General features: G+C 63.0%; 56 protein-coding genes and 2 pseudogenes (1 of these 58 running past the window's edge). 41 read left to right on the forward strand and 17 right to left on the reverse strand.

Going from position 1 to position 56,517, the window contains the following annotated elements; all coding sequences use genetic code 11:
* Positions 1 to 104: 104 nt before the first annotated feature.
* Complete coding sequence (locus EHW12_RS33065) at positions 105 to 800, reverse strand: helix-turn-helix domain-containing protein (protein WP_125053380.1); 696 nt, start codon at positions 798 to 800, stop codon at positions 105 to 107.
* A gap of 60 nt (positions 801 to 860) precedes the next feature.
* On the opposite strand from EHW12_RS33065, the gene fdxA reads away from it, so the two are divergent.
* Both fdxA and EHW12_RS33075 read left to right on the forward strand, forming a co-directional pair.
* Entirely contained in the window at positions 861 to 1,235 is a 375-nt protein-coding gene (fdxA, locus tag EHW12_RS33070) for a ferredoxin (RefSeq protein ID WP_125053382.1), read from the forward strand.
* A 9-nt stretch (positions 1,236 to 1,244) separates the two neighbouring features.
* Positions 1,245 to 1,961: pseudogene (locus EHW12_RS33075) on the forward strand (cbb3-type cytochrome c oxidase subunit I); the annotation flags it as partial.
* 390 nt (positions 1,962 to 2,351) lie between these two features.
* Here EHW12_RS33075 and EHW12_RS33085 read toward each other — a convergent pair.
* Positions 2,352 to 3,293, reverse strand: coding sequence for a helix-turn-helix domain-containing protein (locus EHW12_RS33085; protein ID WP_003941078.1), 942 nt, complete (start codon positions 3,291 to 3,293; stop codon positions 2,352 to 2,354).
* 108 nt (positions 3,294 to 3,401) lie between these two features.
* Here EHW12_RS33085 and EHW12_RS33090 point away from each other — a divergent pair, with 108 nt between their 5' ends.
* The 3 genes and pseudogenes from EHW12_RS33090 to EHW12_RS33100 form a co-directional block, all read left to right on the forward strand.
* On the forward strand, positions 3,402 to 3,713 hold the full coding sequence (locus tag EHW12_RS33090; RefSeq protein WP_003941073.1) for an antibiotic biosynthesis monooxygenase: 312 nt from the start codon (positions 3,402 to 3,404) through the stop codon (positions 3,711 to 3,713).
* Between the two features lie 79 nt (positions 3,714 to 3,792).
* Complete coding sequence (locus tag EHW12_RS33095; protein ID WP_241199235.1) at positions 3,793 to 4,977, forward strand: globin domain-containing protein; 1,185 nt, start codon at positions 3,793 to 3,795, stop codon at positions 4,975 to 4,977.
* An 11-nt stretch (positions 4,978 to 4,988) separates the two neighbouring features.
* A pseudogene (locus tag EHW12_RS33100) lies at positions 4,989 to 5,183 on the forward strand (hypothetical protein); the annotation flags it as partial.
* Positions 5,184 to 5,216: 33 nt separating this feature from the next.
* On the opposite strand, the gene EHW12_RS33105 reads toward EHW12_RS33100, so the two are convergent.
* From EHW12_RS33105 to EHW12_RS33115, 3 genes are all read right to left on the reverse strand, one after another.
* Positions 5,217 to 5,630 (reverse strand): VOC family protein, encoded by a 414-nt coding sequence (locus tag EHW12_RS33105; protein ID WP_064445068.1) that lies wholly within the window; start codon positions 5,628 to 5,630, stop codon positions 5,217 to 5,219.
* Between the two features lie 220 nt (positions 5,631 to 5,850).
* Positions 5,851 to 6,045, reverse strand: a complete 195-nt coding sequence (locus EHW12_RS33110; protein ID WP_125053384.1) for a hypothetical protein — start codon at positions 6,043 to 6,045, stop codon at positions 5,851 to 5,853.
* 681 nt (positions 6,046 to 6,726) lie between these two features.
* Positions 6,727 to 7,038 carry a hypothetical protein gene (locus EHW12_RS33115; RefSeq protein ID WP_125053386.1) on the reverse strand — a complete coding sequence of 104 codons (312 nt, stop codon included), beginning with the start codon at positions 7,036 to 7,038 and terminating at the stop codon, positions 6,727 to 6,729.
* Positions 7,039 to 8,224: 1,186 nt separating this feature from the next.
* Between EHW12_RS33115 and EHW12_RS33120 the strand changes: the two genes are divergently transcribed.
* Positions 8,225 to 9,514 carry an ISL3 family transposase gene (locus EHW12_RS33120; protein WP_125053388.1) on the forward strand — a complete coding sequence of 430 codons (1,290 nt, stop codon included), beginning with the start codon at positions 8,225 to 8,227 and terminating at the stop codon, positions 9,512 to 9,514.
* A 2-nt stretch (positions 9,515 to 9,516) separates the two neighbouring features.
* On the opposite strand, the gene EHW12_RS33125 is transcribed toward EHW12_RS33120, so the two are convergent.
* The 3 genes from EHW12_RS33125 to nrdH form a co-directional block, all read right to left on the reverse strand.
* The gene (locus tag EHW12_RS33125; protein ID WP_125053390.1) at positions 9,517 to 9,801 is read right to left on the reverse strand and encodes a helix-turn-helix transcriptional regulator; all 285 of its coding nucleotides are present in this window, start codon (positions 9,799 to 9,801) and stop codon (positions 9,517 to 9,519) included.
* Positions 9,798 to 10,877 (reverse strand): tyrosine-type recombinase/integrase, encoded by a 1,080-nt coding sequence (locus EHW12_RS33130; RefSeq protein ID WP_075835920.1) that lies wholly within the window; start codon positions 10,875 to 10,877, stop codon positions 9,798 to 9,800. Before EHW12_RS33130 ends, EHW12_RS33125 begins: the two co-directional genes overlap by 4 nt.
* A gap of 124 nt (positions 10,878 to 11,001) precedes the next feature.
* Positions 11,002 to 11,289, reverse strand: a complete 288-nt coding sequence (gene nrdH, locus EHW12_RS33135; RefSeq protein WP_125053392.1) for a glutaredoxin-like protein NrdH — start codon at positions 11,287 to 11,289, stop codon at positions 11,002 to 11,004.
* Between the two features lie 610 nt (positions 11,290 to 11,899).
* On the opposite strand from nrdH, the gene EHW12_RS33140 reads away from it, so the two are divergent.
* Both EHW12_RS33140 and EHW12_RS33145 read left to right on the forward strand, forming a co-directional pair.
* Entirely contained in the window at positions 11,900 to 12,892 is a 993-nt protein-coding gene (locus tag EHW12_RS33140) for a DUF2971 domain-containing protein (protein WP_125053394.1), read from the forward strand.
* A complete protein-coding gene (locus EHW12_RS33145; protein WP_125053396.1) occupies positions 12,889 to 14,172 on the forward strand; it encodes an IS256 family transposase in 1,284 nt (427 codons plus the stop codon). Before EHW12_RS33140 ends, EHW12_RS33145 begins: the two co-directional genes overlap by 4 nt.
* A gap of 136 nt (positions 14,173 to 14,308) precedes the next feature.
* Here EHW12_RS33145 and EHW12_RS33150 read toward each other — a convergent pair whose 3' ends face one another.
* From EHW12_RS33150 to EHW12_RS33160, 3 genes are all read right to left on the reverse strand, one after another.
* Positions 14,309 to 14,599 (reverse strand): type II toxin-antitoxin system RelE/ParE family toxin, encoded by a 291-nt coding sequence (locus tag EHW12_RS33150; RefSeq protein WP_054828169.1) that lies wholly within the window; start codon positions 14,597 to 14,599, stop codon positions 14,309 to 14,311.
* The gene (locus EHW12_RS33155; RefSeq protein ID WP_054828168.1) at positions 14,596 to 14,871 is read right to left on the reverse strand and encodes a type II toxin-antitoxin system Phd/YefM family antitoxin; all 276 of its coding nucleotides are present in this window, start codon (positions 14,869 to 14,871) and stop codon (positions 14,596 to 14,598) included. Before EHW12_RS33155 ends, EHW12_RS33150 begins: the two co-directional genes overlap by 4 nt.
* A 506-nt stretch (positions 14,872 to 15,377) precedes the next feature.
* Complete coding sequence (locus tag EHW12_RS33160) at positions 15,378 to 16,442, reverse strand: AAA family ATPase (RefSeq protein ID WP_125053398.1); 1,065 nt, start codon at positions 16,440 to 16,442, stop codon at positions 15,378 to 15,380.
* A gap of 125 nt (positions 16,443 to 16,567) precedes the next feature.
* Between EHW12_RS33160 and EHW12_RS33165 the strand changes: the two genes are divergently transcribed.
* Both EHW12_RS33165 and EHW12_RS33170 read left to right on the forward strand, forming a co-directional pair.
* On the forward strand, positions 16,568 to 17,605 hold the full coding sequence (locus EHW12_RS33165; protein ID WP_125053400.1) for an aliphatic amidase: 1,038 nt from the start codon (positions 16,568 to 16,570) through the stop codon (positions 17,603 to 17,605).
* Between the two features lie 159 nt (positions 17,606 to 17,764).
* Positions 17,765 to 18,844 carry a substrate-binding domain-containing protein gene (locus tag EHW12_RS33170; protein WP_054828167.1) on the forward strand — a complete coding sequence of 360 codons (1,080 nt, stop codon included), beginning with the start codon at positions 17,765 to 17,767 and terminating at the stop codon, positions 18,842 to 18,844.
* Positions 18,845 to 18,867: 23 nt separating this feature from the next.
* Here EHW12_RS33170 and EHW12_RS33175 read toward each other — a convergent pair whose 3' ends face one another.
* Positions 18,868 to 19,362 (reverse strand): MarR family transcriptional regulator, encoded by a 495-nt coding sequence (locus EHW12_RS33175; protein WP_231783641.1) that lies wholly within the window; start codon positions 19,360 to 19,362, stop codon positions 18,868 to 18,870.
* A gap of 307 nt (positions 19,363 to 19,669) precedes the next feature.
* Here EHW12_RS33175 and EHW12_RS33180 point away from each other — a divergent pair, with 307 nt between their 5' ends.
* The 8 genes from EHW12_RS33180 to EHW12_RS33215 all read left to right on the forward strand — a co-directional run bounded on the left by EHW12_RS33180 (position 19,670) and on the right by EHW12_RS33215 (position 26,565).
* Positions 19,670 to 21,226 carry a tubulin-like doman-containing protein gene (locus tag EHW12_RS33180; RefSeq protein WP_125053402.1) on the forward strand — a complete coding sequence of 519 codons (1,557 nt, stop codon included), beginning with the start codon at positions 19,670 to 19,672 and terminating at the stop codon, positions 21,224 to 21,226.
* A 34-nt stretch (positions 21,227 to 21,260) separates the two neighbouring features.
* Positions 21,261 to 21,575: a hypothetical protein gene (locus EHW12_RS33185; RefSeq protein WP_059039485.1), complete on the forward strand. Its 315-nt coding sequence runs from the start codon at positions 21,261 to 21,263 to the stop codon at positions 21,573 to 21,575.
* 22 nt (positions 21,576 to 21,597) lie between these two features.
* A complete protein-coding gene (locus EHW12_RS33190) occupies positions 21,598 to 23,304 on the forward strand; it encodes a tubulin-like doman-containing protein (RefSeq protein ID WP_095972695.1) in 1,707 nt (568 codons plus the stop codon).
* A 93-nt stretch (positions 23,305 to 23,397) separates the two neighbouring features.
* A complete protein-coding gene (locus EHW12_RS33195; RefSeq protein ID WP_059039477.1) occupies positions 23,398 to 23,850 on the forward strand; it encodes a hypothetical protein in 453 nt (150 codons plus the stop codon).
* 43 nt (positions 23,851 to 23,893) lie between these two features.
* On the forward strand, positions 23,894 to 24,607 hold the full coding sequence (locus EHW12_RS33200) for an energy-coupling factor ABC transporter permease (RefSeq protein WP_054828163.1): 714 nt from the start codon (positions 23,894 to 23,896) through the stop codon (positions 24,605 to 24,607).
* Entirely contained in the window at positions 24,597 to 24,968 is a 372-nt protein-coding gene (locus EHW12_RS33205; protein ID WP_054828162.1) for an energy-coupling factor ABC transporter substrate-binding protein, read from the forward strand. The genes EHW12_RS33200 and EHW12_RS33205 overlap by 11 nt, the downstream gene beginning before the upstream one ends.
* Positions 24,965 to 25,714 carry a cobalt ECF transporter T component CbiQ gene (gene cbiQ, locus EHW12_RS33210; protein ID WP_054828161.1) on the forward strand — a complete coding sequence of 250 codons (750 nt, stop codon included), beginning with the start codon at positions 24,965 to 24,967 and terminating at the stop codon, positions 25,712 to 25,714. Before EHW12_RS33205 ends, cbiQ begins: the two co-directional genes overlap by 4 nt.
* Positions 25,711 to 26,565, forward strand: coding sequence for an ATP-binding cassette domain-containing protein (locus EHW12_RS33215; RefSeq protein ID WP_054828160.1), 855 nt, complete (start codon positions 25,711 to 25,713; stop codon positions 26,563 to 26,565). Before cbiQ ends, EHW12_RS33215 begins: the two co-directional genes overlap by 4 nt.
* Positions 26,566 to 27,634: 1,069 nt before the next feature.
* Here EHW12_RS33215 and EHW12_RS33220 read toward each other — a convergent pair.
* Positions 27,635 to 28,738 carry a GIY-YIG nuclease family protein gene (locus tag EHW12_RS33220; RefSeq protein WP_125053404.1) on the reverse strand — a complete coding sequence of 368 codons (1,104 nt, stop codon included), beginning with the start codon at positions 28,736 to 28,738 and terminating at the stop codon, positions 27,635 to 27,637.
* 34 nt (positions 28,739 to 28,772) lie between these two features.
* A complete protein-coding gene (locus tag EHW12_RS33225) occupies positions 28,773 to 29,729 on the reverse strand; it encodes a recombinase family protein (protein ID WP_125053406.1) in 957 nt (318 codons plus the stop codon).
* Between the two features lie 513 nt (positions 29,730 to 30,242).
* Between EHW12_RS33225 and EHW12_RS33230 the strand changes: the two genes are divergently transcribed.
* Together EHW12_RS33230 and EHW12_RS33235 are read left to right on the forward strand one after the other, a co-directional pair.
* The gene (locus tag EHW12_RS33230) at positions 30,243 to 30,881 is read left to right on the forward strand and encodes a hypothetical protein (RefSeq protein WP_125053408.1); all 639 of its coding nucleotides are present in this window, start codon (positions 30,243 to 30,245) and stop codon (positions 30,879 to 30,881) included.
* Between the two features lie 435 nt (positions 30,882 to 31,316).
* The gene (locus EHW12_RS33235) at positions 31,317 to 31,538 is read left to right on the forward strand and encodes a hypothetical protein (RefSeq protein WP_125053410.1); all 222 of its coding nucleotides are present in this window, start codon (positions 31,317 to 31,319) and stop codon (positions 31,536 to 31,538) included.
* A 295-nt stretch (positions 31,539 to 31,833) separates the two neighbouring features.
* On the opposite strand, the gene EHW12_RS33240 is transcribed toward EHW12_RS33235, so the two are convergent.
* Both EHW12_RS33240 and EHW12_RS33245 read right to left on the reverse strand, forming a co-directional pair.
* Positions 31,834 to 32,181: a DUF3024 domain-containing protein gene (locus tag EHW12_RS33240; RefSeq protein WP_125053412.1), complete on the reverse strand. Its 348-nt coding sequence runs from the start codon at positions 32,179 to 32,181 to the stop codon at positions 31,834 to 31,836.
* A gap of 38 nt (positions 32,182 to 32,219) precedes the next feature.
* Positions 32,220 to 33,383 (reverse strand): IS30 family transposase, encoded by a 1,164-nt coding sequence (locus EHW12_RS33245; protein ID WP_125053422.1) that lies wholly within the window; start codon positions 33,381 to 33,383, stop codon positions 32,220 to 32,222.
* Positions 33,384 to 33,568: 185 nt separating this feature from the next.
* Here EHW12_RS33245 and EHW12_RS33250 point away from each other — a divergent pair, with 185 nt between their 5' ends.
* The 20 genes from EHW12_RS33250 to EHW12_RS33340 all read left to right on the forward strand — a co-directional run bounded on the left by EHW12_RS33250 (position 33,569) and on the right by EHW12_RS33340 (position 53,980).
* A complete protein-coding gene (locus EHW12_RS33250; protein ID WP_125053424.1) occupies positions 33,569 to 34,117 on the forward strand; it encodes a recombinase family protein in 549 nt (182 codons plus the stop codon).
* A 720-nt stretch (positions 34,118 to 34,837) separates the two neighbouring features.
* A complete protein-coding gene (locus EHW12_RS33255) occupies positions 34,838 to 35,515 on the forward strand; it encodes a TetR/AcrR family transcriptional regulator (protein WP_164490677.1) in 678 nt (225 codons plus the stop codon).
* A gap of 168 nt (positions 35,516 to 35,683) precedes the next feature.
* On the forward strand, positions 35,684 to 36,076 hold the full coding sequence (locus tag EHW12_RS35975; RefSeq protein WP_277426219.1) for a beta-ketoacyl synthase N-terminal-like domain-containing protein: 393 nt from the start codon (positions 35,684 to 35,686) through the stop codon (positions 36,074 to 36,076).
* Entirely contained in the window at positions 36,076 to 36,900 is an 825-nt protein-coding gene (locus EHW12_RS35980; protein WP_277426220.1) for a beta-ketoacyl synthase N-terminal-like domain-containing protein, read from the forward strand. Before EHW12_RS35975 ends, EHW12_RS35980 begins: the two co-directional genes overlap by 1 nt.
* A gap of 9 nt (positions 36,901 to 36,909) precedes the next feature.
* Positions 36,910 to 38,472, forward strand: a complete 1,563-nt coding sequence (locus tag EHW12_RS33265; protein WP_125053428.1) for a class I adenylate-forming enzyme family protein — start codon at positions 36,910 to 36,912, stop codon at positions 38,470 to 38,472.
* Between the two features lie 123 nt (positions 38,473 to 38,595).
* Positions 38,596 to 39,741 carry an ABC transporter substrate-binding protein gene (locus EHW12_RS33270; RefSeq protein ID WP_125053430.1) on the forward strand — a complete coding sequence of 382 codons (1,146 nt, stop codon included), beginning with the start codon at positions 38,596 to 38,598 and terminating at the stop codon, positions 39,739 to 39,741.
* Positions 39,738 to 40,577 (forward strand): enoyl-CoA hydratase-related protein, encoded by an 840-nt coding sequence (locus EHW12_RS33275; protein ID WP_125053432.1) that lies wholly within the window; start codon positions 39,738 to 39,740, stop codon positions 40,575 to 40,577. The genes EHW12_RS33270 and EHW12_RS33275 overlap by 4 nt, the downstream gene beginning before the upstream one ends.
* A gap of 25 nt (positions 40,578 to 40,602) precedes the next feature.
* Entirely contained in the window at positions 40,603 to 41,448 is an 846-nt protein-coding gene (locus EHW12_RS33280; RefSeq protein ID WP_125053434.1) for a branched-chain amino acid ABC transporter permease, read from the forward strand.
* Positions 41,445 to 42,548, forward strand: a complete 1,104-nt coding sequence (locus EHW12_RS33285) for a branched-chain amino acid ABC transporter permease (RefSeq protein ID WP_125053436.1) — start codon at positions 41,445 to 41,447, stop codon at positions 42,546 to 42,548. The genes EHW12_RS33280 and EHW12_RS33285 overlap by 4 nt, the downstream gene beginning before the upstream one ends.
* Positions 42,545 to 44,056, forward strand: coding sequence for an ATP-binding cassette domain-containing protein (locus EHW12_RS33290; RefSeq protein ID WP_125053439.1), 1,512 nt, complete (start codon positions 42,545 to 42,547; stop codon positions 44,054 to 44,056). Before EHW12_RS33285 ends, EHW12_RS33290 begins: the two co-directional genes overlap by 4 nt.
* 62 nt (positions 44,057 to 44,118) lie before the next feature.
* Entirely contained in the window at positions 44,119 to 45,222 is a 1,104-nt protein-coding gene (locus EHW12_RS33295) for a CaiB/BaiF CoA-transferase family protein (RefSeq protein ID WP_241199236.1), read from the forward strand.
* A gap of 88 nt (positions 45,223 to 45,310) precedes the next feature.
* Positions 45,311 to 46,087, forward strand: coding sequence for an enoyl-CoA hydratase-related protein (locus EHW12_RS33300; protein WP_164490678.1), 777 nt, complete (start codon positions 45,311 to 45,313; stop codon positions 46,085 to 46,087).
* A 1-nt stretch (position 46,088) separates the two neighbouring features.
* Positions 46,089 to 47,765: a carboxyl transferase domain-containing protein gene (locus EHW12_RS33305; RefSeq protein ID WP_125053446.1), complete on the forward strand. Its 1,677-nt coding sequence runs from the start codon at positions 46,089 to 46,091 to the stop codon at positions 47,763 to 47,765.
* Positions 47,766 to 47,793: 28 nt separating this feature from the next.
* Positions 47,794 to 48,546: a 3-oxoacyl-ACP reductase FabG gene (gene fabG, locus EHW12_RS33310; RefSeq protein WP_125053448.1), complete on the forward strand. Its 753-nt coding sequence runs from the start codon at positions 47,794 to 47,796 to the stop codon at positions 48,544 to 48,546.
* A 291-nt stretch (positions 48,547 to 48,837) separates the two neighbouring features.
* A complete protein-coding gene (locus EHW12_RS33315; RefSeq protein WP_241199266.1) occupies positions 48,838 to 49,845 on the forward strand; it encodes a phosphotransferase family protein in 1,008 nt (335 codons plus the stop codon).
* A 71-nt stretch (positions 49,846 to 49,916) separates the two neighbouring features.
* Positions 49,917 to 51,803, forward strand: a complete 1,887-nt coding sequence (locus EHW12_RS33320; RefSeq protein WP_125053452.1) for an acyl-CoA dehydrogenase — start codon at positions 49,917 to 49,919, stop codon at positions 51,801 to 51,803.
* Between the two features lie 49 nt (positions 51,804 to 51,852).
* The gene (locus tag EHW12_RS33325; RefSeq protein ID WP_125053454.1) at positions 51,853 to 52,305 is read left to right on the forward strand and encodes a MaoC family dehydratase; all 453 of its coding nucleotides are present in this window, start codon (positions 51,853 to 51,855) and stop codon (positions 52,303 to 52,305) included.
* Between the two features lie 159 nt (positions 52,306 to 52,464).
* Positions 52,465 to 52,710, forward strand: coding sequence for a hypothetical protein (locus EHW12_RS33330; protein WP_241199237.1), 246 nt, complete (start codon positions 52,465 to 52,467; stop codon positions 52,708 to 52,710).
* 395 nt (positions 52,711 to 53,105) lie between these two features.
* Entirely contained in the window at positions 53,106 to 53,702 is a 597-nt protein-coding gene (locus tag EHW12_RS33335; RefSeq protein ID WP_125053456.1) for a recombinase family protein, read from the forward strand.
* A gap of 128 nt (positions 53,703 to 53,830) precedes the next feature.
* Complete coding sequence (locus tag EHW12_RS33340) at positions 53,831 to 53,980, forward strand: zinc transporter permease (RefSeq protein ID WP_125053458.1); 150 nt, start codon at positions 53,831 to 53,833, stop codon at positions 53,978 to 53,980.
* A 529-nt stretch (positions 53,981 to 54,509) separates the two neighbouring features.
* Here EHW12_RS33340 and EHW12_RS33345 read toward each other — a convergent pair.
* The gene (locus EHW12_RS33345) at positions 54,510 to 54,962 is read right to left on the reverse strand and encodes a hypothetical protein (RefSeq protein WP_125053460.1); all 453 of its coding nucleotides are present in this window, start codon (positions 54,960 to 54,962) and stop codon (positions 54,510 to 54,512) included.
* 243 nt (positions 54,963 to 55,205) lie between these two features.
* Between EHW12_RS33345 and EHW12_RS33350 the strand changes: the two genes are divergently transcribed.
* Positions 55,206 to 56,517, forward strand: partial view of a hypothetical protein gene (locus EHW12_RS33350; RefSeq protein WP_125053462.1) — the 5' portion only. 374 nt of this gene lie beyond the right edge of the window; 1,312 of the gene's 1,686 nt are visible here — the first part of the coding sequence; it begins with the start codon at positions 55,206 to 55,208; its stop codon lies beyond the right edge, outside the window.

A 56,517-nucleotide genomic window follows, 5' to 3' on the forward strand; every position in this document is an offset into this window, starting at 1 on the left:
TCTTCGATCGCGCGAGCACGTCAGTGGTCCAGCAATGCATGAGGGAGGGGAATGTGACTGTGCGAGTTCGATATTGATAGACACCGGCTGTATGTACCTGGGCATCATTGCCGCTCCAGTTGCGCGAGACACGTATGCACGGTGTCCCAGGGGGTGAGCGTGCTCTTGATCTGACGTGCGCCGAGTCGTGTCAGAACGCCGCGTATCAGACCGAGATGTAAGGAGCAGACAACGGAGGGGTTCTGTCGGGCGACGCTTTCGAACGGACAGGCGTGCAATCGGATACGCGTTCGGGAAGTCAAGGATTCGAGTTCCGGATCGAACCCCATCTCCGCGAACAAGGTGGTGACGACGACCGCCGCATCTTCTGCGGATCGACCGATTCCGGAGGTTTCGCCGAGATCGTCCAGCGCCCACTGCCGACCCGCAGCCTCGGCGAGCTGTTCCGGATCACCGTCCGCGTGGCGTGCGAAGTGCGCCGCCAAAACGTGGGCCAACTTTTCGTATCCGGAGGTGATGCCGAATCCTGACCCGAGTGGATTCTGTGCCCGGTAAAGCTGGCGCGGACGCCCTCGGATGACGTTGCGCTCGGTCTCCTTCGCGATCAGACCGACTTCGATCAACGCATTGAGGTGGAACCGAACTGTGCTCACATGCAGGCCGCACAGATCCGCCAGTTCGGTGGCGGTCATCGATTCCGCGGCAGCCCGCAAGGCATCCAACAGTTGAACTCGCCGCCCAGACGCCAGCACTGCATGGGTGCCGGCGCGCGCAGAACCGGTTCCCTTTCGTATCGCCATACTGTAATACTTTAGAGGAAAGATTTCCTTAAAAATAGGCAGTGCCCCCGGAGGTCGCTCATGACATACGTGATCGCAGCACCATGTATCGACGTGTTGGACCGGGGGTGCGTCGAGGAATGCCCGGTGGACTGCATCTACGAAGGAGCGCGGTCGCTCTACATCCACCCCGACGAATGCATCGACTGCGGCGCGTGCGAACCGGTCTGCCCGGTCGAGGCCATCTCGTACGAATCCGACGTCCCCGCCCGCTGGGAAGATTTCATCGATGACAACGCCCGCTTCTTCCACCGGCCACTGCCCGGTGCGGCCGAGATGGTGGGATCACCGGGAGGATCCATGAATCTCGGTCGCGTAGGTGTCGATACGGAATTGGTAGGCGGGTACCCGTACTCGAATCGTCCGGATATCGGACCGCCATCTCCCGCGCAGTGAGGAACGGCAATGACTCCCATTGTGACAGAGCTCCTTCCTTCGCGGCCTTACCCGAAACGGCGGGGGCTCAAGGGCACGTTCCTCTATTCCGCTGCCACTACGACCGATCCCAAACAGCTGGGCGTGATGTATCTGGTCACCTCGTTCGCCTTCTTCATGCTGGGCGGATTGATGGCCCTGCTGATCCGGACCGAACTTGCCGTCCCCGGTCTTCAGTTTCTCTCGAACGAGCAGTACAACCAGCTCTTCACCATGCACGGCACGATCATGTTGCTGCTCTATGCCACTCCGATCGTCTTCGGCTTCGCGAACTACATACTTCCCCTGCAGATCGGCGCACCGGATGTGGCGTTCCCGCGACTGAACGCACTCAGCTACTGGCTGTACCTGTTCGGTGCGCTCGTCACCGTATCCGGATTCCTCACCCCCGGAGGTGCCGCCGACTTCGGATGGACGGGGTATTCCCCGCTGACCAGTGCCCTGCATTCACCAGGTGTCGGTGGGGATCTGTGGATCATGGGCCTCGCACTGGCCGGCGTCGGGACCATCTTGGGTGGGGTCAACATGATCACCACCGTGATCTGTCTGCGTGCACCCGGGATGACGATGTTTCGGATGCCCATCTTCACGTGGAATGTCTTCATCACCATGATTTTGGTGTTGTTGGCTTTTCCTATTCTCACGGCAGCGCTGATGGGACTGCTCGTGGACCGACACTTGGGGGCTCTTCCCAGATGAGGGTGTAGGTCGGCCGGGCGCGTCGGTCCGCAGGTAGACGTCGAGGTCTCCCGACGATGGAGGTTCCTACGCCATCCATCCGAAAGACCTCGACGTGACCGACGCTACCCCGCCGGCCGGCTTCGGCCGCCCTGACCTGACCGCCTTCGCGTCTCATCCCAATCGACCCTGATCGAGTCTGCTGACCCCCTCGACGAGAACGCAGCGACATCACAGCCACCCAACCCCGACCGTCCGGGAAGCCAGGACACGTCACATGGCCTGTGCTGCGGGCGTGTCGAGTGGGTCGTCCAGGGGCGACGCAGGAGCGTCGACGCGACGTGCTGAGAGGTGGTTCCAGTCGAGCACTAGGACACCGGCTACAGGCATGGCGATAGGTCAGGAACGGCGTCGCTCCCTACGCAGGAGGGAGCGCAGAGTCTCGGCGTTCGCGTAGCCGACCCGTAGCGCGATCTCGGCGGAGGTGAGGTCCGTGGTTGCTGAGAGGTGCCGAGCTCGTTCGATGCGAAGCCGTTGGACGAAGCCGAGCGGAGTGAGGTTGAGCGCCGCACGGACTCGTCGTTCGAGGGTGCGCCGGCTGGTGCCGAGCGACTGCGCGACGAAGGCGACGTTGAACGGTTCGTCCAGGCGGGCGCGCACGAAGCGTTCGAACTCGACGACGATCGGGTCCTCGTGCCGGAGATGTTCGTAGGCGACGAAGGCCGCCTGCGACGGACGCTCGTCGATGATGAGGAGCTTGGCGACATGTTGGGCCAGGTCGGGGCTGATCGATCGCACGAGTGAGAGCGCGAGGTCGATGTGGGCGAACGCGGCGCCGGCGGTGACGAGGTTCCCGTCGACCACGACCATGGTGTCGAGATCGAGGGCGACGGTCGGATAGCGCTTCAGGAACTCCGGCCCCAGGAACCAGCTGGTCGTCGCCCGCCGATGATGCATCCGTCCGGTCTCGGCGACAGCGAACACGCCGGTGCACGCCGCGGCGATCCGGGTGGTCGCGTCGTCGAGGCGCCCGAGCGAGGCGATGACCGAACGAGCATCTCGGCTCTGGAGGGCGTCGTTGGTAGCGGCGGCCGTGAGGGTTCCAAGCGCAGGGACGACGACCACGTCGAACTCTGCGGACTCCGACAGCGGGTGGTCCACCGACAGGGTCATCGATGCCGTCGTGGTCACTCTCCGTTTCGGTCCGAGGATGGCGAGTTCGATCGGGTCGATCCGCGGGTCGACATCGCCGCGGGCTCCGTCGGCCACCCGCACGATGTCGATGACCGACGCGACAGCCGAACCGAAGCAGCCGTCGATCGCGATCAGTCCGATACGCATGGCGCAAACAATAGCAATACTGCCGTATACGCCACTTCTCACATGCCCTTGCTCGTCATACGCTGAACTCGCTTCACCAAGAAACCTCGACACCTAGGAGAACCCCTCATGTCCACACCCGCATCACTTCCGTATGCCTTCGTCGCCAAGATCGTCGCGGCAGATGGACAGCACGACGCGCTCGCCGATCTGCTCGCCGGCGCTGTCGCGCTCGCCAACGAAGAAGTAGGAACGATTGTCTGGTTCGCGGTCAGGACCCACGCCGACACCTTCTGGATCTTCGATGCATTCCCCGACGAGGCCGCTCGCGACGCCCACGCCAACGGCGCCATCGTCGCAGCCCTGATGGCCAACCAGCACCTCCTCGGCGCAGCACCCGAGATCCTGGCGGCCGACGTCCTCGCGTCCAAGCTCCCGTAGTCCGCCAACGCACGAGACGATCGCGCCCCGCCGAGCCGTCGCCAGGTCGCGACGCAACGCCACGCTGCGTTGCCGAGCGGTGCGAGGCCTATCGGCACACGGACAGGATGCCGGCCGCGAGCGCTCAGCCGGCGAGGGTTCCGTCGCAGAGGAGAGCGACGTCGGTGTCGGGCAGAGCCGTGAGGCCAGCGCATCGCGCGACCACCAGAACCGAACCGCCCCTGCCCTGCGTTTCCGCAGGTCAGGGGCTGTTCGCCGGAGCCGCCTAACACTGCAGCTCGAACCCGACAGCGCCAAGGTCGATCTCATCCTTTCGCGTATCGCTCACAAGCATGCGTCGTTGGGAATCACCCCCGATCAGTACGCGATCGTTCACGAACACCTCTTCGCCGCGATCGTCGAAATACTCGGAGATGCAGTCACTCCCGAAGTCGCCGCAGCCTGGGACGAGGTCTACTGGCTGATGGCGGAAACCCTCATCACGATTGAACGGGGTCTCTACCAACTCGCCGGCGTCGACGCCGGCGACGTGTGGCGCACGGTCAGGATCAGCGAGCGCGTCCTGCAATCCGCCGACACTGTCTCGCTGACTCTCGCCTCGCTCGACGGCAGCGTTCTCCCCACCTTCGCGCCCGGACAGTACCTTTCGGTCGGAGTTACGCTGCCCGACGGCGCTCGCCAGATACGTCAATACAGCCTCTGTTCCGTGCCGAGCAGCGCCGACTGGCGAATCAGCGTGAAGAGAATTTCGGGCACGCCCGACGGCGAAGTGTCGAACTTCCTCTACAACAACGTGTTCGAAGGTTCCGAGCTGTCGGTAACCACACCGTTCGGCGATCTGATGATGCCTGACGACGACTCACCACTGCTACTCGCGTCGGCCGGAATCGGTTGCACACCGATGATCGGAATGCTCAACCATCTTGCGGACACCGGTGCACAGCGTTCCGTCTCCGTCATTCATGCTGATCGATCCATCGCAGATCATGCTCACCGAGCAGAACTCAGCACACTCGTCGAGAAGATTCCCGCCGCAACCTTGCACCGCTGGTACGAGGATCCCGGCACGCACGTACCGTTCGGATCTGTTCACGAAGGACGGGCCGATCTGCGCGATATCACTGTCGAACCGGATACCCAGGCGTTCCTCTGTGGGCCGATGCCGTTCATGTTGGCGATGCGCGCATCGTTGCTCCAACGGGATGTTCCGGCGCAGAATATCCACTACGAGGTCTTCGGACCGGACAGCTGGGCCAATACCTGAGCGGACCCGACATGACGGAAGAGCAACCTGTGGAAACTCTTTCGCGATGGTCCGACTCGGGAGCGACGTGGCGGGTTCTACGGCGCACCCCCACATCGATCACGGTGTCACTACGACGCTGCGACGACGGCGAGGAAGTAGAGCGTCTGACATCGTCCGATCCCGATCTCCTCGCGTGGATCGGTGACCGCTCCAGCAGCGAGGACAGGCCGGACGAACGCACCGCTCCGGACGGCACGTTATCCGTGGAATCGTGGTGCGATCAGCTCTCGGGGTAACTGTTCTGGGTCCGGGTAAGCGACGATGACACGGATACCGTCCGGGTCGCAGCCGTCGACGAAGGTTACTCCGCCGACAACCTGGGTGAAAGTGGAGGCGTCATATGCGCGTAGACGCTCACTGATCCGCGTAAGTTCCTCTTCTGTATCGGCGGACCACATGACGTAGTGGACGCCGATACTGCTGATGTTGCGCAGGGATGCGCCCTTTTGCACATACATGTAGATCTGAAAATCATCCGGCGTCAGAAGAAGCACCGCATCGCGTTCACGCAAGGCGACACGGCAGGAAAACACGTCGCAGTAATAACTCACCGACCGATCCAGGTTGGCTACTTGCATCACCGACGAGGCAACTTTGGCGGCAGCACACATTTTTCTCTCCCACTCCCGAACAAGCCAGAGGTCTTCAGAGTACCGTCACACTCGGTGCATTGGCTTTTTCTGTGACTCAAAGTCCGCATGCACCAGAATTCGCCGCTGACGTTGATGATCGTTCGCCAACTCTCCCGCTCCGAGGTGCAGCGTTTCCTCACCGGGCTCCAATAGGGCGTCCAATCCAACCTGCCGGATCAAACTCCGATAAGTAGATAAACTACCTTCGATTCGGCCCGTTGGTTCGGGCATCGAGATAGCGCGCCCAGTCGCGGCGAGCGTAGTCGGCCCACCGACTGACGGAATGGATATGCAACCCGAGCAGGTCGGCGACGACCGGTGCTGGTAGGTCTTCGGTGAGAGTACGGAGAGCGGAGTTGCGGCTGATCCTGACCGGGATATCGAGTGCGGTCATCGCGATCCCCACCGGGCGGGCGTGGCGAGCCGTTCCGGGAACGGTGCGGCTGGGAAACAAAGAACGGCGAACCTGTCTTTGTAGCCAGAGGATGGACGATGGCGGTTTCTACCAGTTCATTGACCAATGTTGCGACTGTCGGTGGCAGCCTGACCGGGTTGCGAGCAAAAATGATGTTGGTTTCATCATCTTGTTGCTCGACGGCGCTGGTGCTGAGTGCGAGGATTCGGGTGAGAGGGATCCCGTACAGCAGCACCAGAAGTCCGGCGACACGCAGCGGCAGTTCGATAGTGGCGTCGGTGAGAAGTCGTCGGATTCTTCGTGCGTGTTCGTGTGCTTCCGCGACGTCGGTGGGGAATGCCGATTGCCTCCTCGACACGGCGGCGTCACCGATGATGTCTCGTTGTCGTAGCCAGAGGACGAAACCGGTGATCCTATAGGTTCGGTGCCCGTTGATGGAGGTCCAGCGGTCGAGTTGGTGCTGGTTCAGATCGGCTATCGCGAGGTCGTTCTCATCGAGCCATTCCAGTAGGTGAACTGCTCCCCAGATGATGGCTCGGTCACTTTGCGCGCTGGAGTCGGTGTAGCTGCGGCGGACGGCGCGGCGGCGAGCACGGCGCAGCACACTCCATTGTGCGTACGGCCGGATCAGCGCCGCGTGTTCTGCGGTCAGCGTTCCCGTCAGATGGTGGAGCCATTGTTCGAGTCGGCCCAACGGCTCGATTCGAGGCGGGAGGACATCAGCGTGGACGAGGACCGCACGAAGGTAATGCAACGCAGTGGACGGGGGTGGGCGTCGAGGTCGGCATGCACGATCGGGTGCTCTACTCGTGCGATGTGTTGCAGCAGTGCAATGGTTTTCGGGTGGTCGAGCCATCGCAGAGTCGAGTCGGGACGTCGCTCCTCGGCAGCGAGGTACACGATGAACGGCAGTATCTGGGAGCAGATGTATCCGTGTTCATCCGCCAGCAGTGTTGCTGCCCGGCGCCGCACCGAGCACCGTAAGCAGGTTCGGGCGTAGTGCTGTAGGCCGGGCTGATCGCACGTCGTACAGCGATAGTCGATCGAGGAGCCTGCGCACGGTCCGCAGACCGCGCGGCCTGTGAGGTCTATTCCGGTGAGGACCCCGATGCGTGAACACGTGGCGCACGGATCTGGGTGAATGAGAGCCTGGCGGTAGCAGGCCCGGCACACCGGCCCTTTCGGCCATATCGCCTTGGCGGATCGCACTCGCGAGCACACTACACAGCGGTGCGTCCGTTCGGGTCGGCACCGTTTACACAGGTCCGGGTGTTCTCCCCCGCGTCGATGTGCGATCGCCACGATGCGGCCGCATCGTCCGCATGGCCGGCGCGGCGGCTCGTAGCAGCGCGCACAGAGTGGCCCCGTGTCGCTGAACTTCTTGGCGATCGCTGTCCGTCCGCACTGCGTGCAGATGTGCTGTGGGCGTGCGCAGGTCCCGCACATCGGATCGCCCGAGTCGTCTCTCGTGGACGGGGCACGGACTCGTCCGCAGCGGATGCATTTCTCGGTGCGTTGTGGTTCGTGTTGATAACAGGTGCGGCAGATCGTTCCGTCCGGGCGCACCGCAGTCGGATGCCCGGCCTTGCCGCAGCGGTCGCAGGTCACGGTGTTCGCTTTGGTGACGCACCATTCGCAGCATCGTCCTTCGGGAGCGAGGCGGATCAGTCTGGGCCATCGTTTACCGCATCGCGCACACGCGGGAAGTTCAACGCGGCATCCGGCCGCGTGCAAGCCGTACGCCAGGCGCACAGCGGTGATCGGGGCGTGAGGATCCGGTGGTGAGGACAAGCATCCGGGGTGACTCATCAGATACCGGTGCAGGGTCCGTACCCCACGGGGTTGCCATGCCGCCGCGTCCTGGAGTAGTTGTCGTGCATGATCTTCGGTGATCTTTCCGGGTGCGACGGACTGGGTCACCGCGATCATCTGTGCGCGTATCTCGTCGAGTGGTGCGCTCGGCGGCGTTCCTCGTGGTGGCATCAATCAGTGCTGCGGCCGGCGAATCGTGGTGCGTCGCAGCGGCGTGGGCGCGGAGCGGTCGCTTGCGGCTTTTCGGGGCTCTTCGCGCTTGAGCGGGGTGCCCGGTAGTTGATGGGGCTCGTGGCCCCGACATGCTGTTGGTCTCTCACAACGCGACAACAGCGAGGCCACGAGCATGAACGAGGGTACGTCAGTGCTGCTCGGGCTGGAGGACGAGTTCACCGTCCTGCAGCTCGAACGAATCGATGCCGACACGGTGCGTGTCGTCATCGAGGTCATCGACCCGAAGGGCGCCTGCCCCGAGTGCGGGGTGCTCACCTCAAGGATCAAGGAGCGGCCACTGGTTCGAGTCAAGGACTTGCCTGCCTCCGGCCAAAGAACCGATCTTTGGTGGCTCAAACGGCCCTTGGTGTGCCGCGAACCGGCCTGTGGGACAGCGACATTCACGCAGCAGTCCCGCGCTGTGCCGGCACGGTCGCGGCTCACGACCCGGCTACGAGAGAAGATCGGTTCGGCGATCGCGTCGGGCAACCGCGCCGTCAGCGAGGTCGCTAGCGAGTACCAGGTGGCGTGGTCGACCGCGCACCGGGCGCTCATCGCACTGGCCAACCAGTGGCTGCCCGAGCCGGAACCCACCCGCGTGCTCGGCATCGACGAGACCCGCGCCCGGTCGGTGCGCTGGGTGCTCGAAGAGGCCGGCTGGACACGGTCGAACCCGTGGATGACCTCGTTCGTCAACGCCGACCCCACCCTGCCCGGGCACCTTCTCGGGCTGACCCCGGGACGCTCCGGGGCGTGCGTGATCGACTGGCTCGCGCTGCAGACACCCGCGTTCCGGGCCGGCATCGACCTGGTCGTGATCGACCCGTCCGCGCCGTACGCGGGCGGGATCCGCACCGCCCTGCCGGACGCGCGGATCGCAGTCGACAAGTGGCATCTCGTCGCCCTCGCCAACCTCATGGTCACCCAGGTCCGTCAACGGATCACCCGGCAACTGCACGGCCGCCGCGGCACCGCCACCGACAAAGTCTGGGCCAGCCGGCAACTGCTGCTCACCGGCTACGAGCACCTCACCGTCAAGCAAAAGGCCCGGTTCAACGCCGCCCTCGCCGCCGAGGATCCGACCAACGAGATCGCCGCCGCGCATGCCGTCAAGGAACGCCTGCGCCTGCTGCTGGCCGAACACCAGCCGCACCAGATCCGGCGCAGGCTGTACGACTTCTACGACGCCGCCGCCCGCGCCGACATGGAGGAAACCAGCCGCCTAGCGACCACGATCGACACCTGGTGGCCAGCGGTGCTCGTCGCGCTCACCGAGGACGTGACCAACGCCCGCACCGAGGGCTTCAACCGGATCATCAAGCAAACCAAGCGTGTCGGATGCGGCTTCACCAACATGGACAACTACCGAAGGCGCATCATGGTCCACATCGCCCTCACCCGAGGGCAGAGACCAGCAGCATGAAATCAGCACACGCCCCGCTCAGATGCGGAGAGCCCTTTTCGGATCGTTTCGTTGACGATCTTCGGTTCGATGAGATCGTTGGGTGTGCATTCGAGTATGTCGCAGAGCGCAACCAGGGTGTCCATGCTCAATCGTTGCGGAGGTGAGGTGACCAGGCGGTAGACCTGCTCACGGGAGAGCGCGATTCCGCGTTCGGCGAGTAACGGGACAAGGTCCGAGGTGTGGAAGATGTCGCGTTCGGCCATCTTGTGCCGCAAGTGCCAGGCGTAGCCCATTTTCTTGTTCATGATTCGCTCCACAGTTCGCCGTGTCGGTTTCGCATCGCGCGGGTCAACAGTTGATTTCGGTACTCGTTCGAGACGCCGGTGTAGATCGACGTCGTCGATGCATGCGTGTGCCCGACCTGTTCTTGGACGAAGCGCACCGGGTAGTCGAATTCGATCAGATGGGTCACGTAGGAATGTCGCAGGCAGTGCAAGTCCAGGATCGGGTCGAGATTCGCGTCGTCACGGGCAGCAGTAAGCGCGGCGTTGACCGATCGCGGGGAGATGCGACCTGCGCGTTCGGTCACCCACAATGCCGGATGCGCACCGGGCGCAAACGCTGGTCGGATTTCGGCCAGATAGTGCTCGAGGACGTCGACGATCCAATCGAATTCGGGAACAGTGAGCACAGTCCGGCGTTTCGTCGGCCCGCCGCGCGACGCCTTACCGAATCGAACCGCGACCGAACCCGACGAACCATACTGCGGGGCTTGGGAATTGCGCCGAAGATCTACCAGGTCGATATTGCACACCTCCGAGCGGCGTAGCCCGAAGGCGTAGCAGAACTTGAGCATCGCGGAATCGCGCATCGCCGCGAGGGCGCCTTTGCGGCCATTCTCCCGAATCTTCTCGGCTCGTCCGTCAGCGGCATCGAACAAGGCTTGGATCTCGTCGTACGTCAGCGGACGCCGACGCGGACTGCCTTCGTAGTCCCCAATGTGCAGCACGGAGTTGCCCTCGTGGAACACCAACTGGGGTGTTGACCCGAACCTGTCGGCGCACACCTGCATCCAGCCGTATCGGTGGTCGGTGAGGTACTCGCAGAACAGTCTGACCGTGATTTCGTAGCTCCGGATCGTGGACAACGCGAGCGCCCGGTCGCCGGATCGCAGATCACTGATCCATGCCTCAGCTTCTGCTGGAGTCCACTGCCACGGATACAGATTCGTGAACTCACCGAATCGTCGAATCATCCGAATCCGCGCTGCAATGGTCTGGTCTTTGAGGAATCGGCTGCGTTGTTGTCGCGTCCAGCCCTCGATCATCGCTTCCGACATCGCCGGTGCCGGATCGAGATGGACGACATTCCCCGCGAGTATCAGATGTGCCGATCCCGGCGCCTCGTTCACCACATTAATGTTGTATCAGATGCAACATTGTTACATCCACTCGAAGCGCACGGTCCGGGTCCGTAAATCCGGGACTTACAACTCCCCTGCGGCGTCAAACAGCCAGTTCAGACAGGTCTTTCGAATTGACGCTATGTTGCATCTGCTGCAATACATCCCATTTGGTGAGCTTGGAGATTTCGTCGGGACGGAATCCGCTCCAGTGGTTTTCTCCTGCGACGACGACGGGGGCTTGCAGGTATCCCAGGCTCATGACGTAATCGCGGGCCTGTGCGTTTTCGGTGATGTCGATGACGTCGTATTGGATTCCTGCTTTGTCGAGTGCGCGGTACGTGGCATTGCATTGCACACATGCGGGCTTGGTATATACGGTGATCGCCATTGTCACTCCCCCTCGTCGGTGATTCTTTATTGATTTCATTCTATCGAACATTGCAATATAAATCAATACTTTCGCGGGTATTTCTTCGATTAGCTTCCGCTTTAGTTAATGACATCTTCAATCATTTTTCGCATTCTTTCTCTAATACCAAACCGTGATGTACGCAGCTACTTGCATGCGTTCTACCTGTACTTTCTCCCCTCTCCCCGATATGTGCCGATATTCTGGTCTCGGCGGGAGCGGGTCAAGGTGAGCGTAGGAAAAAATATCTTAGCGCCTTTGTTCGAGCGTGCGAGTGGCGCGTGTGGATATTATTTCTGGAGCGGCCTTGATGCGCGAGCGTCGGGATAGAAGAATGTTTACACCGGGGCGGGTAGGTTCTTGTCCTTGCGCTTTTGTCGTGGTTCGTGGCCGGCGGCCGGGGTGCTTTCTCGAGTGTCTGTGGTGGTGTCCGTATTCCGCCCTTCCGGTCCGCCAGTGGCTCTTTACCGCCGGCGGACCGGAAGGTGCGGGGCGGAAGGGCGGACGGATCCCCAACCCTTTCGGGCCGGGGATCGCCGCTTCATCGGGTTAGTCGATCGCGACCTCGTCGAATAGGCGGAAGAGCAACATGAGCAACGACGACAACTTGTATCACTACACTTCCGCGGCAGGACTCCTCGGCATCGTTGATCGAATCAGCCAAGCGAGCTTCCCGAACGTGTACGCGACTACCAATCACCCCTTGTATGCCGAGTACACCTACGATCGAACGCTGCGATTCCAGGCGTCTGATGTTCGGTTCATGAACGACCACGCAGAGCTGAAGACTGCCGGCAAAGTGTTCGCGCAGAAGATCAGGGATGCCGCCGGTGACTCTGGCGGCGACCACCCGTTGTTACCCCTCGCCCGAGAGCTGCGCGCAAACGGGTTGTTACCAGACCCCGCGCAAGTGTTTGCCGCCTCGTTTACCACCGAGCCAGATGATCTCAGTCAATGGCGCGGTTACGCCGGTGGTACAGGCGGATTCGCGATCGGCATACCCAGGGAAGTTCTCGAGAATCACACCTTCCCAATGTTCAACTGGCCCGAGCCAGAAAATCCAAGACTCGACTCAGTGATCAGTTTCCCGGCGGACGGGGATGTCGTCGAAGTGAGCTACGAGTCGGCCGCTATCGAACGCGACGCCGACGAGTTCATCAGCCGCTACGCGAACAAACCCGCGCTCGGCCCCCACGACCTCGCTTTCGCACGCTTCGAGATGGCGAAGCACCTCGCCCGGCACAAAGATGACTCGTTCAAGGCCGAACAGGAGTTTCGTGTCATGACCCACACAGCGCCACCGACGACCAGCACTAACCCTCCGTTCGGCGAACTCCGCCTCAGCGGTTACGGTCTCTCGCCCTTCACCGCGTTCGCGATCAACCTCGGCACCCATTGGCGTCCGGCGGCAGAGACAACAATCGCGAGACTGATTGTCGGCCCAGGGCCATACCAAGATGTTCAGGTCATCGCGGCGCGTCAACTACTTAGCGTCAACGGCCATGACCCTGGTGTGGTGGAACCTTCGGGCAGGGACTGTAAGAACAACGGTGTAACTCTGAAAGGAGATACGCCACTATGACTGATGTGATTGATCGTGAGACAGAGACGAACTCGGCTCAGCCGGGTATCAGCGATGCGCGGCTCAAAGAGCTGGTCGAGCAGGCGCGAGCCGAAGGGCTGCAGTTGACCGGAGATGGTGGATTGCTGTCGAAGCTGACCAAGCTAGTCGTGGAGTCCGCGCTCGAAGGCGAGATGGACGACCACCTCGGATACGGCAAGAGCGACCCGGCAGGCAGGGGCAGCGGCAACTCCCGCAACGGCAGACGCACCAAGAACGTGTTGACCGAGGCCGGCCCGGTCGAACTCGAGGTGCCCCGTGACCGGGATTCCTCCTTCGAACCGAAGATCGTGGCCAAGCGGCAGCGTCGGCTCTCAGGCGTGGAGGACATGGTGATCTCATTGTCGGCCAAGGGTTTGACGACTGGTGAGATCGCTGCACACCTGGCCGAGGTGTACGGAGCTGATGTGTCCAAGCAGACGATCTCGACGATCACCGAGCGGGTGATGGAAGGCATGGCCGAGTGGCAGAACCGGCCGTTGGATCCTGTGTACCCGGTGTTGTTCATCGACTGCATCCACGTCAAGATTCGCGAGGGCAACGTCGCTAACCGGCCGATCTACGTCGCGATGGGGGTGACTGTCGACGGCACCCGCGACATCCTCGGACTGTGGGTCGGTGAGCACGGCGACGGGGAGGGAGCGAAGTACTGGCTTCGGGTGTTGTCCGAGCTGAAAAACCGTGGTGTGCAAGATGTTCTGATCGTCGTGTGCGACGGTCTCAAGCATCTACCCGACTCGATCGAGCAAGTGTGGCCACAGACCATCGTGCAGACTTGTGTGGTCCATCTTCTCCGTAACACCTACGCCTATGCCTCCCGCAAGGACTGGTCCGAGATCGCCAAGGACCTCAAACCCGTCTACACGGCGCCGTCGGAGCAGGCCGCGCTCGACCGATTCGCAGAGTTCAGTGACAAATGGGAGAAACGCTATCCCGCGATCATCAGGCTCTGGACTAACGCCTGGGCTGAGTTCGTGCCGTTCCTACAATTCGACAACGCCATCCGGCAGGTCATCTACACGACCAACGCCATCGAAAGTGTCAACGCCCGAATCCGCAGGGCTGTCAAGGCCCGTGGACACTTTCCGACCGAGGCCGCGGCCTTGAAATGCGTGTATCTGGCCATCATGAGCCTCGATCCCAAAGGCACCGCCCGCAGGCGCTGGTCCAACCGATGGAAGGCAGCACTGAATGCCTTCGAGATAACGTTCGACGGACGGCTGTCTGCCGGACGAAAGTAGTTAGAAACCAATCAATTACACCGTTTTCTGGACAGACCCTTCGGGCATCACATTTCGAGGTTGATCGAGTCTGTGTCGACTGCGCTACCGCGGCACCAGCTGTATCTCAATGTCTCTCGCACGTATGGCTTTACCCCTAGGTGCGATAGGCGTGGGCACGGTGGTCGATTCTGACGATGACGATGGTGTGGTTGGGGTCGTCGATGTGGAGCAGGATTCGGTAGTCGCCGCGGCGGGCGCTGTGGAGACCGTCGAGGTCGTCGCGTAGCGGTTTGCTGAGCCGGTGAGGGTTCTCGGCGAGGGGTCCGGAGATGAATTCGATGACGGCGTGGACGATCCGGGATGGGAGACGTTGAAGGTCGCGGCGAGCTGGGGATGCGACTTCGACCCGGTACGGGTCGGACGAGTCTGTGGGAGCGTCGCTCATTTCGGCGGCAGGCCGTGTTCCGCGCGCAGGTCGTCGATGGAGGCAGTGTGGCCGGCAGCGTACTCGGCGTCGGCGGTAGCGACGTCGTCGCGGACACCGGCACGTGAGAGCCAGTAGATCGTCTCGTGCAGCGATTCGAGGTCGTCGGCAGACATCAGCACCGCGGCGGGTTTGCCGTGCTTGGTGATCGTGATGATGTCGTGCGTGGTTTCGGCGCTATCGACCAGCGCGGAGAGCTTGTCCTTGGCTTCACCCAGTGGCACTGTCGTCATGCCGTCCAGTCTAGCCGCCAGACTGGCCCGACGATAGCCATACTTTTAGCCGATAATAGTAATTATGTAAGGTACATCTGTCGTGAGCAAACTCTACGTCAGTTCGCAGCCTGTCGGGTGCCAACGTAGTTGACACTACGCCACCCTAGATGGGACCCGGTGACACCAGCCTAGGACTTCGAACTCGCCAACCTGAAAGAATCCACGCCGAACTCTCACATCGGCTGTCACTGAGGACAGTCGCCGCCACGAAACCATGGAATCTCGCTTCAGATGGCAGCGAACTACGCAAGCCGGTAGCCGCAATATGCGGGTCAGTGGCTCTCAAGTAGCTGTCACCACTCCCAACTGAGGTGTCATCGGACACGGTCGCTGTTCAACAATCACTATGCTGCGATCTACGTTGACAGGGGCGGCGCCGTCGGAGCGATCGGCGGCCTGGTAGCAGTGATTCCCGGCGGTGTGCCCAAATAGCAGTGATTCGCACAGTCGGTCTCTTCCAGTGTCTACGACACAGCCCGGGTGACGGTGGCGACGATTCCTCCCTGCGCCACTGTCGTGGACAGTGTGTGGTGAGATCGGTTGTCTGCGTCGGGAGCGGTCACGACTGCTTCGGCGATCGGCGCCAACAGCGTAGTCCGGACGGTACGTCTCATATGTCTGGCCCCGTAGGTGGAATCAAATCCCTTGTTGATCAGAAGACTTCGTACATCGTCATCTGGCATCCAATCAATGTGTATGGCAGACAGCTGATTACGTAGGCGCACGAGCTCGAGATCCACAATCTTCGCCGCTGAGGTCTGGGTCAACGGCGCGAAGTGCACAACCTCGTCGAAGCGGTTGTACAGCTCCGGATCGAAGAATTGCTCGACGACGTCGGCAACGATCTGCTGCGAGTCGCGACGTGCGCCGGGTCGGAATGGTGCCGCGAGCCGCTGCAGTGACGACGAGCCTCGGCGCCGGCGTTCGTGGGCAGCTACTTCGGCAGATCCGAGGTTGGAAGTGAATAGCACAATCGCGTTACGGAAGTCGATGGTCTCGTTGCCTGCCGACAGCCTTAGGACCCCGCTGTCGAGTATCTGCAGTAAGGACCGCAGGACTGTCGCGTGCGCTTTCTCGACCTCGTCGAAGAGTACGAGCCCCGGCCGGGAATGGTTACCTGCGATCAGGGCGGGGTCAAAGAGAGTCAGGCCTTCCTTTGCGCCGGCGTAGCCGGGCGGCGCACCGGCGAGTGATGCCGAGTAGTGTTCTTGTGCAAGGGTATTCATGTCTATTCGGCAGAGGTTGTCGGGATCGCCGGTGACCTGACACGCGAGTTGTTTTGCGAGCTCGGTCTTTCCCACGCCGGTCGGCCCGACCAGCAGTAGCGAGGCGATCGGACGGTTTGGGTCGCGCAGCCCCGCCGCGGAAATCGTCAACGCCCGCACCGCAGCGTCGATGGCAGCCTCCTGCCCGACGATATGTGACTGCAATGCGGCAGTCAGCTCCTGTGGTGATCGGAGCCGACCCAGCCTGAAGCGGCTGGTTCCTACCGGGCTGGGGATTGAGTCCGGGGGTGGTTCGGGTTGCATCGAGCGATCCTCCTTGAAACATAGGTGTAACAGGTACGGCTGTACCCTGTCGTTTGCAATACTTTACGATCAAAGTACCTCGTGCAGAGGCTGGCGAGAGTTTACGAACTAAATGGAGGTCCAACATGCGACACGGAGACATCTCATCGAGCCCGGACACGGTTGGCGTTGCCGTCGTGAATTACAAGATGCCGCGGCTGCACACCAAGGAGGAGGTACTCGACAACGCACGCAAGATAGCGGACATGGTTGTTGGGATGAAGGCCGGCCTCCCGGGTATGGATCTGGTGGTGTTCCCCGAGTACTCCACCATGGGCATCATGTACGACAACGACGAGATGTATGCGACGGCCGCCACGGTGCCAGGCGATGAAACCGACATCTTCGCCAAGGCATGTCGGGATGCAAAGACCTGGGGAGTCTTCTCCCTGACCGGTGAACGGCATGAGGATCACCCGAACAAGCCGCCCTACAACACCTTGGTGCTGATCAACGACGAGGGCGAGATCGTGCAGAAGTATCGCAAGATCATGCCGTGGACCCCGATCGAGGGCTGGTACCCGGGTGGGCAGACCTATGTCACCGACGGCCCGAAGGGCATGAAAATCTCGCTCATCGTCTGCGACGACGGCAATTACCCGGAGATCTGGCGGGACTGCGCGATGAAGGGTGCTGAGCTCATCGTCCGCCCGCAGGGCTACATGTATCCGGCCAAGGAGCAGCAGGTTCTGATGTCAAAGACGATGGCGTGGGCCAACAACTGCTATGTCGCAGTGGCCAATGCGACCGGTTTCGACGGCGTCTACTCGTACTTCGGCCACAGCGCCATCGTCGGATTTGACGGGCGCACGCTGGGGGAGTGCGGGGAGGAAGACTATGGGATTCAGTACGCGCAGCTGTCGCTTTCGACGATCCGGGATGCGCGTGCCAATGACCAGTCGCAGAACCACCTGTTCAAGCTGCTCCACCGCGGCTACACCGGCGTCTACAACGCAGGCGACGGTGACAAGGGAATCGCCGAATGCCCCTTCGACTTCTACCGTGACTGGGTGACCGACGCCGAGGCCACCCGGGAAAAGGTCGAGGCGATCACCCGCCAGACCATTGGTGTTGCGTCCGCACCGGTCTACGATCTGCCCACCGAGAAGACCGCAGAAGCATAGCGACGGAGTCGGTCTCGCCGGGGAATCATGTCATGTCCCGGCGGGATCGAATCTGTTTTCCGCGTGTGTGACCTCACACGAGCGATTTACACCCCGGTAATAGCGCGCTGAAATCATGGGACGTAACCGGCGACCCACCCTGCGCAGGGAGAGTGTTCGATGTCTGACCCACGCATGAATCTCGGCCTGCTCATACCTGAGAGTGGTCCGGCGGGGATCTTCGGGCCGTCGTGCCTGAGCAGCGCCGAACTGGCCATCGCCGAACTCAATCAGCATGGCGGACTTCTTGGTTGCGAGGTCACCGCCACCGTCATCGATGGCGGCGCCGACATTGGGGACGTGGCCGGCGACGTCTCCGCACGGGTGTCCAACGGTGAGGTCGAAGCCCTGGTCGGCTGGCATACTTCGGCGCTGCGTCGCGAGATCGTGCGATCCGTAGGTGGTCTGGTGCCCTACATCTACACGGCGGTGTACGAGGGCGGTGAATCGTCACCCGGTGTGTTCACTACCGGGGAGGTACCCGAACGTCAGATCGTGCCTGCGCTGCAATGGATGGCTCGAGAGGACGGCATCACATCCTGGTTTGTCGTCGGCAGTGACTATGTGTGGCCACGACGCACCGCTGGTCGTATGCGGAAGTGGGCGACGACAGGTGCCTTCGGTTCAGGTGTCAGGCTCGTCGGGGAGTACTTCACGCCGCTGGGTGAGACCGATTTCAGTGATGTGCTCGATGAGATCGAGTGCTCCGGCGCCGGCGGGGTGTTCGTGTTGTTGCTGGGCCAGGATGCGGTGTCGTTCAACAGGCAGTTCGCTGCTCGTGGGTTAGATCGCGATCTCCCTCGACTCGGGCCGCTGATCGATGAGAATATGCTGCTGGCCGGCGGTGCGGGCGCTGCGCGTGAACTCTATTCCGTGTCAGGCTTCTTCGAATCCTTGGGGACCGGCCACAGTCTGGAGTTCGGTGGGCGGTATGCGGAGCGCTTCGGTGCGAGTGCGCCGCCGCTGGCCTCGCCGGGCGAGTCCTGCTACGAGGGTGTGCGGCTCCTGGCTGAACTGGTTGAGCGGTCAGCGTCGGTGAATGTGTCTGACTTGAGTGCTCAGGCACAAGCCGACATTCACTATGACAGTCCACGTGGGCATGTCCGCTTCCGTCGGCACCATCTCGCTCAAGACGTGTATATAGCGAAGGCCAGGGGGCTCGAATTCGATGTCCTCGAACAGATTGCCGCAGTCGGCTAAACCAGCGGCGGGCGCCGGTCGGTTTACTGACTCGTGAAGTCTTCTGCTTGTTTGCCGTAGTGGTTGAGCATGCGTTCCAGCGCTTGGCGGTCGCGTGCGGCGAACATGCCCAATACCTCGGCTTCGGTGGCAGCGATAGTGCCGAGAAGTTCCTGGTGGACGCTCGTACCCCGACTGGAGGCGTGCACCAGCACTTTGCGTCGATCACCCGGGTCGGCGAGCCGGAAGACGTAGGCGTTCACAGCCAGCTTGTCCACGTACTTGGTGAGGGTGGGTGCGGCGACACTCAACGCTCGTGCCAAGTGATTCATCGCCACGCCGTCCTGGCGCACGATGACGTCGAGTGCGTACCAGTGATCGGCGGACATATTGTGCTGCGCGGTAATCCCGTCGATGCGGCGTGAGAGCATCCGACTCAATGAATCCAATCGCCCTGCCAGTGGCCTGGGTGAGACCTGTAGGGCGTCTGCCTCGGCCGCGCCGGCGGCGCCCGTCGGCTTGGTCTGGACAGTGGCCATCCGATCATCCTTCTCTTGGTACGGGGGACGCGCAGTACGAGTAACTGAGGCCCCGTTCCAGTCCCCGATGTCCACATACTAGCGTGCACAGGATTGCCCCTCAACCACATCGTTGTCATTTCGCATATTTCGGTTACGAAAAGTTAACATTGATATATTTCACACTGACAGTATCTCCACTACTGTCAGTTGCGGGGAAGCCAGGGGCTTCTCATTCAGGCAGTAACTCCGCGAGTCCGGCCGAAAGACCCGCCCCTCCCTGCTGTGCGGCACCCGCAGGCTCGCGACCACCGTTGAAGGAGATGAAGTGTCAGGAGCACACGACCACAATCACGATCATGGGCACAGCCACGCCCATGAAGGCGCGGCGTGCGACAGCGAGTCCGCTGGGTACGGCACCGACAAGGTACGGCTTGAGGCGTTGGTCACCGATGGCGTTCACCGCATCGGAGATCACGAGGGGCCGTTCTCTATTCACGTCCTGGGCATCGGCAAGACCGGTTCCAACGTCGTCGAATCGATGCTGCGCGAGTACGCACCCGGGGGTGCTGCAGCCGGTTCGGAAACACCGTTCCGTGGGCTGGCCATCGACATCGGTGATGCCGAATTGACCGGTGTCACCACCGCGTCGGCAGCGCTGTCCGGCGATCTCGCCAGCGCGGAGGTCGTCGACCTCCCCGCGCTGGAGAATGAGGCGCTGTTCAGCGAACTGCGCCGCTACCGCGAATTCCTCAAGAAGGAGTACCCCCGCTACTACTGGAATCCCAACTACGAGCCGTGGCTTCCCAACGATCTCGTGGTGCCGGAGGCTGGCGACCACTTCCCGAGGGCGGTGTCCAAGGGCCTCTACGGCGTCGACTACTACACCGGTGGTGAGGTTGCCCAGGCACTCGACCGCTTCGCCGACGGGATCATGTCCAGCGACAAGACCCCACTGGTGATCATCGCCTTCTCACTGGTCGGTGGAACCGGCAGTGGCATCGTCGTCGAGTTGGCCCGCCATCTATCCAACATCCGGTTGGGCCGTCGCGCGCTGGTTGCCGGCATGTGCGTGCTGCCCGCCGACGCCGATCCCGACGAACTCAGGGACGGTCGCGCGTTCATCGCCATCAATGAGCTCGACTGCATGGTGGACGCCGACAAGAACAAGGGCGTCATGACCGTCTGGGGTGACCTCTACAAGAACCCCTTTACTGCTGGATTCTTCGGTGTGCCACAGAACGCGGTGTACGACGCGGTCGGCGACCTTGACGCCGCGCACAAGGCCATCGACACCGGTATCGCGCAGTTTGTTTTGCGTGACGGAGGTGATCACCTGTACGAGTCGATCAAGGCACTCAACTGGATGAATGTCCCGGCCGACGCGTGGCATCCGGCCACCCGTGGTGATCAGACCGACAGCTGGATCAACTTGCTCGCAGTGGGTATTGGTCCGGCCGGCACTCCGCTGGTCGGCGAGGTGACCGACTCGGCAGCAGTCGAATTCGTCGAGGTTCGCGCTTTCGGTGCGGATTCGGCCAGCGCAGTCGCAGCGTCGTTGTCTGAATCCCTCGATCCCGTCGTCGGACCCAACACGCTGGCCTTCGCAGGTTCGGGCGACACCACGGTCGCGGCCTTCATCCCGCGGCTGAGCAAGCTCGACATGAGCTGGTTCGTGCCCGCGCGGGAGGCCTACGACGCGTTGGATTGGGAGTCCAAGCTCATGCGTCACGCATGGCTGCTCGATCTCGGTGTGCTGCTCTGCGAGCCCTCAACCCGATTCGAGGGAGTCGGTGGCGAATGCCTGTTGGGCTGCGCGTGCTGGGTTGTTGTTCCGCACTTGGCAATCCGTGGTGAGGTTGAACAACTCGAGCTGTCCAAGTGAGCACCGGAACCGACATCGAGCACGCGGGGCCGAGATGACCACGGAGCCAGCGGGTCTGGACTGGGATCAGGCCGTCGAGAAGTATCGGGACGGCGCGGCGGTCGACACCCTTCCGGGTGGGGCAACCGTGACCGTCAGCGGAGCCGACGACGAGCGGATCTACGTCAAACACCGGCTCTGGACCGCAGAACTACACCGCTACAACTTGGAAAAAGGTGTTGACCTGGTTAACCAGGGGGCAATCCCGCGCGAGGCCAACAAATTCATCGACAAGTACCGAACGTTGGTTGCGGACGAGCGCCCCACGGTCGCGGCAACCATCCTCAAGGACCTTGGATACCTGAGCTAGCTAGAAGGGCTGAACTATCACCATGGCACTATCCATGTACCACAGTGCAAGCGGAAAACAGGCGCCGCACTGTATCAATGTTGTCGGCCTCGGTAAGGCCGGCGCCCAGCTCATCGATGCGCTGTTGCGGACCGGTGAGATCGAGGACATGCTCGACGATCCGCGCGCTCGTTTCACTGCGTTGGCGATCGATATCGGCGAGGGCGACATGCGTCAGATGCGCCAGTACGCGGACTCGTTCTACGCACGCCTTGATGATCGTGGGATTCCCCGGGACCGCGCGCAGATTCGCACTGTGGCCCTGGACATCCCTGACGCCGCGGATCTCGAGCAGAGCATGGCTCGCTTTCCCGAGTTCCTCGGCAGGGAGTTCCCGCGGTTCAGCTGGAAGGGCCAGGGCGAGAGCGGATTCGCGTCGTGGCTGGATGCCACCACGACGCCGACCACCGAGAAGAACTACGTCGGCCAACTGGAGGTCCCGTCCTCCGACGAGCATGTGTCCCGCTCCTTGGCGAAGGCGATCTATGGCCGTGCGTATTACGACGGCGAGCGCCCACTCCACAGCGAACTGGAAGCATTTGCCGACAGCATCGACCAGACCGGCCTGCCATGCCTGGTTCTTGTTGCCTTCGGTGTTGGTGGCGGCACGGGCAGCGGAATGGTTGTTGACCTCGCCCGCCACCTGAGCACCGGTGCGCTCGGCCGTCGGGTGCCGGTCATCGGGGTCGGCTTCATGCCGTGTTCGGGAGATCCTGAGTACCAGCGTGGCGCTTCGGTTTACGCCACGCTCAACGAGATCGACTGCATGCTCGATGAGACGAAGAACGAGAAGATCACCTCGGTGTGGGGTGACATGTACAAGAATCCGTTTACCGGAGGATTCCTGGCGGTCACCCAGGAGCAGTCGTGGGAGCGTCTGTACCGGTACACCACAATCAAGAAGGGTGTGCTCCCCGAGATCCGGCATCAGCAGGCGTTGCACGTCACGAACAAGTTCGTCGACGACTCGTTCGCCCGCTACGTCGTTCACGACTACGGTCGCGAGATCTTCCGCGTTCTGCGTCCGGCCGGTTTCACCGGTGCACCACATGAGCGAGTCAGTTTCGGGCCGCGTAACTTCACCGTGTTCAACGTTGCCAAGCTCATGCATCCCGGTGTGGAGGTACTGCCGGGCGAGCCGATCAGCAAGTGGCGTAGTGCGATCAGCGACTGGATCGGGTATGTCCCGCAGTGGATGGGTATTCGCGAGGGCTTCGCGACAGAGTATGTGGAAGCACATACCTTCGCGGCCCGCACCAAGTGGAATGCGACCCTGCAGGCCAAGCTCGAATCGACTCTGTCGCAGTACCTGCTGCCGGGTGAGGACGGCTCGCTGCGGACCACCGAAGGCGAGTTCTTCGACGAGCTGACGGTGTACTCCAACATCATCGTTCCGGGTGTGGCGAAGGCGGACCTGACGGCATTCGCCGAAGCCAAGAAGCTCTATGACGCGGTCCCTGCCAGTGAGCGGACCAGCCTCAGTAGCTGGCTGCTCGAACTCGGCATCGTGCTCTCGGAGCCATCGGATCAGTTCGAGGCCACGATGGGTAAGGCGATTGCTGGATCGCCAGGGTGGAACACCCGTATCGGTGTCGACGAGATGGCGGGCGCCGCACTGCCGGCCACCGCTGTCGAGTACACCAACGAGGTGATGGCAGCCTCGGTCGCCACGGTGGTGCCGACGCCGTAACCCGGCCGGTGGCGGTCCGCTCGGCGCGTGTGGGTGTACCAACCGAGCGGACCGCCCGGTCCCGGCCTCAGAGGTTCTTGTGCATGGAGGGCAGTGGATTTCGAAAGTGATTGGCAAGACGACTATTTAGCGTGGATATTGCGCCTGAATGACACCCGTGATTCGGTGCGGTACATGGTCACCCACCGGCTGGAGGACCGGACTGTTGCGGAGGCGGTGGCCATGCAGGTGGTGGTCTCGATGCTGGCCCGGCCCCGGGTGTTTCGTTACCAGGGACTGCCTTATGCGGGGCGTATCGCGGCCCTTGCCGAACCTCTCATTGCCGACCCGGACGGTGACTGGCGAGCACAGCAGTGTTCCTGGGAGGAGCTCGCCGGCCGGCTGTTCGAGATGCCGACCGACTTACGCAACGTACATGTGGCAGCACATGTTCACGGACTTAGTGCCGCCGAGATTGGTTCGGTGCTCGGGGTCGACGTCGACATGGTGCAGTCGATGCAAAAACAAGTGGAGGACTATCTCCGACCATCGGATGACGGTGAATGAGTTTTCGTAACTGACCCGTCTCATACAGCAGAGGAATGAACCAGTGCATATTGCCGAAGGCTTTTTGCCGCCGGTCCAGGCGGCCTGTTGGGCGGCGGTAGCCGCACCGTTCGTTGTACACGGTGCCGTGGCCGTCGTGCGCGAGGTACGTGAGCATCCTGAATCGCGGTTGTTGCTCGGGGCGGCAGGGGCGTTCACCTTCGTCCTGTCCGCAATCAAACTTCCCTCGGTGACAGGTAGCTCGAGCCATCCCACCGGAACTGGGTTGGGCGCGGTGCTCTTTCGGCCGCCGGTGATGGCCTTCCTGGGAACGGTGGTACTCCTGTTTCAGGCGCTGCTGCTTGCACACGGCGGTATCACCACCTTGGGTGCCAACGCGTTTTCGATGGCCATTGTTGGTCCGTGGGCCGGATACGTGGTGTGGCAGTTGAGCCGAAAGACGAAGGCACCCTTTAGTGTCGGGATCTTCTTCGCAATGGCGATCGCGAATCTCTCGACATACTGCGTTACCTCTGTTCAGCTCGGCATTGCCTTCCCCGATGCGACCGGCGGTGTGATCGGTTCGGTGGTGAAGTTCCTTGGTGTCTTCGCCGTTACTCAGATTCCACTGGCTGTCATCGAGGGCCTCGTCGGGGTCCTGATTTTCAACGTCCTGCGGAAGGTGGCGCGGCCGGAATTGCTGCGTCTGGGAGTATTGACCGACCGCACCGCACAAGACAGCGCAGCCCCAGCCAAGGAGACCATTCATGTCGCGTAACAAGAATGTTCTGGTCACCGCACTGATCATCGGTGCGATTGTCGTGATCTTCGCTCTGTCGATGTTTCTCAATCGGAACGCCCCGGAGGATGAGGCGTTCGTCGGTAGCGATTCCCTGGCCACCGAGCACATCGAGGAGAACCATTCCGACTACAAGCCATGGTTCTCGCCGGTCTTCACCCCCGGGTCCGGTGAGATCGAATCAGGACTGTTCGCGCTGCAGGCTGCGCTCGGTGCGGGAGTGTTCGGCTTTGCGCTCGGGGCGATGTGGCAGCGTAGGCGCTCCGAACGTGAGGCGATCGCACTGGCCGGTGACGTCGACGCTATGGCCGCGAGCGCTGGCGAGGGTGACCGGACATGAGTGCTGGCACCGCCGCGATCGATAGCGTTGCGTGGAGGTCGACGTGGCGCCGCCGGACGGTCGCAGAGAAGGTCATTCTCTTCGGCGGGATCGTCGGATGTGCGGTGGTGCTTGCCCCGGTTCCGGCGGCGCCACTGTTGATCGTGGTGACCCTGATCGCCGCGCGACGAGCCGGGGTTCCGTTTGCGCACGTGCTCCGTACCGCCCGAGGACCTGCGGCATTTATTGCGATCGCGGCGCTGTCGACTGCGGTATCGATCGATTTCGGCGCTCTGACGATATCAATGACTGCGCACACGGCTTTGGGTGCAGCTGAACTCGCACTGCGTGCGATGACGGCATCACTGGCGATGCTCGTCTTTGCCTCCACGACACCGATGACCACGTTGACGACGGCGCTACGGCGGGCGGGGCTCCCGGCGGCCTGTGTTGACGTCATCGGAATCATGTATCGCATGGTGTTCGTGCTGGTGGAGTCGCTGGCAACGATCCGGCAGGCGCAGGTCGCGCGACTGGGCTATGCGGGATTTCGACGATCACTCAACTCAGTGGGCCTCCTGACCGCGGCCGTGCTGATCCGGTCTTGGACTCAGGCACAACGGCTGGAGACCGGATTGGCGGGTCGCGACCAGGGTATCGGTATGCCGGTTCTGTATCGGCAGCCGGTGAGCCGACAATTCATCTTCGGCTCGGTATCCGTTCTTATTGGTGTTGTCGCACTAACAGTTTCGTGGGAGATGGCATGAGCCATAGATCGCTGAGCGCCGACCATGTGGCGTTCGCCTATCACGGTGCGAGCGATACGCTGATCGACGTCGATATCGAGATGGCACCGCGCTCACGCGTGGCACTGCTGGGTGCCAACGGATCGGGAAAGACAACGCTGCTCCGAATACTGGCCGGATCGCTGCGGCCCTCGCGCGGGACGGTCAGTCTTGACCACACCCCTATCAAGTACGGCAGGGCAGGGCTGCGTACTCACCGTCAGAATGTGCAGTTGGTTCTGCAGAACCCGGATGATCAGCTGTTCTCGGCGGATGTCAGACACGACATCGCCTTCGGGCCAGCGAATCTGGGATTGAACACCGACGAGATCCTAGAGCGGGTCGACGAGGCGATGCGGCTGCTGTCGCTCACCGACCTGGCCGACCGGCCGACACATGAACTGTCCTACGGGGAACGCAAACGCGTCACGATTGCCGGCGCGATGGCGATGCGGCCCTGTGTGCTGCTCCTCGATGAACCCACTGCCGGCCTGGACCCTGCCGGGGTGGCCGAGATGTTCCAGGCACTTGAACGGCTCGAGGAAAGTCGCACCACGGTGGTCCTCTCCACCCACGACGCTGCTCTGGCGTTGGATTGGGCGTCGTCAGTAGCGATCGTTGAGGGCGGCACAGTCCGCCAAGGCGATCCCGGCGAACTGCTCGGCAATGCCTCGCTCCTTGCGGCCGCCCGGCTCGCGGCGCCATGGTCGCTGGAACTCGCCGCAAAGCTAGCGCGAGACGGATTCCTCCCGCAATCACTGCGCCCGCGTAATGTCTCTGAGGTGCATGCGTCTATCGCTGCGCACGCATTACGCCACGGCGGACGGGTCTGACGGCGCCGCAGCCTGTGCAGGTGGAGCAGTTCTTACGAACGGCGACCGACGTCGCATCTGCTCGTCCACTCTCCGAGCGTGAGCGCGACCTGGTTGCCGAAGCTCGTCGACTGCGCCGGCAGTTGTACGTGCGGTTAGGTCCGAAGCCTCTTCCTGCGGCGAAGAAAGTTCCGCATTGCGGAAGGCCGGCACCGGCCGGAGGGATCCGCTCTGTCGTTTCCGGCGGCCTGCCCGGAACGGGCAAACACCGATAAACAAATCCCTGCCAGCCTTAGACGTGCTTCCTGCTTTGGCTCCGATCTGTAAATCTGCTGAGCCTGAGAAGGAAGCGAACTCGCATTTCACGAGCAGCATCAGGACCTCACCAGGTCCGACGACTTCCCTGCCTTCCTCCGACCCGCCGTATCGTCGATATGCAGGTCCCAAGCGGTCGGTGTTGTGAACGACCAGCCACTGCTCATGAGATCGGATAATCTAAGCGACCGCTTTTCGTTGGCTAACCTGACGTGGAAGAGAACCGATACCGAGATGAACCAGAAATCAGAAATACTGGGATGATCTGACCGCCGAAGGCCGAGAACTCACGCGGGTCGCAGGGCGAAGCCCGAGATTTGAAGGTGCCACTGCATCTTGAGGATCGGACGGCTGTTCGAAAGCTGGCCGATACCTACCGCTCATCGGTCCGCGATACGCGCTACCGCGACCCCGATCGACCCGAGCATCAACTGCAGGACGTCGTTGATGCGTACCGGTGGATGCACCCACATGCCTCGCAGTGCGTCGGTCCGCGAGGAGTGATGCGATTCGCATCCGGTTCGGACAAAACGTAGTCGGGCAGACGTAGGACTCGACACCATCGAAGAGCGCATCGCCGCGGCCGAGGCTGCAGAGTGTCCACTCCAACTCTGGTAGCGACGCTGCCACTCGACACTGACGATGCACGTTCAGCGTGGACGTATTTCGTTGCCGGGCAGCGAATTTCATCGACAGGGCGACATAATCTAAGTTATCGGCGATCTGAGGGGGCTCGGTGCCGCAAGCAGAACCGGGCGAATGCGCGGGCAGCGTTTCACTCCACCGGGTAGGGATGCCACCCATGTTGACGCCATCGCCTAGTCCGCCGAGCTTTCTTCAGCTCCGCGACACTAGTCCCGACGTAACGGGTTTCCAGTTCCGGATCAGCCGGGCCGGAGAACCGCCAGGCCCCGCCCTGTTCGCTCTGTTCCCAACTCGAAGCCCTATATACCGCTCGGATGATGTCTGCGGCAACGAAGAAAATCGGAACATTCGCTGTGTTGCGAATAGCCGGGCCGGCGCGCCACCAGCCTCGACCTTCGTCGTAAATCTTTTCCTTGGAGTTCTCCGGTTTCAGGGCCGCGTTGACGACGAGAACCACGAACGGCCGTTCGATCTCAGGCGCCGCAGTCGCGGCGTAACGGCTGATCAGTTCCGGTAGCGGGATCACGCCCCACTCCGTGGCGGTGTGACCGCCCGCAATGTTCGCCAACACTGCCTCGCCCGCCGGCGCTTCTAGCAGGCGGAGCGCATCGATCAAGGTCTGCTCGATGGCGTATGCACTCTTGTCGGCTGTCGCTTCGGGCTCGATCCGATGCCGCAGGATGACGTGTTCGACTGTCTTGCCCGACTGATAGATAGCTCGAATGCGTTGGTTCTTTGCCGATTTCACTGCGGGGGCTTCACGTTCGATTCCGTCTTCGACGAGGTCAGCCGCTCCCATGGCGGACCAGACGTGACTGTAGACGCGATCTCCGACGCCCTTTCCTACGTAGAAGATGGAGCGATCTCGTGGATCGATGAGCGCGTAGACGTAGACACCGAGCTTCTCGGCGACTCCGGGTTCCAGTCTCGGCGGTAACACGTGCTCGCCGGCAACCTGCTGGGTATGGAGTTGGTCCAGGACCCCTGCTCGGAGAACCGATGAAATACCGAAGCCGCCTCCATCGTCGAACAGTGCCTCCGATGCCGCCTCCGCGGTGGTGAAAACGCGGCCCGCATGATCTTCCAGATGTCGGAGCACTGAACGCAACTCGGCCCATCGCATGACTGGATCCGAATTGATTCCGTCGATGTTCAGGGTGATGAAGTCAGCCGCGAGTCGCGAATCGCGAAGCTCGCGAGCGGAGTTGTCCGTCACTGTCCACACTGTCGGCATCAGTGCACAGTACTCACCGGTCCCGACGAAATTTTCAGGTGTGGTCCGGGCACCGCAACTCAGGCAATACGGTCCATCCACTCGCAGTGAGCCACTGCTGCACCGGATCCGGCAGGGTGCCGCTCCGTGCGGTCTGTGCGAAATCGCCGGCGAGGATTGGTCCGTCACCGCACACCGTGCAGGCGACATCGAACGCCGGCGGCCCCGGCTCGCACTGATGGCAATGCGATCGCGCGATCGCCGCACCGGGGCCGACCGGATTGTCAGGATGGGGATGGAGCCAGATCACGGCCAGGTCGCCGCGTTGATGGGCCGCTTCGGCTCTGGTGCTCGGCTCGTACCCACAGGACGGGCAGATCCGCGACGTTCGCGCCGCCGCAACCGGGGCCACAGCCACCGTGCTCGCCGGATCAGTCGACGCACTCGCCGCCGGTGTGCGCTTGTTCAGGTGTCCGTAGACAGTAGTGCGGGGAACGTTCAACATCGCCGCGATCTGCGAGACCGTCTTCTCCCCCGCGTCGTAGAGCTGCTGGGCGAGCGTGATCTGATCGCCGGACAGTTTCGACGGGCGACCACCCTTTCGACCGCGCGCTCGCGCCGCGGCCAACCCGTCCCGGGTGTTCGCCACGATCAACTCACGTTGGAGCTCGGCGAGGACGGAGAGCATCCCGAACATCGCCCGCCCTTCCGCTGTGGCGGTGTCGATGCCCTGCTCGAGAACCTTCAATCCGATCCCCCGCTCGCGCAACTGCGCGCCGAGGGTGATCAGATGCACCACCGAACGCCCCAACCGATCCAACCGGGTGATCACCAACGTGTCACCACTACGTAGTCGAGTCAGCACCGCATCAAGTTGCGGGCGTGAAGCTTTCGCACCGCCCGCGTGATCGGTGTGGATGTTTCCGGCGTCGATCCCCGCCCGCGCCAAGGCGTCGATCTGGTGGGCAGGATTCTGATCTGCGCTCGACACCCTGGCGTAACCGAACAACATCTGTCGAAAATATCCCACTTCATCGTTTTTCGACAGGCTCCACCACCCGAAACCCATGAGATGACGGAACAGTACGATGTTTCGGGTGGTCGTTCCTTGCCAGGTCCGAGCGCACGGCCCCGCCGGGTCGGACACCTAACCCTGACCCGGCGGGCCACCTCGAAATCTTCCAGAACTGCACGTGCAGTGCCCATCCCAGCGCGAAGCGAGCCAAACGTCATCGGCACGTCAGATACGGCTGATCGTCAGCACCAGCCGGGTGGGTCGAGTGTGCCCAACTTTGGGGGGCCGGGCACACGATCGGGCGCGACTCGTCTGGAGTCGTGTGACAACATCTCGGCGAACCCCATCCATCACCGCCTCGAACGAGATGGAGTGGAAGGGAAATGTAGCGCACACGATTCCACTGATCCGCAACCACCCGGCGTGTTTCGGCGGCCATTTCCTGCCCGTGATGTGCGGCGGCTCTAAGCTCACCTCAACAACCACGGCCTCAACCTCACGGGAGCAGCGATGAGTCCCAGGCCCACCTGGCTCCACACCCGATCCACCGAATTCCGGGCCGCCCTGCTCGATCTCGGGCTCACGATCACCGACACCGAAGCCCGCACAATCCTCGACGACAAAATCACCGAGTACGCGAGCATGATGAGAGTCACCCGCCAGACCGCGCAACACGACTTCACCGACGAACGTCTCCTCGCATTCGCGCAATCACTTGCACTGTCCCTCTCCGACGAAGCCCCCGGCGCCGACCTCATCGAATTCGAGCGCACCATCTCCATGCCCGTCGCCGCCGTCGGCCTGACCACCGCGGCACTGGCCGAAGCATTGAAGGTCGCGCACATCAACCTCGACGACAAAGAAGCCGTCGCCGGCCTGTCCTTGCTCTCGACCCTCGGCATGATCACCGCCGACGCCGACGCTTTCCTCGTCCCCACCCCACGCCCACTGCTCCTGCGCATCGCCCGCTACCTCGACGGCGCCGCGGCATCCATCACCGACGGGGCGAACCTTCCCGACGGACTCGACGAGGACAACCGCCAATATTTCGCCGACGTCCTCGCCCAGGACGCCGACGGAATCCGGACCCTCGCCAACACCGACGACGGCGACACCCCGAGCCTGTGGCGCACCCCCAACCCGCGCTGACCCCCTGCGCAGCGAAACGAGTCACACGCGCCGAAACCTGCGGGACGGGCCGCCCGCCGATAGACCAGGGGTGGCTACCGGCGGAGCGTTCGCCATACCCGTTGGGGACCGGGTGATGCCGCCCCCGAAAATTTACGTCCCGTTCACCCTCGTTACCAGTCTTCGCACAGTTACAGCTACTTGAGTATTGAACTACCCGCAACGCGCACAGCCCACAGCAACAGGTAGCGGCAGACCATTACGGAATTAGTTCAGCGCACCTAGGGGTGACGCCCTCACTTACCTCCCGCGTGCCGACCGGCCAGCAATGACGCAGTAACATCATCGCAGTGGTGCGCTGCTTTCCACCTCGGTTCCAGCGCACCACCCGATACCACCGCGCAGGCAGTCGCCCCTTCGCGCTGCCTGCATGATCCACACGTGCAGGAGCTACGCATGACCTCCCCCGTCGAGCGTCTGACTACAAAAATTGAGCAACTCCCCATCAGCGACGAGGCCCCCATGTGCTCACTCCTGCGCACCACCCTGCTCAAACACGCTCAACACGGCAGCGACATCACCGAACCCACCCTGCTCGGGCTGCTCGCCATCACCGGCGCCCTCGAAGAACGCCTCACCCGACTCGAAGCCACGATCCAGCCCTCCCCCACACCATGACGGCACCACAGCCTCGCATCGACCGGCGAAAGCGCATCCGAAAATTTCTCGGAGCGAGATCAGAAATTGCCGTTATCCTCGGCTGCATCCTCTTCGCCCTCGTCATCGTCTGGTGGGCAGCCTGAAAGAAACTTCTCTGTCGAAAAGGCGAAGTCTCTGGGTTATTCGACATAGATTGTCGACACCAGTTCTCGACACCTCGACCTCTGCACGAGCTGGGGATACGCACGCTTCGCAGAGGAGTCGAATACCGATCTTGGTCTCAATAGGTCAACGCATCACCGACGATAACGGATCAACCCCAGAAGATCGGGTCCGCACCGCTTTCGATGTGATCGAGCAAATCCTGAACGTGAGGACTCGGCGCCAAGAACTGGTAACGGTGAAATTTGAGGTTCCGGTCCCGCCAATACAGAGTCCACAGCCCGGTTTTCTTCGTGTAAGACAGGCGGGCGATCGGGAATCGCGTCCACTCCGGTCCGAAGTCCTCACGCCACGGCGGCCGGCATTCGCAGATCGTGACATGGCGCAGCGCGATGTCGCATTCGACCCGAATCTCATGACGCAGACGATCGGGAACCCGACTGGCGCAGTACTTCACGATACGGGCGACATCGAGTTCGGGGAGTCCGGTGGCAGCCATGACCATCATCATGCCAACCGCCGTTATGGCCAGCTTTGCTATCCGACTGCGGAGGAGCCGAGCACCTGGTCTTCTCGTTGGCGTGGACTGTCCCAGTCGAGCACCCGACGAGGCCGATTGTTGAGTCTTACCGCGATCGAATTCAGGCCCTCCTGGCTGAAAGTGCGCAGGTCAGCGTTCTTGCGCAGGTACTGGCGCAGGAGCCCGTTCGTATTTTCGTTCGTCCCTCGTTGCCACGGATGATGCGGGGCGCAAAAGTAGACGGGCAGGTCGAGTGCTGCGGTGATGCGCTCGTGCGCGGCCATTTCCAGTCCCCGATCCCACGTCAACGACCGACGCAGATGCGCAGGCAACCGGCCCAGATAGGCGATCAAGGCGTCCGCAACCGTCTCGGCCCGGTACCCGTTCGGCAGTGCGACCACATGCACGGCGCGTGATTGCCGATCTACCAGCGTCGCGACCGCCGACGGGCGGGTGCCGAACACGAGATCACCTTCCAGATGTCCGGGCTCGCTACGAGCATCCGCTGCTGGGCTGCGGTGATCGATGGGGACCCTGTTCCGTATCTGCCCGCGCCCGTGGGAGCGTTTCTTCCCACGAGGCCGGCGGATCCGCCGATCGGTACGCAGTTCGTGAAATTTTGTGTCGTCGAATACTTGCCGCGACGGTATGTACAGGCAACGGTAAATCGTCTCGTGCGAAACCCACATCTGCGGATCGGACGGATACTCGCGCCGGAGCCAGGCGGGGATCTGCTGCGGTGACCACTGCTCACTCAGCTTCCCTGTGACAACCTCCCGCAGAAAATGCCTGGTAGAGAGAGTCGAGATTTGAGGGCGGCGCGCGCGGACATACGCTGCGGCATCCGCCGGGGTCGCCCGATAGTGTTCGCGGCCGCCGTTGCGGGCGATCTCCCGAGCGATCGTGGACGGGGATCTTCCGAGTTTGTCGGCGATCGTCCGAGCACTGTCACCGGCGGCGATCCCACGGGAAATCTCTTCACGCTCCCCGGCCGTGAGATGAGATGCTCGCCGACGACGTGGGAGCGGCCGGATACCGCCGGATTTACGCAGGAACCGGCCGATCTGAGGGACACTCTCCCCGAGGACCCGCCCGGTCGCACTCAGCGAATCACCGCGACGCCACATCTCCCAGATCGTGTTCTCTTGATCCACAGTGAACCCGAGCGCCCTGTTGCCCATCCATGCCTCCACGATCACGCATCATGTCACCAGCAGTGATGCGTTGACGTATTGAGACCAAGACCGTTTTTGAAACATCAGAGACGATTTTCTGCGAGCTGGCCGAAGATACGTTCCGAAACTCGTGTCCAAAACTGATGGTTCAATATGAGGCCTGTCGGTGAGTTCTGGAACACTACTGCCTCATGGGTGAACTTTTGGGCTACGCGAGGGTCTCGACTACCGATCAGACCAATGATCCGCAGAGCGACGCTCTGAGCGCTGCCGGCTGTTTCAAAGTCTGGACCGAAACCGCCTCCGGTGCAACGACCACCCGGCCGCAACTGACCGACCTGCTTTCCCATCTTCGCGACGGCGACACGTTGGTGGTGTGGCGCCTCGACCGACTCGGTCGCTCACTCCCCCACCTCTTGCAAACCGTGGAAGATCTCGCCGCCCGCGGCGTCGGATTCAAATCGTTGACCGAATCCATCGACACCACCACCTCCGGCGGCAAACTGATCTTCTCCATCTTCGGGGCCCTCGCAGAATTCGAACGAAACCTGATCCGGGAGCGGACTCAGGTCGGTCTTGCCGCGGCCCGGGCCCGTGGCCGGACCGGTGGCCGGCCCCTGAAGATGACGTCGACGAAACTTGCTCAGGCGCAACGGATGCGGGAGAACGGCATGCATCTGACCGACATCGCCGAAATCATCGGTGTCGGAAGGACGACGCTGTACAGACATCTCAAATAACCGAGCGGTTTCTGGCCTCGTTCAGTCGTATCTCCCCGTACTTCCGCCCACCCGCCACCGCATGACTGCCATCGACCACCGAACCGAAGCCGCCATCCGATTCCAGGTGTGGGATCAGGTCGTCGAACAGGCCGTCGCTTCCTGACCGATCGTTCCGTGTGATGCCTTTCTGCGCCCGAAACTGCTGCACTCAAAACAACTTGACAACGCCGACGACGCTGTGTTGTGTCATAAATGTGATTTCGCCGGCCGCGCCAACCCTGCACACATGAGGTTGGGAACCAATCGCAGCAACCCCAGCGAATACGGGCGACGGCAACGAATATCGCCGGCCCACTTGCCGACGCGTCGTGAACAACCACGATTCCTGACACAGCCACCACTACACGGCGACATCACTGATTTGACACTTCTCCAGGCCCCGAATCGTGGCAATTGAATCGAGGAATTGGCTTTGATCAGCGGTCGCAGACCGTTCAATCGCCACCATCTGGTGCGCCATGCCCAGCACCCACCGGCGGCGAAGCCGCTCTGCGCAACGGCCTGCGTCGGACCGGCAAGGCTCAGGTCACAGCGGAATCTCCAGCGGTCAGGCCAAGAGCAGGTGCGATCCTAGAGCGGAGAATGATATACAAGCCAGTGACATCCGAGCCATCGAGACTTGCTCCGGCCAGCTTGGGCGCGGACGCTGAAGGTCCGCCTACCGATGCAAGGATGACAATGCCGCCCGAGACCTCTGAAGTGCGTATGTCCGCTACAGAGCGCACTGCCAAATCCATCGACAAGCTCAGCGACAAGGGCCGGCGCACCCGTAAATCCTTGATCGACGCAGCGCAACGGGTCTTCGAGCGGGACGGGTTCATCGACACCCGTATCACGGATATCGTAGCGGAGGCGGCCGCCGCACATGGCACGTTCTACAAGTACTTTACGTCGAAGGAGCAGATCTTCCTGGCGGTCCTGGAAGATCACCAGAGCGCCATTGAGGTTGCGGCGCGTGCGTCCGCGAAGGCCAAGCCGCGCACGGCATACCAGGTCATCGAGGCCTCCAACCGCGCCCATCTCGAAGGATACGGCCAACACTGGCGGCTGATGGAGACGTGGCGGCAGGCCGCCACGGCGCAAAAGGACATCAACGATCTGCTTGAGGAACTCACGGTGTTCAACATCGAGCGCACCAAGCACTCGCTGCGCCGCCTCCAAGACCAGGACGCGATCGCCAGCGACCTCGACATCGACCTCACGGCCACGGCCCTGAACGCGATGGTCATGCAGTTCTCCGCCCGCGTCTTCCGCAATGGGCCCGATGCGGTGGATATCGACGCGGCTGTGCGCACGCTCACCGACATCTGGAGCCGCGGCATCAGCTTAAAGCCGGGCACTCCCACGCAGGACTGACCTAGACCGCCTGGTCAGGCAATCCTGCCCGCCACGTTCGCTAGGTTCTCCCCGTCCTGATTGAGAAAATATGCACCCTTCTCAAAAGTGACATTGACGTCGAGATCATTATTATCTAACATCCAGAGTGGCAAGCGTCACACCAACGCTTCAACGTGAGGAGCACCAATGAAGAACGTCGCGATCACAGGACAGGGAGTGATCTCATGCCTCGGTCTGACGGTTTCGGATTTCTGCCGAGGCCTGGATGAGGGACAGATCCCCGCAGAGGCAGCGCCCTGGTCCGCGGAGACCGGCGGCAACATATTCCACGCACCGGTCAAGGGCTTCGAGCCCACCGACTGGATGAACTCCCGCACGGTGGGCGGTACTGACCGCTTCGCCCAGTACGCCGTGGCCGCTGCGGCCGAGGCCGTCAAGAACGCCGGGATTGAGGAGTTCAACCCCGTCCGCACCGCCGTCATCATGGGCACCTCCATGGCTGGCGCGCAGACGCTCTTAGACGCGCAGGATGAGTACGTGCGGGGGGCTATGAGGCCATTCCCCGCAAGCTGCAGCTGATGGCCTGGCCGAACATGGCCGGCGCGCAAATCGCGCTGCGCTGGAAGCTCCACGGCCCACTGCTGACGATCTCCACCGCCTGCGCGTCCTCGCTCGACGCCATCGGCCTGGCCGCTCGGATGATCGAGTCCGGGATGGTGGACGTGGCGATCACCGGCGGTAGCGATAATGGCGGAGTCAGGACCAGCCAGCTCGCCGCCGCCAGGTATGGCATGTCGCCTATCGACGTGGAGGACCCGAAGATGGTCTGCCGCCCGTTCGACGTCAACCGTCGGGGCGTCCTCGGCGGCGACGGCGCGGCCGTCGTGGTCCTTGAGAGCGTGAGCCATGCGCGTGCACGTGGCGCGCAGATCCAGGGCCTCGTGCGCGGCTACGGCTCGCTGTCCGACGGCTACCACCCCTCGTCCCCCAACCCCTCGGGCGAGTGGGAGGTGGCGGCGATGCGCGCGGCGCAGGCCGAGGCAGAACTGACCCCCAGCGACATCGGCGCGGTCGTCGCCCACGCCACCGGCACCCCCGTCGGCGACATCGCGGAGATCACCGCAATCAATGAAGTTTTCGCCTCCACCCCCGTTCTCGCCACGGGCATCAAGGGCAACGTCGGCCACACCGCCGGCGCCGCTGGGGCCATGGGCGTCATGACCGGCTTGCACTCGCTGCGCACCGGCACTCTGTCCCCCACCGCAAGCACCACCGATCTGGACCTGGCCATCCGCTTCGAGGTTCCCCTCGGCGCGCCGGCAGCGGCCAAGATCGACGCCTTCCAGGTCAACGCCTTTGGCTTCGGCGGCCAGAACACCTCCCTCGTCATCAGCCGAGATTGAAGGAAAGCGATGTCGATCACCACCACCTTCACCACTAACCTGGGCTGCATCACCGACTTTGGCCTGCACTTTCGTCCCGATTCCCCGGCCCTTCTGCAAGACGGTTTCGAACTCACCTACCGGCAGCTCGACGAGCGCATCAACCGCGTAGCCAACGGCCTCACTGCCGCTGGCGTGCAGCGCGGTGACCGGGTCCTGGTGCTCTGGGAAAATGACATTCGCTTCGTCGAGGCGACGCTGGGCACCATTCGCGCCGGCGCGGTCGCGGTCCCCGTCAACCCCAGCCTACCCATCGAGGCGCATCGCCTGCACCTCAATGACAGCTCGGCCGTGGGAATTCTCGCCAGCCGGGGCACCGCTGCGAACACCTCCCGGCTCATGTCGGACCCCACCGTGCTCATCGCTGCGGCGCTCGATGGCGCGAAGCACGGCGTCACCGACTATGAGCAGTGGCTCGCGTCGTCCTCGGTAGTTCGTCCCGAAATCTTCAACGCGCCGGAGGACCTGACGTGGCTGGCGTACACCTCGGGCTCCACGGGGCGGCCGAAGGGCGTCAAGCTGGCGCACCAGATGTTGCTTGGCGATGTCGCCAAGCTGGGACACTCCTGCTTTATCGACTCCAACGACCGATCCATCGTCGCGGCCCCGATGTTCCACATGAACGCTGCAGCCTGCGGCATCCTCCCGGCACTGCACGCCGGTGGCTCGGTCGTGGTGCTTCCCAAGTTTGATCCTGCTGAGATCCTCCGGAGCATCGAGCAGCGCGGCTGCACCTACGCGGTGGGCGTGCCCGCCATGTACAAGCTAATGCTCGCTGAGCATGACGAGCTGTCACGTGACTTTAGCTCGCTGCGCATGATCTTGTGCGGTTCAGCACCCATGCCCTCGAGTTTGATCGAGCGTCTGACAGGGGTTTTCCCGAACGTCCGCTTCGTTGAGGGCTACGGGATGACCGAATGCGGGCCGGTGGCCACGATCAACCCGCTGACAGGCCCCCGCCGGGTCGGCAGCATCGGCCGGCCATTGCCCGGCTTCGAAGTCAAGATTGTCGACGAGATCGGCATCGAAATCCCCGCGGGTGAGACCGGCGAGCTGTGGCTACGCAGCGAGCAGTGCATCACGCTCGGTTACCTCAACCGGCCCGAGGAAGACGCCCAGCGCAAAATGGCCGACGGCTGGTTCGCCACCGGCGACCTCGCAATGTGCGATGAGGACGGCTGGCTGTACTTCCGCGGGCGCGCTGACGACCGGATGAGCGTCGGCGGCGAGAACGTCTACCCGGCTGAGGTCGAGGCGATCCTAGCGCAGCACCCGGCGGTACACGATGTCACCGTGGTCGCCGCACTGCATGAGACCAAGAGCGAGGTCCCCGTGGCCTTCGTCGTGCTGGTCAAGGACGCGAACGTCACGGAAGACGAACTCAAGCAGCACAGCCTCGCGCGCGGTCCTGCGTACGCGCATCCGCGCCGGATCGTCTTTCTCCCCGCCATGCCCCTGTCTGCCACGGGCAAGGTCGATCACCGAAACCTGATCTCGATGGCCGTCCAACACTTCGGAGAACCGATCTCCTGATCTAGCAACCCAGCTTTACCCGATGCTCTGCCGCCGCTAGCGGCATATGCACCTTAGAACATCAATCCGATAGCTCACCCTCACCCTGCCGACCCATGGCACTGACGAAAGTTAGAGACACCCATGTTTAGACGCACTCTGCACAAGGCTGGAATCCTGTTCGCAGGCTCCGCTCTGGTCACGGCCTGCGGCGTCGGCGGCACCGACGTCCCCACCGATGACGAGATCCGCATCGGATTGATCACCTCGCAGACCGGCCCCGCCGCCTCCATCGGCATCCCCGAGCGCGAGGCCGTCGAGTACCTCGTCAAGCAGGCGAATGACAACGGAGGCATCGAAGGCAAGAAGGTCACCCTCGTCACCAAAGACGACAAGACCGACCCCACCGAGGCCGCCACCGCCGCCCGCGAGCTCGCGCTCAACGACAAGGTGCAGGTCATCATTGGCCCGACCACCGGTAGCGCCGCCCTCGCCGTCGCACCCATCGCTGCCGCCAACAAGGTCCCCGTCGTCTTCCCGGGGGGCAGCATCCCTCCCACCGCCAAGGACAGCGGCTTCTACGACTGGATTTTCCGTAGCAGTATCACCGACACCGACAGCGTCCCTGCCGCCCTTGAGTACATCAAGGAGCACGGTTACAGCCGCATCGGCCTGTTCTTCCAGCAGGACGCCTACGGTGAGGCCAGCGCCAAGCAGCTCAAGCATCTTGCCGATGAGAAATCCAACATCCAGGTCGTCAGCGAGGCGTCGGCCCCGATCAACGCATCCGACCTCTCGGTGCAGGCCACCAAGATCGCCGCAGCCAACCCGGACATCATCATGGTGCAGGCCAGTGTCGCCCCGCCGGCCGCAGCGCTGATCCGCAGCCTGCGCCAGGCAGGTTCGACCGCTCCCATCATCGTCTCCGGCGGCATGACCACCCAGGCCTTCCTCGACGCGACCGGCGACTCCTCTGACGGCGTCATCGCCGTGGCCGCTGTCGGCTGGGACAAGCCCACGGCTGAGCAGGCCACGTTCATCGAGGGCTTCGGCCAGCCGAAGGGATTCGGCGAGTCGATCGCGGGCACCGGTTTCATGGCAGTTCAGGCCGCAATCCCGAACGTCAAGGGCGACCTCACCGGCACCTCCATACGGGATGCTCTCGAGATCACCTGCCCGTTCCCGACGCTGCTCAATGGCCCCGGCTGCTTCAGCGCCGATGACCACGACGGCGACCTCAGCGGCATGACGCTACAGGTCAAGGACAGCGAATGGGTCACCGTCGGATGACCGACCTCAGCAATAATGACGCGCTGGGTGGCGCGGGCGAATTCGAGGACATCCTGGTAGATGACTGGGAGCCCGGCATCCGCCGGATCACCATCAACCGCACGAAGCTGCGCAACGCGTATCGCTCAGTCACGGCCCAGGAGATCGCCCGCGCGGTAGAGCAGTTCGCGGCGGACGACAGTGCCCGGGTCTTGGTCATCACCGGAGCCGGAGGAGCATTCTGCTCCGGTGGGGACCTCACCAGCGACTACGAGACCACGCATGCCCACGAGGTGCAGTGGGGTCACGGCACGGTCATTCGCGAGGGGATGCACCAGCCCATGCGGCGGCTGCAACTCTGCGACAAGCCCGTGATCGCGATGATCAGCGGCGCGGCCGTCGCCGGCGGGTTGTCCCTGGCGCTGGCGTGCGATCTGCGCATCGCGGATCGCACGGCCCGGCTCGGCGACACGTCCGGCCGCGTCGGGCTGCTGCCCGACGAAGGCGGGGCCTGGTTCTTCCCCCGAGCGATGGGGGCCGACCGCGCCCTGCGGATGCTGTGGGGCGGCGAGGTGTACGCCGCGCAACGCGCCTATGACCTTGGTCTGCTGACCGAGCTCGTGGACGCCGATCAGCTGGAAACCACCGTGTTGGAGTTGGCCCGCGGCATCGCAGCCGCAGCCCCGCTCACCACGAAGGTCGTCAAACGCATGGTGCGGCACGCGCAGCGCCAGAGCCTCGACGAAGCACTCCAAGAGGCAGAATATGCGGCCGAGTTCATCAACGAAACGAACGATGTCCAGGAAGGCGTGGCCGCCTTTCTCGAACGGCGCCCCCCACGCTTCACCGGCCGCTGACCTGCACGAAGGATAGGTAAATCTGGTGAATGAATTTTTGCAGTACCTAGTCCAAGGGCTAATGATCGGCGTCATGTACGGCCTGATCGCACTACCCCTGGGCCTTGCCCACATGGCCTGCGGCATTGTTGATGCCGCAGTCGGTGGCTACGCCGTCCTAGCCGGCGTCGTTGCCATCACCGTCGGCGGCGTCGTCGGTGTGTTCGCCGGAATCGGTGTCGGCGTTGTCACCGCCCTGATCGTGGCGGTGATCTACAGCCTGCTAGTCAAGCGCGGTGTCGGCGACCCGGTCATCACCATCGCCGCAACATTCGGTGCCGCGCTGGCCATTCAATCGATCATCCTCACGCAATTCGGCAAGGACCCGAGTATGGGGCGACTGTTCTCGCAGTCCTGGAACCTCGGGCCGGTCTACATCAATCCGCAGCAGATCATCAACCTCGCCATAGGCGCGTCGCTCGTCTCGGCCTTGCTCATCATTCTCTACAAGTCCAGCATCGGACGGCAGATCCGCGCCGGTGCGGACAACAAGATCGGCGCTCTGCTCGCGGGCATCTCCGTGACTCGCCTGCAGTACCTGGTGTTCGCGGTGGAGGGGCTACTCGCGGGCATCGCCGGAATCCTCCTCGCGTACACCACGGGCCTCGACTTCACATCAGTCGTGACTCTCACGCTTAGTGCCTTTGGTGCCGCCGTGATCTTCGGGATGCGTGGGCCGCTAGCCTGCTTCTCCGGAGGCATCGTGATCGGTCTGGTCGAGTCTCTCGTCGCCGGCTACGTCTCGAGCGGTGCCCTCATCGCTATCCCCTACATCTTCGTCATCGCGGTGCTCATCTTCGTTCCCCGCTCAACCCTGGCGGTGCGACCATGACCATTCTCGATCCCCCAGCCCCCGGTACCGTCCGCGATCCTGAGCTTCCCAACGGAACGAGTACTATGCCCAGTTTCCTCGCGCTCACCGCCCGCAAACATCTGCCGGCGATTGCCCTGACCTTCATTGTCGCCGTCGTCCTCGTGCTCAACAGCGCGCAGCCCGCATCTATCAGCACCATCACCCTCATCGGGATCTACGGGCTCATGGCTACCTCCCTCGGCATGATCTACGGGCAGGCCGGAATGATGTCGCTGGGCCAGGCGAGTTTCGCCGCGCTCGGCGCGTACAGCACCGCGATCCTGTCCGTCCGCTGGGAGCTCAACCCGCTCCTCGGCCTCGTCGCCGCGGTATTGATTCCGTCCATGATCGCCTATCCGCTGGCGCGGCTGATCGTACGGCTCTCCTCCCTCGCCCTGGCACTATCCACGCTCTTCCTAGGCAGCGCCGTGGCGATCCTACTCAACCAGGGCGGCGATTTCACCGGCGGCTACCTGGGCATCGGCGGCATCCCCACGCTGGCGTTCCTGAAGACCCCCGTCGACTACACGATCTTCGTGTGGGTGTGCGTGATCATTGTGATCATCCTGTACACCAACCTGGTCAAGTCCGCTGCCGGTCGCGCCCTCAACACCCTGCGTGTCGACTCCCTGCGCTCGCAGGCCGACGGTGACCGCGGCCTGCATCGCCTCAGCGGACTGTTCGCCTTCGCCGCAGGACTGGCCGGACTCTCCGGCTGGCTCTACGCCCACTACATGACGTATTTGGCACCCGAGTCCCTGTCCGTGCACCTGTCACTGTCCCTGCTTCTGATGGTCCTCGTCGGCGGCTCACGGCACGTGCTGGGGCCCGTCCTCGGAGCCGTGGTGCTCACCTACATGAACAAGGTTCTGCCTGACGACATGCAAGGCCTGCTCTACGGCGCGTCAGTGATCCTGGTGCTCATCGCCGCACCGCGCGGGATCATCGGCACCATCGAGAACATCGTGCAGCGTCGTCGCCCGCAGGGGGCTACCAAACCGCCAGCGCGCGAACCCGCGGCCGTGCCGTCCGCACCCACCATCGAGTCCGAGGACCCGCAGAGGAATGGCGACAAATGACACTTCAGGCACGTGATATTGGAGTCCGGTTCAGCGGAGTGATCGCGCTTGACGGCATCGACGTCGCCGTGGAGCCCGGTAGGGTACTCGCCGTCGTTGGGCCCAACGGCTCCGGCAAAAGCACGCTGTTCAACGCGATCACCGGCTTCGTCCCGCTGTATTCCGGCACCGTCACGGTCGACGGCACCGACCTCAGCGCTGACTCCGCCGACAGCCGCATTCGGGCCGGCGTGGCGCGCACCTTCCAGACGCCGCGGATCGACGCCGAGCAGACCATGCTGGACAGCATCATGTGCGGCTTCCTGCCCTCGATGCGAACCGCTCTGGTCTCGTCGCTGCTCGGCGGACCGGGCATCGAAGTCCGGGAACGACGCGCCCGCGCGGCCACTCAAGACATGCTGGAGATGTTCGCCCTGGCTGATCAGGCCGACCTGCAGATGGGCCAGCTCCCGCTCGGCTCAGTGCGCATGGCGGACGTGCTGCGCGCCATGGCGATGCGGCCGAAGTACCTACTGCTCGACGAGCCCGCCGCCGGTCTCTCGCACGAGGAGCAGGCGCGCCTCGTCGCCGGCATCCGGGCCATCGCCGCCGACGGCGTCGGGGTCCTGCTGGTGGAGCACAATTTCGCCCTCGTCCGCGATATTGCCGATGAGCTCGTGGTCCTGGCCAAGGGCAAGGTGCTCGCGGCGGGCGATCCGGACCAGGTGTCGTCGAATCCGAAAGTTGTCGAGGTATACCTCGGTGCCGGCACCGAGCACCACGCGCTGAACGCGACGCGCACGCCGGCCCAGCCCGAGACCGCCCTTCAGGTGCGCGGACTCGAGGTCGCCTATGGCCGCGCGCAGGTGTGCCACGGGGTGGACCTTGAGGTCAAGCGCGGGGAGATCGTCACTGTCCTCGGCGCGAATGGTGCCGGCAAGTCCAGCCTCATGATGGCGCTGGCCGGGATCGGCGTCGACAACCGGCGTTGGAGCGGCGAGGTCACCCTCGGTGCCAAGGACATCACCCGCCTGGCCGCCGAGCGTCGGCCCGCCGCAGGACTGTCCTTCGTCCCCGAGCGACGGGGGAACATCTTCCCCAGACTCACCGTCGGCGAGAACCTCCAGATCGCGGCGCGCGTCCTTCCACACGCTGAGCGGGCGGCATCGCTGGATAACGTCCAGCGCCTCTTCCCTGTCCTGGAGCGGCTCGCCGAAACCCAGTCCAGCCTGCTCAGTGGCGGTGAACAGCAGATGGTCGCGATCGCGGTGGCCCTGGCCGTGAACCCCTCGGTGCTGGTGCTCGACGAGCCCACCCAAGGCTTGGCCCCCGCGGTGCTCGATGACATCGTGGATACGCTGTTGATGCTGCGTGATAACGGGCTGGCGATCCTGCTCGCCGAGCAGAACCAGGGCTTCGCCGCCGCGCTCGCCGACCGCTTCCTCGTTCTCGCGCACGGGGAGGTCGCCCTCACCGGCGTCCGCGCCGAGCTGCAGGACCGCGAGGCCCTCGCGGAGGCGTATCTATGACAACCCCCAAAGAGCAAGCAACGACTCCCCCCGCAGACTCCCCCCGGGGCCCGCTCGCCGGGGTGCGCATCGTCGACATGTCCCGACTAGCCCCCGGCCCCTACGCCACGATGCTGCTGGCGGACATGGGTGCCGAGGTGATCGTCATCGGCGGTGGCCGTGCGGGCCTGCCGTTGGAGGTCGTCTCCCGCGGCAAGACCTTCGTCTCACTCGATCTCAAGAGCGAGGCCGGCCGGGACGCGCTGCTGCGCCTGGTCGCGGAGGCCGACGTGTTCGTCGAGAGCTTCCGCCCGGGCGTCGCGGATCGGTTGGGTGCGGGGTACGAGCAGCTGCGGGACGTTCGTCCGGACCTGATCTACTGCTCGCTCACAGGCTACGGGCAGACCGGGCCCATGAGCGCCGCGGCGGGACATGACATCAACTACATCGCAATGGCCGGCATGCTGGGCGCGATGGGCCCGAAGGACGGCCCGCCGACCCCACCCCTCAACCTGGTGGCCGACTTCGCCGGCGGCTCGCTGCTCGCCGCGCTCTCGATCTCCACGGCGCTCTATGAGCGCAAGCTCTCCGGGCAGGGCCAGCACCTCGACATCGCGATGATCGACGGCGTGCGCTCGATGATGGCCATGCACTACGAGATGTGGGGCACCCCCGCCAACCCCAGCCGGGGCGCGGGGATGATGAACGGCGATGCGCCGTTCTATCGCTGTTACGAGTGCTCCGACGGCCGCTACGTCGCCGTCGGCTCGCTGGAGCCGCAGTTCTTCGCAGCGCTGTGGACCACGCTTGAGCTGGGCGAGGTGCCCGCGCAGTACCCGCGCACGCAGTGGCCAGCGATCGAGCACACGCTCAGCGAAACCTTCCTTAGCCGTACGCGCGATGAGTGGGCCGAGCTCTTTGGCGGCACCGACGCCTGCGTCAGCCCCGTCCTGGATCCCGACGAGGTCAACACCGAGCCCCACATGGCGCACCGGCACGGCACTAGCTTCACACAGGGCGTTCCCCCGATTCCGCTGCTTTCCCGAACCCCCAGCACCGCTGGGGGCACGGACCAGACTGACCGCACCGAGGAGGTGCTTCTCCGGCTTGGCATGAGCGCGGAGGAGGTCGCCGCGGCGCATGACACCACCGAGTCCACCGGCCTCACCGTCTGGCCCGACATGTAGTAGCCGACTGGCGATTTTCGAATCGTCATTGTCGCGCAAGAATAAAAATGACTATGATGTCACTATCAAATTTACCATAGGAGCAATCGTGCCAGAGGTACTGCTTACCCGCCGCGGCCCCGTCGCCACCGTTACCCTCAACCGCCCAGACAATCTCAACTCGATGAACACTCCGCTGCTCGACCAGCTGGTGGAGACCCTCGAGACGCTCAACGATGACCTCTCGGTCGCCGTCATCGTCCTGACCGGCGCGGGCCGGGCCTTCTGCGTGGGCGGCGACCTCACGGCAGAGCTGCCCGCCCACGGGCACTCGCAGGCCGAGAGCCAGCTGCGCCACCACGTCCGCGCCTCGGAGATTCTGCGGGAGGGGCGCGCAGTCAGCATCGCCGCCGTCAATGGTCCGGCCGCCGGTGCCGGCTTCAGCCTCGCGGCCGCCTGCGATCTGCGGCTGCTCACGGACAACGCCGTCTTCCGCTCCGCGTTCCTCACCGCCGCGATGAGCGGCGACTTCGGGCTCAGCTGGTCGCTGACGCACCTCGTCGGGGGCGCGAAGGCCCGCTCGATCCTGCTGCTCAATGAGAGGATCTCCGCCAGCGACGCGCTGACGATAGGCCTTGCGAGCCGCGTGTTCCCCGCCACCGAGTTCGAGGCTGGCGTGGACGCCATCGCCGATGCGCTGGCGTCCGGTCCCCCGCTCGCCATCGCCGGCATCAAGGCGAACCTCAAGGACGCCAGCACGCTGTCCTTCACCGAATGCCTGCGCCGCGAAGTCGCACGGCACGTCGCCACCGCCTTTAGCGCGGACGTCGCTGAGGCTGGCCAGGCCTTCCTGTCCAAACGGGCACCTCAGTTCACGGGGAAATGACATGATGCCGACTGACTTCTGCGCCCGCCCAATTCAGGTTGCGGCCGATCTGACCGCCACCGTCATCGCCGTCCTGGCCTGCCCAGGGGACCTCGTGGACGCCGGGACCGAGATCGCCTTGCTCGAATCCATGAAGATGGAGATCCCGATTCTCGCGGGGCAGGCCGGAACCGTCGCGAAGGTCGCTGTCAGAACCGGCGATACCGTGCGGGCCGGCGAGCTGCTCTGCGAGATCGCCCCGATCAGTTGCTCCTGCTGCAACCCCGAGCCCGACTCCACGGCCCTCGCTGCCCTCGGCACCTCTCGCGATCCCGCAGACCGGCTGGCGGCGCTGTTCGATGAGGGCACCGCCGCCATCCAGGACGATCCCGCGGGCAGCGGCGTGTACACCGCCCGCGGGCAGATCAACGGCCTCGCCGCTCTCGCCTACGCGAGCGATCCCAAGACCAAGGGCGGCGCGCTGGGGCAATCGGGCTGCGACAAGATCGTCGCGGTCATCAACGCCGCCATCGCGGAGTTCATCCCCGTCATCGGCCTCTGGCACTCCGGCGGAGCCCGCCTCGCCGAGGGTGTCGAATCGCTCAATGGGATGGGCGAGATGTTCGCGGCGATCGTGCGCGCGTCGGGCCGCATCCCCCAGGTCTCAGTGGTGCTAGGCCCCGCCGCGGGCGGCGCCGCCTACGGCCCGGCCCTGACCGACGTGGTCATCATGGTCGAGGGCTCTCAGATCTTCGTCACCGGTCCCAAGGTCGTGCGGTCGGTCACGGGCGAGGACATCGACATGGAGCATCTCGGCGGTACCACCACGCACATGAGCAAGTCGGGCGTCGCCCACATGTCCGCGCCTGATCAGCAAAGCGCCCTCGAAAGCGCCCGCACCATCATCACCCTCCTGCGCGGCGAGCACCGCACAGCCTGGAGCGCCCCCGCCTGCGATCCCGGTCGGCATCTGCCGGAGCAGCCCGACCGCGCGTACGACGTCCTCCCCATCATCTCCGCCATTCTCGACCACGACGAGCTCGGCGACTGGCAGGAACTGCAGCCGGACTGGGCACCCAACATCGTCACCGGCCTGGGTCGCTTCCAGGGCGCCCCGGTGGGCGTGGTGGCCAGCAACCCGATCCGCATGGGCGGATGCCTCGACAGCAAGTCTGCGGAGAAGTCCGCGCGCTTTGTCCGCCTGTGCGACGCCTTCGGCATCCCCCTGCTGGTGCTCGTCGACGTCCCCGGCTACCTGCCGGGCGTCGACCAGGAGTGGGACGGGGTGGTGCGGCGCGGCGCGAAGCTGCTGCACGCCTTCGCCGACGCCGAGGTCCCCCGCGTCACCGTGGTGCTGCGCAAAGCCTACGGCGGCGCGTACATCGCGATGAACTCGCGCTCCCTCGGTGCCACCGCAGTACTCGCGTGGCCCGAGGCCGAGGTCCAGGTCATGGGTGCCACCGCCGCCGTGCGTGTGCTCCATCGCCGGGAACTCGCCGCCGCGCCGGACGCCCAGCGCCCCGCGCTCGAGGAGCACCTGTCCGCCGAGCACCGCAGGGCCCTCGGCGGGCTACAGCAGACGGTCAAGATCGCGGTGGTCGACCAGATTATCGAACCCGCTGACACCCGCTCGGCCGTCGCTGCAGCCTTCGACTCCGCGCCCGCCCGGCGCAACGACATTCGCAACATCCCGCTCTAACCAGCGCCCACTTATCAGGAGAATTCTTGTGACTGAAAATCGCACCGCCATCGTCACCGGCGCAGCCCAGGGCATCGGCGCGGCCGTCGCCGAGCGGCTCCTGGCGGACGGACTGTCCGTCGCCCTCGTCGACAACAACGGCGAGCGCCTCGCGGAAACTCTCGCGCACATGTCCCACCTGGGCCCCGCACTGGCCATCACCGCCGATGTGCGCTCCCCCGAGGCCGTTGAGGCCGCCGTCGCCCAGACGCACGAGACGCTCGGCGCGCCCACGGTCGTGGTCAACAACGCCGGCTACATCCGCGACAACATGTTCCACAAGATGACGCTGGCCGACTTTGACGACGTCCTCGACATCCACCTGCGCGCCGCGTTCCTCGTGACCCACGCGGTGCAACCCTTCATGTCCGAGACCAAGCACGGGCGCATCGTCAACATCTCCTCCGTCGCCGCCCTCGGCAACCGCGGACAGGTCAACTACAGCGCGGCGAAGGCCGGTGTCCAGGGCTTCACCCGCACGCTCGCTATCGAGCTCGGCCGCTTCGGCATCACCGCCAACGCCATTGCCCCCGGCTTCATCGAGACCGACATGACCAAGGCCACCGCTGCCCGCATGCTCATGGAGTTCGACGACCTCAAGAAGGCAGCCGGGCAGCAGATCCCGCTGGGCCGAGTCGGACAGCCGAGCGAGATCGCCGGTATCGCGTCGTTCCTCGTCGGCCCCGATTCCTCGTATGTCAACGGCCAGATTATCTATGCCACCGGTGGGCCCAACGTGTAAGGCTGGATCGCAGGCCCTCGACCGGTTACCTCTGGAGGAATTATGTCAATGTTTGATATGTCTGAAAAAGTTCAGAAAATACGCGATGACCTGCTCGAGTTCATAGACCCAGCTCCCCGACCTCACTCCGCTCGGCAGGATCGGCGACCTGGGTTGTCCAGGCGATGATCCTCGACGGCGGACAGCGCCTGGGCAACCCCACCACCTTCCAGGAAGCAGCGTGGTCACATGTCTTCTGATGAGAATTCGACCGCCACGGACGGCTTCGCGAAGGGGCCCGTCACCGAGTGGATGCGCGGGCTGGGCGAGCAGGTTGACGGCGAGCTGCAGCTGACCCGCATCGGCCTCGGCCAATCCAACCTCACCTACCTCGCTGAGGATGACGCGGCCCGCCGGTGGGTTCTGCGTCGGCCTCCGCTGGGGCACCGCTTGGCGTCGGCACACGACGTCATCCGCGAGGCCGGCATCCTGCAGTCCCTCGCCGACACCGACGTGCCGGTCCCGCGCATCGTCGGCATCACCGAGAACCCGGCCGTGACCGACGCGCCCCTGGTGGCGATGGAGTTCGTGGACGGGCTCGCCGTCGACCGCATGTCGGTGGCCGAAACCCTGACCCCCGAGCGTCGGCGCGCCATCGGGATGTCCATGCCCTCGATGCTCAGCCGCATTCACGCGGTGAACCTTGAGGAGCATGGCCTGAGCGGCCTCGCGAGCCACAAGCCCTACGCCGCGCGCCAGCTCAAGCGCTGGGCCGGGCAGTGGGAACAGTCGAAAACGCGCGAGCTCCCCGCCCTCGACTCACTCACCCGCCGGCTGACCGCCGCGATCCCTGAGCAGACGGAAACCTCGCTGGTGCACGGCGATTTCCACCTGCGCAACGTCCTCGTCACCCGCGATGATCAGCAGCTCGGCGCGGATGCCTGCGGCGAGGTTGTGGCGACGCTCGACTGGGAGCTGTCCACGCTCGGCGAACCGCTTGCCGACATCGGCAGCATGCTCGCCTACTGGCCCGAAGCCGGTGAGGACTACAGCGGAGACCTCACCGCCACCGCACTGGAAGGCTTCCCCACCCGCGAGGAAATCGCGGCCGAATATCTGCGTCTGACCGGGCGGGATGAGGCCGCTCTTCGATACTGGCACACGCTGGGTCTATGGAAGATCGCGGTGATCGGCGAGGGCGTGATGCGCCGAGCGGTGGACGAACCCCGCAACATGGCCGACGCGGGCACCCCCACCATGGAGCGGATCGACACGCTGGTTGATTTCGCCACGGAGATCGCTGACCGCGCGAGGATCTGACCCTGCTGGGGTCTGATCCTGCTGGGGTCTGATCCTGTTTCTTACTCAACATTTTTCACTCTGGAGAACCGATGACCGGATCGACTAAAGCCCGCCCACTCTCCCGTGCGGACCTCGACTTCCTGCTCTACGAATGGCTCGACGTCGAAAGCCTCACCGCACGCGCGCGGTTCACAGAGCACTCGCGTGAGACCTTCGATGCGGTGCTAGACCTATCCGAGGACATGGCGATGAGTCTGTTTGCGCCCCACAACAAGGTGGCAGATCAGAACGAGCCGACGATGCTCCCCGACGGTACCGTCAAGCTTATCCCCGAGATCAAGAAGGCGATCGACGCGTTCAGCGAGTCCGGTCTGATCGCGGGCTCGTTCGACGAAGAGCTCGGCGGCATGCAGCTGCCCACCGTCGTTGCCCGTGCCTCGATGGCATGGTTCCAGGCGGCCAACGCATCGACCTCGTCCTATCCCTTCCTCACCACCGGCAACGCCCACTTGATCGCCACCTACGGGACATCGGAGCAGGTGGACACGTTCGTCCGGCCGATGCTCGCTGGTAGCTGGTCCGGCACGATGTGCCTGTCGGAAACGCAGGCTGGCTCGTCGCTCGCAGACGTGACGACCAAGGCCGTGCGCCAGCCAGGCTTCGACGGCTCGCCGGATACCTACCGGGTTTTCGGCAGCAAGATGTGGATCTCCGGCGGCGATCACGAGCTGACCGAGAACATCGTGCACCTGGTCCTGGCGAAGGTGCCCGGAGCGCCGGACGGAGTCAAGGGCATCTCGCTGTTCATCGTGCCGAAGTACCTGCCGGCGAACGGCGTAAACCTGGTCAGCGGCGGCGACAGCGGCGGGCTTGGGGCGCGCAACGACGTCACGCTCGTCGGGCTCAACCACAAGATGGGCAACCGGGGCACCACCAACACCCTGCTGGAGTTCGGCGACGGTGCCTTCACGCCCGACGGTGAGGCTGGCGCAATCGGCTACCTCGTGGGTGAGGAAAATAAGGGCCTGTTCTACATGTTCCACATGATGAATGAGGCGCGCATTGGGGTCGGCTTCCTCGCGATCTCGCTCGGCTACGCCGGATACATGGCCTCGCTCGACTACGCCGGCAGCCGAAGGCAGGGGCGTCTACCCGACGAGAAGTCCCCGTCGACGCCGCAGGTGTTCCTCAACGAGCATTCCGATGTGCGCCGGATACTGCTCGCGCAGAAGTCATACGTCGAGGGCGCGATGGCCCTGGGGCTGTACTCCTCCAAGCTGATCGACGAGCTACAGACCGCCACCGATCCCGAGGTGGTGGCGCAGCACACCTTGCTGCTCGACGTCCTCACGCCCATCACCAAAAGCTGGCCGTCGCAGTGGTGTCTGGAGGCCAACAACCTGGCGATCCAGGTGCACGGCGGTGCCGGCTACACCCGCGACTACAACGTGGAGCAGTACTACCGCGACAACCGCCTCAACCCTATCCATGAGGGCACCCACGGCATCCAGGGTCTGGACCTGCTGGGCCGCAAGATGATCATGCAGGGCGGGGCCGGGCTGCGGTTGCTGGCGCAGACGATCGACGAAACCGTGCAGCGCGCACGCGAGGTCGGCGGGGATGCGGCCACCTACGCCGAGCCCCTCGACGCGGCGACCAAGCGGCTGACCGAGACGACGCAACAGCTGTGGGCCGGAGGTGACGCCCAGGTGGCGCTCGCCAATGCCTCCATCTACCTGGAGGCCGCCGGGCACATCGTCATTGCGTGGATGTGGTTAGAGCAGCTCCTCGCGTGCGACGCGCCCATCGCCGGCCCGAAGGCGGGACAGGGGCGCCAGGAAGGTGCGTTGTACGAGGGCAAGCGCGTCGCCGCCAAGTACTTCTTCCTTTACGAGCTGCCGCGCACGGACTCACAGTTTGATCTGCTTGCGCGTCTGGATCGGACCACCATCGATCTCGACACCGCGTGGCTCTAGCGCGCACGGCCCCAGCACGGCGCAATTACCCCAAGACAAGGAGAACTTCATGCAGGCATTTCACGGTATCGACGAATTGAAGAACGCAGCCGGGCAGAACCTTGGTTCCAGCGAATGGCACACGATCTCGCAAGAGCAAGTCAATCGGTTCGCCGACGCCACCGGCGATCACCAGTGGATTCACATCGACGAAGAGAAGGCCGCGGCCGGACCGTTCGGCGGCACCATCGCACACGGGTTCCTCACTCTGTCACTGCTGCCGATGCTGACCTCAGAGATCTACCATCTCAAGGGCGTGAAGATGGGCATCAACTACGGGTGCAACAAGGTCCGCTTCCCTAGCGCGCTGCGGGTTAGCACGAGGGTGCGCGCCAACGCGGAACTGCTGGGGGTCGACGCAAACTCCCTCGGCTTCCTGGTGACCATGCGGGTCACCATCGAGGCCGAAGGCGGCGACAAGCCCGTGTGTGTCGCCGAGACCCTCGCCGTCGTGGTGCCGTAATTTAGTGCGGAATGTCTAACGGCCTATCTTGAATGCACTGATTCAGTCGTTGTGAATTCCTTTGCGGGGCATGGGGCGGGACCTGGGCATGGATGATCACCGACCTCATGGTCGGGATGCTCCACTGAGGTTCACCCCAAAAAGTGGACAGTGGCGGCCATGACGAGCACGGTCAGTGACTGGTACTCGCCGAGGTCCACCGGATACACCCTCACCGACGACGACGCGGCACGGATCACCACACCGATGCTGATCACTGACCCCGACGACGAGAACTTCTGGCCAGGCCAGTCCAGGTATCTCGCCGACCGTGCGGGCGGCCGCACCGAATTGTCCCCCTTCACCGCAGCGGAAGACGCGGCGAGTCCGCGCATGGTGAAGTCCTCCCGATCAGCTGGCTCGTAATCGAGAATTTCAGCGAGCATGGTGGTAGGTGTGATCGGCAGGTGGAACCATGTCGATCGCGACGCCAGCGGCGTCGACACGGTTCATCGGCGGCTGCCCAACGCGTCATACGTTCACCTACAAGCACGACGACACGCACCCCCGCCGAGTGGTTTCTGATTGCTCACGAGAGCCTGCCAACTCAATCACCCTCAGATCGTTTCTGCGGGCTTGGGTGTGCGTTTTGACCATCGTCATACCGGACGATCGCAAACGAGCTTCTGCGTGAAGTTGACGTGGCGAAATTCTCTCAATCTTGTCCGGTATATGTGTCCGTTGGATCGGTCCGATATGGCATAGTTTCTAGCGGACAGTTTGTGTCCGGGACGTCGTGAACGGCGAAAATCGGGAGTGGAATGAAGATCGGCTACGCACGGGTTAGTACGGCGGCTCAGGATTCGTCGATTCAGGTCAGACTTCTCGCCAATGAAGGCGTCGATCGCGACCGGGTCTACGTCGATCACGGAATCAGTGGCCGGCAGACTCAGCGGCCCGGACTCGACAATGCGATCAACGCGGCCCGTGAAGGCGACGTCTTCTGTGTGACCAAACTCGACAGGCTCTCCCGGTCCGCGAAGGATCTCCACGAGACGGTGGGACGACTCGCTGCCAAAGGTGTTGCCTTGTCGATCGACGGGAAGATTTACGACCCAGCAGATCCGATGGGAAAAATGTTCATCGGTGTCCTCGGATTGATGGCCGAATTCGAATCAGACCTGATCCGGTCGAGGACAAAGGATGCTGTTGCGGCGGCCGCGGCAGCCGGCAAGATGAAAGGCCGTCAGCACAAGCTCACACCGGAAGAGCGTGCATACCTGTTGCAAACGTACGAGACCGGACAATTCAAGATCGAAACACTCTGCCGGAACACAGGTTTGAAGCGATCGGCGCTATACGCGAACATCGAGTTGGCACGCACCGAACGAGAAGCCGCCGCACTCCCAACACTGTGAGAACCGGCGGGAAGTCGGTCCATCGAGTCGACACGCACGCCGAGCGGTCTGTTACCGGATCAGTTCCGATGTCGAACGCGCAACGACACACCCTTGTATCAATGCATAAGTACGCATATATTTACCCAATGAGTGATGACCACAAGACCCATACGCATCCCGACCACGTACACGGTGAAAACTGCGGCCATGAAGCTATCCCGCATGACGACCACGTGGACTATGTTCACGACGGCCACCGCCACGCACCCCACGGCGATCACTACGACGAGCACTGACCCCGACGCCTGCAGTTTCTCGCATGTAGGTGTCGATCTCGGCGTACAGGAATTCGACGGTCTTCTTCCCTGCCGACTCACTTCCACAGAGTCAAGACTCGCGGAGATCGAACATCGTTGGCTTGTGCGGCTTTTCGCGCTGCCACCGATCTCGAACTCCATGCACTGGCTCTTGGACGTGGGGAATCGATGAGAGCGAGCGTCGCGGCCTCTACCTCGGCGTCGGCCTCTACCTCGACGTCGGACGGGTCGTAGGTTCCACTCGAATCCCATGTGGACGTTCGCAGATGGTCGCACTCGGGCATCGTGGTGGTGTCCGCTGCCGACGAACCACCCCAGTTCGTGTTGCAAGCCTGCCGGTTCGACCATCGAGGCCAGGATCGGCATTGCTGCGTCGCTACGGTGTCATTCTCAAGCACTCCGTTGACATGAGGAAGGGGTCCGTGTCGAATGTTCGACACGGACCCCTTTCGCACAGGCATCTCGCTCAGCTTCCTGGGAGGTCGTGTACATCCGGCCTCCCAGCAGGTCACCCTCGGCAGTAGGACGGGTGTGTGGTGTAGCCGGGTTTGTAGGCGCCGATCCCCTTGCGGGGCTTCTCCACCTGGAGGCAACCATTGGCGGATGCCGCCTTACTTGCGGAATCTATCCACGCCGAAACCCCGTAATCCGGCAATCCGACAACTCCACATACGCCGCTCGCGACGATTCCGGTTCCTTTCCCGAACAAGCCTCCGAGTGCGCCGCAGAAGACGCTTTCGGCGACCTTTCCGGTTGTCCCGGCCACGCTGTCGAAGTAGTTGTCGAACGCCTTGGTCTGAGCCTTGGTGAAGTAGGTGGTGCACGTCTGAGGGCCGCAGTTGGTCCATGCTTTCGCAGCCGGTGCGGCGGCCGCTTCGCCTGCGGTTCCGATCAGAAGCCCGCTCACGAGTGCGAGACCGCCCACCATGCCGGCTATTGCTTGTCGCATGTTTTTTCTCATTGTTCCTCCTGTGGGAGTGATCGGCCCGGACGCTCGCGTCCACTGATTCAGCCTGGTTGCCGAAACTGTAAGACCAATGACTCACATAGAACATAGAATTTTGAAGTATGTCAATAGCATAAATGCAGGTAGACGCAATAAAGTTCCTGATACATGTATCATGAGACGAGTTTCCATGGAGAGTCTCATGAGACACTGACTCACGAGACGAGTATCGGTTGTACAAGAGAGCCAGGGGTGCCGATGAACGAGTACTTCGAAGCAGTCGCGTGGTGCATGGATCGGATATCGGCGCCGCAACGTGGCGTCTCCATGCGTGAGCTCGGTGAGTGGATCACGACCTACAACGAGGAGGTGCGTACGCCGAAGGGGCAAACCCCGCTCGCGCACAGCCGCGCCAGCCTGTATCGAAAGTTCTCATCGGTCGACGAAGCCTTGGAGCGCACCCGGTCCTACCTCGTCTCCCGGGAACGTCCGATTCCCTCGGCGCTGGAGTCCTATGTGATCACAGCCAAGAAGGCAGTCGGCGATCCCTACACGCGCGTATGGAACACCGATTCGAGCAGCGAGGTTCTGGAACGGGCACTCGAACGGGCACAGAGATATGGCGACGACGCCGAACAGGTGATCCTTGCGCAGCATCTTGCAGAGAAGTTGCTCCGTAACTCGGGCCGGTCGGACAAGGTCCTGAGCCGGGCATACAAAGTTGCCGAATCCGGCTACAAGGTCGCAGCGAGCAGTCCGAATCGATCGCGCTCGAAGCGCCTTCGACACGAACAGATGCTCTGCGCACGGGCCGCCGCCTGGGCAGCGGTCCGGCGGTCACGTGTGTACATCGACAATCCCGACAAGACCGATCGTTTCTTGCATCTGGTCGAGACATGGAAACGCCGAGAAGCGGAATTGGCGAGCACACTGGCCTTGCCCGTCACAGCGACAGTCTCACGTTTTCATGCCGATCGAGCCTCTGCTCTGATACGAGATGACCGTGAGGAATCGATCGGCAATCTCCGAGACATCGCCCAATTTCTTCTGACGACGAGGAAACCCGGTCCAGGCACCGACGCAAACGACCTTGTCCGCTACCACGATCTGACCAGCATCGTGCAGCGCTTGTGCGCCGCAGACTGGGCGTTCTCCACGCACCCCTCTCATCAGGGGCTGATCGAACAGTACTTCCCGGACGGCATCCCCGATGTAGTGAAACGACTACGACACCTGTACGGAGACGATGAGCGGGGACGCGACGCGCGTACAGATGCCGAAGCCCTGATCACGCTGAAAGAGATGAACGACGCGCTACTCGAGGAATACGAGAACTCCAGCAAGAATCCGTCGGCAGCCGTCGTTGACGTCGGTGACAGCGAACTTCGGCTTCCCGACGCCGAGAGGCTGTACGCCGCAATCTCGCCGGTGAAAGCATGGACGTTCCTCCGTGTATATGAGCACAGTGCACTCCATGCTCTGGCTATGGCGCGGTACGCGGTCGCGGTCCATGACATAGAAATACAACAGGACACAACACTGCCTGAACTCCCGATCGCTGCGGATCGAT

This window comes from Rhodococcus sp. NJ-530 (assembly GCF_003860625.1).
Lineage (GTDB): Bacteria > Actinomycetota > Actinomycetes > Mycobacteriales > Mycobacteriaceae > Rhodococcus_F > Rhodococcus_F qingshengii.

Bases quoted from the DNA above. Each gene is read 5' to 3' on its own strand.
- EHW12_RS33220 (WP_125053404.1), bottom strand. From the start codon at position 28,738: ATGCCGACAGTGTGGACAGTGACGGACAACTCCGCTCGCGAGCTTCGC.
- EHW12_RS33065 (WP_125053380.1), bottom strand. From the start codon at position 800: ATGGCGATACGAAAGGGAACCGGTTCTGCGCGCGCCGGCACCCATGCA.
- EHW12_RS33240 (WP_125053412.1), bottom strand. From the start codon at position 32,181: ATGGCTGCCACCGGACTCCCCGAACTCGATGTCGCCCGTATCGTGAAG.
- EHW12_RS33250 (WP_125053424.1), top strand. From the start codon at position 33,569: ATGGGTGAACTTTTGGGCTACGCGAGGGTCTCGACTACCGATCAGACC.
- EHW12_RS33215 (WP_054828160.1), top strand. From the start codon at position 25,711: ATGAGCCATAGATCGCTGAGCGCCGACCATGTGGCGTTCGCCTATCAC.
- EHW12_RS33275 (WP_125053432.1), top strand. From the start codon at position 39,738: ATGACCGACCTCAGCAATAATGACGCGCTGGGTGGCGCGGGCGAATTC.
- EHW12_RS35975 (WP_277426219.1), top strand. From the start codon at position 35,684: ATGAAGAACGTCGCGATCACAGGACAGGGAGTGATCTCATGCCTCGGT.
- EHW12_RS33140 (WP_125053394.1), top strand. From the start codon at position 11,900: ATGAGCAACGACGACAACTTGTATCACTACACTTCCGCGGCAGGACTC.
- EHW12_RS33345 (WP_125053460.1), bottom strand. From the start codon at position 54,962: ATGAGAAAAAACATGCGACAAGCAATAGCCGGCATGGTGGGCGGTCTC.
- nrdH (WP_125053392.1), bottom strand. From the start codon at position 11,289: ATGGCGATCACCGTATATACCAAGCCCGCATGTGTGCAATGCAATGCC.
- EHW12_RS33125 (WP_125053390.1), bottom strand. From the start codon at position 9,801: ATGAACAAGAAAATGGGCTACGCCTGGCACTTGCGGCACAAGATGGCC.
- fdxA (WP_125053382.1), top strand. From the start codon at position 861: ATGACATACGTGATCGCAGCACCATGTATCGACGTGTTGGACCGGGGG.
- EHW12_RS33120 (WP_125053388.1), top strand. From the start codon at position 8,225: ATGAACGAGGGTACGTCAGTGCTGCTCGGGCTGGAGGACGAGTTCACC.
- cbiQ (WP_054828161.1), top strand. From the start codon at position 24,965: ATGAGTGCTGGCACCGCCGCGATCGATAGCGTTGCGTGGAGGTCGACG.
- EHW12_RS33235 (WP_125053410.1), top strand. From the start codon at position 31,317: ATGACCTCCCCCGTCGAGCGTCTGACTACAAAAATTGAGCAACTCCCC.
- EHW12_RS33265 (WP_125053428.1), top strand. From the start codon at position 36,910: ATGTCGATCACCACCACCTTCACCACTAACCTGGGCTGCATCACCGAC.
- EHW12_RS33270 (WP_125053430.1), top strand. From the start codon at position 38,596: ATGTTTAGACGCACTCTGCACAAGGCTGGAATCCTGTTCGCAGGCTCC.
- EHW12_RS33340 (WP_125053458.1), top strand. From the start codon at position 53,831: ATGAGTGATGACCACAAGACCCATACGCATCCCGACCACGTACACGGT.
- EHW12_RS33290 (WP_125053439.1), top strand. From the start codon at position 42,545: ATGACACTTCAGGCACGTGATATTGGAGTCCGGTTCAGCGGAGTGATC.
- EHW12_RS33190 (WP_095972695.1), top strand. From the start codon at position 21,598: ATGGCACTATCCATGTACCACAGTGCAAGCGGAAAACAGGCGCCGCAC.
- EHW12_RS33155 (WP_054828168.1), bottom strand. From the start codon at position 14,871: ATGACGACAGTGCCACTGGGTGAAGCCAAGGACAAGCTCTCCGCGCTG.
- EHW12_RS33205 (WP_054828162.1), top strand. From the start codon at position 24,597: ATGTCGCGTAACAAGAATGTTCTGGTCACCGCACTGATCATCGGTGCG.
- EHW12_RS33160 (WP_125053398.1), bottom strand. From the start codon at position 16,442: ATGCAACCCGAACCACCCCCGGACTCAATCCCCAGCCCGGTAGGAACC.
- EHW12_RS33255 (WP_164490677.1), top strand. From the start codon at position 34,838: ATGCCGCCCGAGACCTCTGAAGTGCGTATGTCCGCTACAGAGCGCACT.
- EHW12_RS33145 (WP_125053396.1), top strand. From the start codon at position 12,889: ATGACTGATGTGATTGATCGTGAGACAGAGACGAACTCGGCTCAGCCG.
- EHW12_RS33185 (WP_059039485.1), top strand. From the start codon at position 21,261: ATGACCACGGAGCCAGCGGGTCTGGACTGGGATCAGGCCGTCGAGAAG.
- EHW12_RS33085 (WP_003941078.1), bottom strand. From the start codon at position 3,293: ATGCGTATCGGACTGATCGCGATCGACGGCTGCTTCGGTTCGGCTGTC.
- EHW12_RS33230 (WP_125053408.1), top strand. From the start codon at position 30,243: ATGAGTCCCAGGCCCACCTGGCTCCACACCCGATCCACCGAATTCCGG.
- EHW12_RS35980 (WP_277426220.1), top strand. From the start codon at position 36,076: ATGGCCTGGCCGAACATGGCCGGCGCGCAAATCGCGCTGCGCTGGAAG.
- EHW12_RS33305 (WP_125053446.1), top strand. From the start codon at position 46,089: ATGATGCCGACTGACTTCTGCGCCCGCCCAATTCAGGTTGCGGCCGAT.
- EHW12_RS33170 (WP_054828167.1), top strand. From the start codon at position 17,765: ATGTCTGACCCACGCATGAATCTCGGCCTGCTCATACCTGAGAGTGGT.
- EHW12_RS33285 (WP_125053436.1), top strand. From the start codon at position 41,445: ATGACCATTCTCGATCCCCCAGCCCCCGGTACCGTCCGCGATCCTGAG.
- EHW12_RS33165 (WP_125053400.1), top strand. From the start codon at position 16,568: ATGCGACACGGAGACATCTCATCGAGCCCGGACACGGTTGGCGTTGCC.
- EHW12_RS33105 (WP_064445068.1), bottom strand. From the start codon at position 5,630: ATGTGTGCTGCCGCCAAAGTTGCCTCGTCGGTGATGCAAGTAGCCAAC.
- EHW12_RS33325 (WP_125053454.1), top strand. From the start codon at position 51,853: ATGCAGGCATTTCACGGTATCGACGAATTGAAGAACGCAGCCGGGCAG.
- EHW12_RS33175 (WP_231783641.1), bottom strand. From the start codon at position 19,362: ATGGCCACTGTCCAGACCAAGCCGACGGGCGCCGCCGGCGCGGCCGAG.
- EHW12_RS33090 (WP_003941073.1), top strand. From the start codon at position 3,402: ATGTCCACACCCGCATCACTTCCGTATGCCTTCGTCGCCAAGATCGTC.
- EHW12_RS33110 (WP_125053384.1), bottom strand. From the start codon at position 6,045: ATGACCGCACTCGATATCCCGGTCAGGATCAGCCGCAACTCCGCTCTC.
- EHW12_RS33315 (WP_241199266.1), top strand. From the start codon at position 48,838: ATGCGCGGGCTGGGCGAGCAGGTTGACGGCGAGCTGCAGCTGACCCGC.
- EHW12_RS33320 (WP_125053452.1), top strand. From the start codon at position 49,917: ATGACCGGATCGACTAAAGCCCGCCCACTCTCCCGTGCGGACCTCGAC.
- EHW12_RS33335 (WP_125053456.1), top strand. From the start codon at position 53,106: ATGAAGATCGGCTACGCACGGGTTAGTACGGCGGCTCAGGATTCGTCG.
- EHW12_RS33330 (WP_241199237.1), top strand. From the start codon at position 52,465: ATGACGAGCACGGTCAGTGACTGGTACTCGCCGAGGTCCACCGGATAC.
- EHW12_RS33225 (WP_125053406.1), bottom strand. From the start codon at position 29,729: ATGTTGTTCGGTTACGCCAGGGTGTCGAGCGCAGATCAGAATCCTGCC.
- EHW12_RS33150 (WP_054828169.1), bottom strand. From the start codon at position 14,599: ATGAGCGACGCTCCCACAGACTCGTCCGACCCGTACCGGGTCGAAGTC.
- EHW12_RS33245 (WP_125053422.1), bottom strand. From the start codon at position 33,383: ATGGGCAACAGGGCGCTCGGGTTCACTGTGGATCAAGAGAACACGATC.